The sequence below is a fragment of the uncultured Psychrobacillus sp. genome (assembly GCF_938022135.1).
GTDB lineage: Bacteria > Bacillota > Bacilli > Bacillales_A > Planococcaceae > Psychrobacillus.
The window spans coordinates 1-47,126 of sequence record NZ_CALIED010000006.1 but is presented as its reverse complement, the minus strand read 5'-3'; the positions used below and the strand labels follow the sequence as shown (position 1 = coordinate 47,126).

Sequence of the window (47,126 nt, the reverse complement as noted above, 5' to 3'; positions counted from 1 at the left end):
CCGCGCGCGTTAGCGACGGGTGATGGCTTATCGCTCACCCCACGGAAAGCGTCCGGCTGGGGCGGAAATCAATTCTACTCTCTGATTTAATATTTCTTTGCATCCTAAATCAACCATAACCTTTAACATAGCCTTTTATTATTGTTTTTTACTAAAGCCCCCCTTACTTTAAGTGCATCTTTTTTTATCAATTCTTCTATTCCACTCATTAAACGCCCCATCGAATTCTCACCAGCGAATGATTGAAGGATTTCGAACGCTGCATTTTGCAATCTTTGTGGGATTCCTGCTAAAACAGCACACGTTGCCTCCCAGTGAAAAGCTAGTAGATTCTTTATTTCACATTACTTAAGAGTTTTACTTCCCTGTAACTTTTAGGATGCCCCTTTATTTTGGTGAATTAAAAGATAAAATTATTTATAGAAATAAATTCTGACAGAACCGAGCATTTAAAGACAGGTATTTAAAGTGAAATAAATTTACTATTTAAATAAGGAGGAAATAGCATGTCAACTTGGTTAGAATCGTTACAAAAAGCAATTAACTATATCGAAGAAAACTTATTAGAAGAAATTTCGATAGAGGACATTGCAAAGGAAGCAAGCTCTTCTGCATACAATTTTCAACGAGCATTTGGATTATTAACAGAAACCTCAGTAGGTGAATATATTCGACGGAGAAGATTGACTTTGGCAGCAGATGAGTTAAAAAGAACAGACAGTAAGATTATCGACCTTGCATTTAAGTACGGCTATGATACTCCTGAGGCTTTTTCAAAAGCCTTTAGGCGTCAGCATGAGGTTTCACCAAGTGACGCTAGAAAAAATATTGGCAAGATCAAATCATATAACCGCCTCGTGATAGAGGTGAGGTTGAAAGGGGCAGAACCAATGAAATATCAAATCGTAGAACGTGAAGGCTTTCAAGCAATAGGTATAAAAAAAGAATTTTTACTTGAGAATGAGGGAAATTTAATCGGAATTCCTAAAATGTGGGATGAATTAAATGGGGATGGCACTACTGACAAGCTAGTACAAATTAATAATGGACAAATTAAAGGAATGCTCGGTATTTGTGTAGAAAAACCTCATGAGAAAATTGACTATTGGGTTGCTACAGAATATGCAGGTGACGTTAAAGAAGGATTTGAAGTAATCGAACTTCCAGCTTCTAAATGGGGTGTTTTTGAAGTACATGGTCCAATGCCTGATGCAATGACAAAAGTTTGGAAACAAATTTTCTCTGAATGGTTCCCTGCTAACGGATATCAACATGCAGGAACTCCAGAGTTCGAAAGGTATACAGAGGATGATCCATTCAGTCCAGATTGCTATTCAGAAATTTGGATTCCATTAAAATAATTTGAAATAGAGGTCCCATTCGTCGACGCCAAAACGACTAGTGGGATTTTGAATGGAGGCTAGATATACTTTCTTCTTCGGCCCAACAACTATACAGTTCAAAAAAATCATCTTAATCAATTTAACTGCTCACAATTTTACACAGTTCAATTAGTTTATCTTTTGATTCGTACATGTTTTTTTGTTCATATATTCCGAAATCTCAATTCCCCAGTGGTTTCGGGCATTTCCTGGAGGAGCGGAGCGATCAGTAAAACCTTCGGTTTAGAAGGACAGGTACGAGTAGCGTAATAGGTCTATAAGGGAAGGGAAAAGAACGAGAGATGTGACACCAAATAAAGTACGCAAGTCAAGAAGAATGGGCCAAGAAGGAGCAACGGTGCGAATAAGAGATGTATATGGTCTATCGAGGTTTCTATTATGTATTCTTTTTTACACTGTCTAGTGTTTGTTGTTTCTTTCCATAGAAAAGAGAATATATTTAATCTCTAATATGCATGGCATCAGTCTTAACGATATTAGTCGTTCATTGGGGCATGAGGATCAAAAGACCACCATGATATACTTAGAGAAAATCTTCGAAAAAGAACGTCATGCAATTCATAGATGGAAGCCTGAGATTTTTGGGGAGTTTATATAACATATTAAATTCATCCTGTTTGTTTTATGCGCCAACTGTAAATGTGGTTTTAAAAAATAAAAAAGGTATACTCTTATTGGTTCTGAGTATACCTTTTTTCGAAGTGAAAAGAGAGATTAGTCTTTATACTTCAAAGTAATAAAAATGTGCATCACTAGCTGCTGTTACCATATTAAGACTGGCTTTAAGAGCAGAACCGGTTAAACCAAGTGCCATCAATATTGCTGCAGGCGCAGCACCAGTACCAGCTGTCACAATAGAGAACACTGCTGCCAACACGGTCATAACAGGTATTCCTATAGTAATGGTTGCAAGTAAATGAATTTCAGCTGCGTTTAAATCTTCTACTGCATTTCTAAATGCAATAAGATCAGCTTTATTTGATGACGTTTGTTTAACAGTTTTATACCAATAGTTAACAATATTATCTTTTGGTCTTCTAAGTTCCCAAACGTTAGGGGATTTATTTTGGTCAACTTCATATTCATAGTTAAGTAGAGTATGTTGGTAAGTAGTGGCAGCAGCTATTTGTTGATTGTTGGTTTGGTACTGTTCATTGCCAGATGTAGAAAGGTCTAAAACTAATGGTTCTTTTCCTTCTTCCTCGATTGTCATAACATTGCTTAATTTATCAAAAGTAACCTTGGTATATACATTTCCGTTAATCGATTCAACTACTCGTTCGTTTTTCGAATCGTTTACTTTATAACTCTCACCATTCTCAAGTTGAAGGACAGTATTCTCTGCTGCTAAAGCTGTTGAAATAGGTGATGCGAATATTGAAAAGAATATCATTACTGCTACAACGACTTTTAATGTTCTAATATTTTTCATGAATTTTTCATCCCTTTCATTTTTCCAAATAGTTTATTTTTGTGTTAAGTGGTTTTTACTTTTATTAACCGTTTTTTTTAGCATTTTTTCAATTTGAGATGCTTCATTAGCAGACATAAAGGATTTTCCCAATTTTATCTTTTTCCTATCATTCAAGTAAATGATTATCTGGCGTTCGTTAGTATATACTTCATTAATGTCTAAAGTATTTATCGTTTGCCTAGATAAAATGGGACCGCGATATACAGATATAGAAGAATCATCAATAATTAAATAATTTTTTCTACTTATCCTATAATAAAATCCAGTAAGCATTGCACTAGCAATCATAATTAGAAGTAAGATAGGGCTAATCCATAAACCGAAACCTCTTACTATATCGTTTTGTAGAAAATATATTAAGAGCACAAACATTAAAATACCTACAAGTAACCAACCACTACCTACTGCAATCCATAATCTTAAATTTAAAAATTTTACTTTCAAAGAAAACGCCTCCTTATTAAAATCCTCTAGTATACCATGGAAGGATATATCTATAATTAAATATTCTAAATTTAATTACATTTAATAAAGATACATTTATTAGAGTTACTAAAATTTCTACTTTAGTGTTTTCCATCTAACGGTTCATCTTCTTGAATAGTAATAAAAGATTCCATTGATACTGTTCTATCAGTGTAGCTATTTGAAATACTAAAGAAACCTAGGGCAAGTAACAAAGATATGATTATTCTTGTTTTTTTCATTTTATCCTTCTTTTCCCCTCCTTTTTTATTACTTAATTACTAATATAAGTTATTATAAAATTATAAGATATAGGATGTTATGCAATATTTCGACAAAAAAGGAGGTATATTGATGGAAGAACTAGGGAGAAGATTAGCACATTTTAGAAGAGAAAAAGGCATGTCTATGAAAGAACTAGCAGAAAATGTCTGTGATTATACTACTATTTACAGAGTTGAAAAAGGCAAACAACTACCTAGACTTGAAATTTTAAATGATATCTGTATGAAATTAGAAATTCCTTTTCAATCCTTATTTCCCTTGAATGAAGAAGTGGAGAAAATTAAAAAAACATGCAGAGAGTTGACCTATGCCGAGGATTATTCTTCCCTAGAAACAGCACTGGAAGAGTGTAATGAGTTATTGGGTAGAGTTGATTCTATTTATACTTCTATAGAGTTTAGGAAGTTTATTCTAATGCATAGAGCAATCATTTTACACAAACATGAGAATGATCCTATAAGAGCATTACAAACTTTAGAACCTCTTGTGAAATTAAAAAATGCAGTTTCCGAAATTGACTTTGGGATATTAAATTCTATGGGACTAATATATATATCTTTAAAGGATTATGAAAATGCACATAAGATATACAAAGTTATTTTTAATAAGATTAAAAACAGAAATGCTATAGATGATTCAACATTGTTTCCTAGAGTGGGATATAACTATGCTCTTACAATGTTCAAACTAAAAAAGTTCGAAGTGAGTTTGGAAACAATTCAAGAAGTTCTTTTGTATTCGCAAACTCGCCATCTTATCTATTTGTTAGGCGAAACTCATTATATGCTAGCAATATTGTTCAAAAAAAAGGGGTTGTTAAAGGACTCTGAAAACGAAATCAACAATGCTATTTTAGTATTTTCCTTGACGAAAAATCATGAAAGCTTAGAAAAATCCAAAGACTTTTTATTAAGTCTTTAGAGAATGGTCTACAGATTTGACCTTTTATTTAATTTTAATGTCATAGTATTTCATCTCACCTTTTTAGTTTAAAAAGAGAAAAATTAAGCCATCCATAAAGGATGTATAGTATCTAGCAAACCTGGCTACTACTGATTTAATAACATTACTTTTTTTAATGAAAAAGGGGGAAATCGGTATGGCATATCAAGAATTAGCAAAAATAGTATATGAAAAACATGGAGTAAGTAAAGATTTTGTTGTCTCTTTTAAAAGTTACTCATTTGGAGTGGACGAATATTTAATGGCTGTTGTTGAAAGAGGAGGAGCAGATCAATAATATCTGTAATAAAAACACTCCCCTCTAAACCAGGAGCGATGGAGATGTTTTTAAAAGGTGCCATACACCGAATAATTGGTGAAACGATGATGAAGAATAAGGATTTCTATGGTTATTACAAAGATAAGTTAAAGAAAATCAACTAGATTAAATATCCAGCACACTAGTTCATGTTAAATGTTCTAGTGCGCTGGATTTTTAAAATTTGAGTCAGATATTAATACTATCAAAATAGACGTAAGATAGATCTTCTTTAACTATATGATGTTCATTCAAATACTTATCAATTAAAAGCATAGTTGGAATTGATACATACGTATCACATTCACAAATACTTGCTGGCACACCATGTACGGTTACTTGTTTACCCTCATTTGTTTTATAGTTTTTGCTTATAAATTTTATTTTCCTCTCATTATTACAGTTAGAACATTTCAAGTGAATTGTCCTCCTTAAACGATAATATTTTAGCTCTACAGATTTATAACCTAGAATACCTCTTTTCATATTCTGGTTCAAAAATTACTTGCTAATGATTAAAATTTTCCTCATAGATTCATACTTCTATAAAAAGGAGTATGAATCTATGAAGAAGCAAGAACCTCCTACTATAAAGGATATAGTGGTCAAGAACAGAAAGAAAAGAGAAACCGAGCGCAAGAAATCCAAAGAAAGAACTGCAGCATTTCGTAAAAAGTTAAAAGAGTACTAAATGAAAAAAGGAGCCAGGGGGCTCCTTTTATGCTTTCACTAAACTATTGACTTTCTCTCTATATCTAGCAGTTCTGCTATGCCGAGCTTTTATCTTCTTTTCTCTTTCAAGACGTTTTACTTCAATATAACTCTCCAGAGAATTGTCTTTTGATGTTTTCGCAATATCAACTTGTCTTGGCTTATTCATCTTTAGACACCTCCTTATAAGAGCTAGTTTTAGATCCTTCACTAAGTATCTTGCAATGAGATTCAAGTAATACTAGTAAATTAGCTGTTTTAAGAATACTTCCTTCTTCTACTTTCAGTATACTATCTTGAAGAAGTGCTTGCAATGTAGAATCATCATCGAGCTCCGGATAATATGTAATTATCCAGTAAATCTCTAAATTAGGTAAATAGATTTTATAACTGTAAGACTCATTATCTTCATAGAAGACACTCTCTTGTAAATAACATTTAACAAACGGTTCATTCATAGTGTCTGTATCGTTCACATGAAAAGCCTCTTTAAAATCTCTTCGAGGATACTCTTTTGTAATCAAAGTAAACTGATCATCCTTTACTTGGTAAGCACAAAAATTAGAGTTCATAATGTACAGGTGATGTGGTTTTAAACTACCATCTGCTATGAATTGAATGTTTTCATTCAGTTTTATTAAGATGTCATTTAAGAATATCAAGTTCTCTTCATACTTAAAGATTAATGCATCTTGCTGCTCCAGTTCATCTTCTAATGCAGATACTTCCACTTCACTGAGTTTCATAATTTCTTGTATCGCTCTCTCGTTACTATTTCTTAACATAAAATCTTTAATAGATTCTATTGTAAAGTTCATTCCGAGAAAAGGTTCAACAATCGCGTACTCATTAGGTCTGAACAATCGATAAGCATCAATATGGAATAAATCTTTGTTCTTCCAATTGGGCATCTGCAAAAAAGTATAGATTATAGTTACTAGATACCACAAAGAGAAAACGGCCAAACTTATCTGCCACCAACTAAAACTCTTAAGAATATTGGTCCAGCTATCAATCCAGTCAGTTGCGAACGGTACTACGGTACTGAGAAAAGCTACAGCTCCCGTTATCCCTTGAGTCTTCGATACCTTCATTCCCTTATGTCCAAATGTAATTAAAGAAACGATTTGTTTGAAAGGATAAAACACAAATAAAGGCAGCCACATTTTTTCAAACCCATTTTTGTTTTTTACCTTTTTATAATTAGCATTGGTTTCCTCTAACATTGGATCCAGTCGTTGTTTTAATTTAACTAAATTTTCGTCGATAGCATTATTCACTAGACCCTCTCCTATATGTAATTTAAGGAAAGTATTTCCACCTTCCTGAAATCATATCATAAATTTTTATAGCTACCTACTTAATAATGAACCACTTCGCATTATCAAATTACATAGCTAGATAGGAGTCTCTCAAGTCATAGTCGTCTAATATATAACTATTAAAAGCTATTTCCATTGCATTTTCTTCTGAAAACCCTCTTTTAATCAGATCGTTGACAACTTTTTCAATATACTTGTCCACCATGTACAGGTTCTTCATCTTCTGCAAGGAAAATACCAAATCTGCTTCTTTTACAAAGTAATGTAAGGCATCTCCAAGAACAAACTTTATATTTAGTAGTCCAAAAGACCTCACAAAAATTATAATTGATACAGTTTGTGAGTAGAAAAGAGTATCGTTCTCAAATAGCGATAGATTATGATAGTCCAAAATTAGAGGATGATTTTTATGCAGATACCATTCAATTGTGGTATTACTTTGGTGGTTATTCTGAAGGTTCAGGTACACTATATGATTTAACCAAAAATGACCTAGAAACAGATATTGAGGAAGCCTTAAAAAATGTACTTACATAATTGATTAACAAGTATAACCTTCGAGATGCGAAAAAGTGACGTTCATACTCTGCCAGATTATTAAAGCTTTCTTCCGAGTAATAACCCTTTTCTGATTTTAACAATCCATCATTAAATAACATTTGTGAGAAATTACTCAATTGAAAATTTTAAATTGTCTAATCTTCTATAAATTGGGTATATAAATGGTAAAATTATATTATTTGTAAACAAAAATAAAATAATGGAAAATTTTAGGGGGATTAAAATGAGCTTAACTATACATAACGGCGAGTATGACTCTAAACAAGCCTTTGATCAAATAAAAGATTTTTTTAACGTTTTAAAAGCAAATGTTGTTCGCTCTCGTACGACAATTACTGCTGTTTTTTTATCGGCTTCTTTTAAAAGGTTAGGATTTCAGCAAGAGGATTTAACATCCTATCTTGGAAGCAAAATTAGAAAAACTGATTTTCTTTTTGAGCTTAAGGAGCCTCATAAATGGTGTATCATACTATCCCAAAGTGGCGAGGAGGAAGCGCAAGCCTTTCTTAATAGGTTGTTTGCAGACACTAACATTGTCTCTTCTCTGACTCTATCGGCAACTATTATAGAGATAGGGAACAATCGCGTAGAGTTTGAGGAATTATTAGAGGTTGGAAACAGAGCTTTAGATGAGGTCATTAGTACTGGAAGTCCCTTTGAAGTAACATACATATCACAATTTAAAGAAAAAGACATAGAAAAAATTAAGGTTAGTATTCTAGAGGAAAATGAAATATTTCGGAATGTCCTAAGCTCTTCCATGGAAAATATGAATGTTGATATGTTCGAATTAGAGATAAAAGCTTTCTCTGATGGGTATGATTTTTTAGAATCTAATTGGTATCGTTCTAGCCATACACATATCATCATTATGAACGATATTTTACCTAGAAAAAATGGGCTCGAAGTTTTGCATATGGTTAAACAGCTCCCTAATGAACAACGATTTATAACGTACATGATGACCAAGAAGAAATCGGAGGAGGACATGCTCTATGCCTACGAAATAGGGGTAGATGAGTATTTGATAAAACCATTTAATATTAGACTTTTTGAGGCACAGATAAGAAGGACTTTTGAAAGGTTATGGCTATGATTCAAATTTCCATTAAGTTTGTCCTTCTACTGATCTGTCTCTTAACATTGTTACTCGTTTCTATCGGTCTTTACTTAATTATAAAGAGAGTCAAAGAAGTAAAGATAAAAGCGGAAATAGCATCTTATGTCAGCAAGCATGAAGAGAATTGGCGTCGCTTCTTAATAGAAGGGGTACCCTTTAATCCGGAGGTCATTCCTAAAAGTAGAGAAGAGATAATAGGCATAGAAGTAATATTTTCGACCTACTTAAAGAATCTCTCTAACGAATCCATTCAAGAGAAAATTAGTCAATTTTCTAATGAATACTTAAAGGACTTCTATTTGAAACTTCTGCAAAGTAAAAGCTGGAGTAAACGAATGAATGCTATGTTTCATATAGAAGATTTCAAGATTGATTCTCTTGAAAAAGATTGCGAAAAGCTCGGGAAAAAGAGGATTTCAAGAGAAGAATACTTTCAGCTTTTGAAAATCTATTCGCTATTTAATAAGAATTTATTTTTACAGCATATCCTGATCAGTAATGTTCAACTGTCAGAATATGAGTATAAAAAACTACTTTTAAATCTTCCGGCAGAGCTTTTGGATACATTAACCGATAAAATTACAGATTTACCTAAAACATGCCGCTATGCCTTAATTGATACCTTGGGGCTTAAAAGAGATATAGAGTATTTGCCTCATCTAGAAGTACAACTACAGCAAGAGGATATTGAGATTCGAATAAAATCCCTTAGGGCGATCTATGAGATTGGATTTATTAATAATCCAGAAAATTATTTAGCTTTTGTGAAATCTCCAGTTTGGGAGGAAAGGCTAATGGTAGCTAAATTGTTTCAGCTTTTACCACTTTCTTATACGCTCCCTCATTTAGAAATACTTTTAGAGGATGAATCGTGGTGGGTCCGCTCTCAGGCTGCTAAAACAATGATGAGGGATAAAAGCGGCAGGACTAGCCTAGAAGAGTATATAGAGCATTCAAGTGATCGGTATGCAATTGATATGGCCAATGAGGCACTAGGGAAAGGACTTAAACCATAATGGGCTTAGCCAATATTTTAGATTATATACTTTTGTTTTTTGCCGGAATCATATTGTTTTATATGGTCATCGTTATTTTAACGTATAGTATTATGCTTTTCATGGCTTTCCATCAGCTAAAAAAGCAATCCAAACTCGATAAGGATGAATTAGACGATGATTATATAGATGTGATTTATTCAAAGCCCGTCTCGATTATTGTCCCAGCTTACAACGAAGAAGCAGGTGTGATTGATAGCATCCATTCTCTTTTAAGTCTGCGATATCCACAAACAGAATTAATTGTAGTAAATGATGGGTCTACCGATGCCACTCAGCAGAAGGTAATTGAACAATTTAAAATGAAAAAGATAACAAAAATTATACGAGATCAGCTGTCTACAGAGCCTATAATCGATATTTATCAATCAGTTATACACCCCAACTTACTGTTGGTAAATAAAAAAAATGGAGGAAAGGCTGACGCTTTAAATGCAGGCATTAATGTCTCGAGATACCCTTACTTTTGCTCTATTGATGGAGATTCTATCCTAGAAGAGACTTCTTTGCTTCGGGTGATGAAACCTATTATTTTATCTAACGGTGAAGTTATCGCAACGGGAGGTAATATTCGAATAGCAAATGGATCAGATATTCAATTAGGATCTATATTTAAAACTGGTCTATCGAATAACTTCTTAGTTGTGATGCAGGTTGTAGAATATTTAAGAGCTTTTCTTATGGGAAGAATTGCACTTAGTAAATTTAATTTAATACTGATTATATCTGGAGCCTTTAGCGTTTTCTCCAAGCAATGGGTCATAGAGGCGGGTGGATATTCCAAGCATAATATTGGAGAAGATATGGAGCTGGTCGTTAAAATTCACCGCCTACTTAAAGAAAAAAAATCAAAGAAACGCATTGAATTTGTGCCTGATCCGGTTTGCTGGACGGAGGCTCCTCAAGACCTATCAACGTTAAGGAAGCAAAGAAGAAGATGGCACCAGGGGTTAATAACAAGCTTGTGGAAGCATAGAAAAATGACCTTTAATCCAAAGTACGGAGGAATCGGTATGATTTCTTTTCCTTACTTCTGGATTGTCGAATGCTTGGGACCTGTTATTGAATTGGGAGGATATATTTATATTGTTATTGCCTTCTTTTTAGGAGATATCTATTACGAGATTGCTATACTTCTTGCGCTGTTATTTGTTGTTTATGGAGCCATTTTTTCAGCGTTATCCATATTATTAGAAGCATGGAGTACAAATGCATTCCCGAAAGTTAGAGATGTATTTAGGTTAATCGTTGTATCCCTTTCGGAAATCTTTTGGTACAAGCCGTTAACGTTATTTTGGAGATGTGAAGGGCTGCTCCATTTTATACTAGGTAAAAACGTATGGGGAACTATGCAGCGTAAAGGCTTATCGCAGAAAGGATAGTGGAGATGAAACGATTTTATTTAGTTTGTATTGCTATCCTCTGTATTTTACTTCTACCAATTATGCTGTGGTTTTTAGAACCAAATGAAAAGGTGAGTATCGCCATTATTGATAAGACAGTATCAGATGATTCTTACCGAGAGCATTTAGGACTAACTTGGCTACTCAATCATCTAAAATATTCGAATGGTGATGAAGCATATGATGCATCATCCGATTACTTTGGGTTTACGCCAAATAATAAGGAAAAAATACGGGCATTGCCTGATGACTATTCGAATTATGATGTCATTTACTTGGCTGATACTTACGGTGTTCATGAGGGTAGTAGCGAAGCTTATGGCGGACTGGAGCAAGAAGAGTGGAACAATATTCTAAAGAGATTAAATGATCGAGACAAAAGCTTGTTAATCGCGGAATTTAATACTTTTGCCTATCCTACTGAACCTCCAGTTAGAGAGAGTGTGGAAAATTATTTAGGACTCCAGTGGACTGGCTGGACAGGAAGATATTTTGAAGATTTGGATCCAACTAGCAATGAAGAGATTCCAAATTGGGTGTATGACTCTGTAGAAGATTGGAGCTACACCGGAGAAGGATTTGTGTTAGTAAACGACAAAAATGATGTCATTGTTTTAGAAAGTGATCAGCATTTTGGCGAAAAAGGAATTCAAGTATCCTTTACGAAGGATGGAAAAGCCAAATTTGATCTCGAGAAAAGTGCGGATTACAAATATTGGTTTGACATAGTAGTGCCGCAAGAGGGAACAAAGGTTTTAGCTAATTATCAATGGGATTTAACAGAGGCGGGTAAGAGTTTACTTGAGGAGTATTCAATCCCAACAGAATTTGCTGCAGTTTTGGTAAGAGAACAGTCAAATTCATCTAGTTATTATTTTGCAGGTGACTTCAATGATGTAGCAAAGGTTCCTGCTTTTTATCAGCTAAAGGGGCTAGCAAACATCTATAAATTTGCTGAGAGATTTGCTGATAATGCTTTTTACTGGTCTACGTATGCTCCTATGATGGAGGTAATATTGGAAGATTTCCATACAAGTGAGGGGACCAACATGGAAGATGGCTTGGGCTATAACGCTAGAGTAAAAGGCGAAACATTTGAAGTGTATGAGAATGACCAGTGGAAGCCCTTAACCATTAAAGGGGTAAACATCGGCATGGGAAAACCAGGCTATTTTCCCGGTGAAGCAGCTATTACCGAGGAAGAATATTATCGCTGGTTCAAACAAATAGGGGAGATGCACGCTAACATGGTGCGCGTTTATACATTACATCCTCCCGGCTTTTATAATGCCTTGAAACGCTATAACGAGGAACATGAAAATAAAATTTATGTTCTTCATGGCGTTTGGATCAATGAAGAAAAGCTGGAGGAATCATTAGACGCTTTTGAGGAAGAAAATTTGAAAGAGTTTCAAACGGAAATGAAGACAATTGTCGATGTTATCCATGGAAACAAAATAGTCAAAGAAAGGCCAGGGCATGCTTCGGGTGTTTACAACGCTGATGTGTCTGAGTATATCGCAGGATGGGTTTTAGGCATCGAATGGTATCCTTACATGGTACTAAATACAAATGAAAAGCACAGCTCCATAGGAGAGTATGACGGTACATATTTTGAGACGAAGGGAGCAAGGCCCTTTGAATATTGGTTGGCAGAGCAAATGGATACTATCGTTAAGTATGAAAAAGGGAGCTATAACTGGGTAAGACCAATGAGCTTTACCAACTGGGTGACAACGGATATTTTAGAGCATCCCGCAGAGCCAGCTGAACAGGAGGATCTGGTAGGTGTAGATCCTAACGTCATCTACACAAAAAATGAAATGAAGCTAACTGAGCAATTCGCTTCCTACCATGTCTACCCCTATTATCCTGACTTCTTTAATTATGAGGAGTCCTATCAAAAATTTGTAGATCACCGTGGTGAATTTAATAGCTATGCTGCTTACTTAAAAGAGCTACACGAGGTGCATCGTATGCCAATACTAATTGCGGAATTTGGAGTGCCAGGCTCTAGGGGGCTAACGCATAAAAATCCATTTGGTTGGAATCAAGGTTTTCATTCCGAAGAGGAGCAGGGTAAAATAATTAGCCGTCTATTTGAAGATATTATGGCAGAAAAGCTCTTAGGAGGCTTAGTTTTCACCTGGCAAGATGAATGGTTTAAGCGTACGTGGAATACCGTGGACTATGATAATCCAGATAGACGCCCTTACTGGTCCAATGCGCAAACTAATGAGCAACAGTTTGGTCTATTGAGCTTTGATCGCCATAAGATTAGAGTCGATGGAAAAACAGAGGAATGGAAGGGGAAGCCAATCTATGAAAAGAAAGACGGAAGTATACGATCTTTATATGTAGACCATGATGAAAGATATTTATATATAAGATTAGATTATGATACGTCATTTACTGGGTATCCTTTGATTCTTCTAGATGTCGTTCCGGATCAAGGAAATACTAAGTTTGAAGGCTTGCCTAATATATCTTTTACGAACGGGATAGACTTTATAGTAAATTTAAAGGAAAGTGAATCTCGTTTACTAGTCGATCAATATTACGACTTTTTCTCCTATCAATATGGTCATGTATTAAACTTACTAAAGCCAAAGCCAGCAACTCCTTCATTGGATAGCGGGAAATTTGTAAAAGAGCAATATGCCTTAAATAAGGAACTATACTTGCCGCAACAAAAAACAACGCTTCCCTTTGAATCCTATGAAGCAGGAAAGCTAAAACGGGGAAATGGAAATCCAGAAGCTAGTGATTATAATTCACTAGCGGATTATTACATAGCCGATGGTAAAATCGAGCTTAGAATTCCTTGGCTATTACTACGTGCCAAAGACCCTAGTCAAAAAGAGTTCATGGGGGATTTATACAAGGACGGAATAGAGGCAAGCAAGTTTGTAGATGAAATATTTGTAGGTGCCTTGTTACTGAATGAGCAAGACATTCTTCAGGATACGTTTCCCTCCATGGAAACAAGTGTTTTACCAAAGCTAAGAAGCTATACTTGGGATAAGTGGGATTTACCTGAATACGAAGAGCGCTTAAAAGAGTCTTATACCATCGTACAAGATCTATTTGGTCGATATAAATAAATTAAGTAAAGACGTGAAATCAAGTTGCTGATTTCATGTCTTTTAATTTATGGATTAGTGATCCCATGTTTTTCTTTATCTGAAACTAATTTATTCAAAATCGAGCTTGTAATCCTGGGCTTTAATCATTTTAAGTTTACGTGAGAATAAGTATATCAATCCTACATTTAATGCAATCGGAAGAATAAGAAAGGTACTAAGCATAATAGTTATATTCTTTAGGTTCCAACCGCCTTCAGCTAGATTAATATAATTTAGTGGGCCTACGAGACCAGATAGGCCAAAGCCTGCACTCATGGGAGTACCCTGTATATTTAAGACCCCTGCTAATCCTCCCAATATGGCGGCACTAATAACCATCGGAAAAACAATTTTTGGCTTCATAAAAAAGTTACGCATTTGGATTTTAGGGGAACCGAGTACATGTGCTAATGCAGTCCCTAAATTATTTGCTTTGTAGCTTGCAATTGCCAATCCGACCCCGGTTGCCACTATCCCTAAGTTGGCTGCACCTGAACCGACTCCAGAGAGCATAATAACAGTTGCAACACCTACCGTCGAAATAGGCGATAAAATAATTAGACAGAATGCAACAGCAATTACTGCGCCCATCACTACCGGCTGTAAGGTAGTCAGATAAGCAATTCCTTCTCCTAATAAACCAGTAGACTTTTTCATGAATGGCAATATAAGATAACCGACCATTCCTGGAATCATAATAGTAAGTGTTGGTATGAGAAGAATTGCATAGGCTTTTAGTTTATCTCCAATCATTGTCACAAATAATACTGCTAAAGCTGCCGTAATTCCTGTATTAAGAACAACCCCGATCCCATTCAATGCAAAAAGACCGTCAGCAGTTTTCATGACTGCCCCACTACCGACCATTGCTGCTAACCCAACGCTAGCTGTCTGAATAGGGGTTAGTTTAAAAGTAATACCTACCATAATCCCGATTAAAATAGAAAGCATACTCATTAAGTAAACGGTTATATCAAATAATGGCTGTAAAAACGGAAAATGTGGTATTAATAGTTTTAATATCTCTCCAAGTAAAGCATTTGGTATGAGAGCTACAACAATTCCAATGCTCATCCCAGTAAGTAATTTACTCATAAATTCTTTCATTTCTCTTTCCTCCATCCTTACAGATTGGTGTTAATTATAAAAACTATTCAGAATAGGGTCAATACACTTTATTACTTTAAAGTGATATATAACAAAAGTTAATCATTTTATTATCATTTTTTAATAATAAAATGATATATATAAAAATCCCCTAAACAGTAGTTCAGGAGATTAAGGTCTTTCTGTATAGTTAATATTTATTGATTCACATAAAACAACTTAAATAGAATTTCTCTTTGAGGAACCTCTAATTCCTCAAATTTTTTCAGAAAGGCTTTTTTATCATATTTTACATGACGGATTAATATAGATGGTTCTTTAGAGGAAGCATCTATAATTGCAAAAGGAGCTGTAGTATCTTTTGACACCCCCAAAGCACCAGGGTTTAAGTAGATTTGTTTTTCATTTGAAAAAAGATGCTGTGGATGATGGTGACCAAAGCAGATAATATCTGCGGGATAGGTAGAATACATTTTCTCCATATTTTCTAAAGTGCCTTCTAAGATACTATGAAAAGGTTCGTCCTTAATATGAGCACATCTTTTTTCTTCTTCAATATGATAATGGATGCCGAGTATACGAATACCATTTAAATTTTTTTCCAGTACACGTGGGAGGCTTGTAAGTCTTTCAACATTTTTCTGACTTAACTGATTAGCAATCCATGAATGATGTTCGAACGTATGGCTATAGCTTTCCGGATGACCCTCCCTTTTTTTGAGCGAAAGTATGGCTTCATCATGGTTGCCTGTAATCATTTGGATATCTGGTCGAGAAAATAATAAATCTAATACTTCGTTCGTATCAGGACCCATGGCAATCATATCACCAAGGCACCAAATCTCATCGATATTCTGTTGTCTATCAATTTCCTCTAAAACTGCCTTTAAGGCAAGTTCATTTCCATGGATATCTGTAATTATGGCAAGTTTCATAGCTATAATCTCCTATATTCGATTGGATTTTTCCTTCTTTTTTATTATAGCAAATGGTTGGAAAAGGAAAATCTACACTTATAAAAAATAAAATAAATTGAATCTAAATAGTTAACAAAAACATGTTAAAATAAGTATATTCCAAAAATTTACTGAATATTTAAGTAATGTAATTGTGAAGGAGGTAGGGCTCATTGAAATCTAATTTAATCATATTAGGGGTAAATCATGCTTATCAGCTCGTTTCTAGAGATTGTCAACCTGCCGTTTATCGCGCATTTTTTGATAGAGTAAATCCTGATTTAATAGGAATTCAAAGGACCCCTGAAAAATATGCACGTATGGATTTACAGGAATATGCTTACGAGCAAAAAGAAATAATATTACCTTATGCACTTGAAAAAAGCGTACCTATTTTTCCGTTTGATTGGAATGCATCTTCGAATGATCAACTATTAGCATACGGTATAAATGATAGTGATCAGCCAGCCTTTTTTAGAGGAGAAAACTCCCTCAAGAAATTCACTTTTTTCTCTAATTTACAGGAAGATTTCTTTTACTCAGAACGCAAAGAAGTTATAAAACAAAATAATGAATGGATACAAACGAAATCATCAGGGGAAAAGGATTTTGCGAGACGATTATTTCAGTATAGAACCTATATGCAGGCGATGAGTATTAAGTCAATTGTGGATAGTCATCCAGGAAAAACTATATTAATCATAGTTGAGCATAAGCACAAGGTAGATATTGAAAGTATATTATCCAATAACGCTTCCATGGAAATTATACAGCCATCTAAATTTGGTTATCCAACTAATGAGGAAATTAGTCAGCACAAAGAAGTTAATGACGCTTACGCCGTATGTTCCTTTAATATACTAGGTTTGCAAGCTAATCATGAAATAGATATGAAATGGGTAGAAGAAAATCTAGATACGTTAAGAGAACATGATTATACAAGTGAAGTAAAGCTGTTAGAAGTTAAGCTAGAGCTTTTAAAGGGAACAATCACGGATACCGAAGCTATTAAAAGATATATTGAGCTAGAGAAGGGGTTAAATTACTACCAACGATTTACCTATACAGGTGTAAAAGATAAATCTAGGATTGACTCTTATTTCGATCCTTTTGGCAATTTATCGGTCAAAAACAGATTACGAGTTGAACTTGGTAAGAGCTTTTATAATATAAAGCAGCAAGACAAGGTTCAGGTCTTAAAAGAAGAGATACTTAGTATGAGTAGCTTAACCATCTTCCAGGAAAAACAGCTTGAAGCCTATTGGAATATGTATATTTCCACGGTTTAAAGGTTATAAAGTGGAGGACAATCTAATGTTCATGTTCAACTCAACTCAGCAAAAAGAGGAATTCAAAGGAAGTTTGCAACAAATTAATATTGTGCTTTCGAAAGATTGAAGAATATGTAAGTATAGATAACTTATCTTTTGAACAATTAAGCAAATTCCAGAAGGAACCTCTCTTATTAACTGCTGAAGAAGGATCCTGGAAAAGAAGCTGGGGCGTGATAGCCCATGATACATTGTGTGGTGACCCTATCTCACGGGAGAGCCATTTTTGTCTCGGCTTTGTAATAAAGCAGTTTCTATTGCAGCACAAGGAAAATAAATAAGAGGATGGTCTCAGGAAATAGGAGGGACCATCCTCAAGTGATGCATATATATTGGTGGCTAAGTTATTTTACATTTTCAGAATCCGAAACAGGCTTACGTTTATGTTTGATGAGTTTTATAACGTAATAAAGAGCAATAGTCACAAAAATAATGCTTAGAATCAAATATTCATCTAAATCAGAGGATAAAATGCCAGCAGGGATTAATGCAAGGATAAAGAAGTATATGAAGTTGCCAAAAGTAGTAGCAATTGTAAAAGGCAAAATTCGGATCGTACTAAGTCCAGCTAAAATATTTACGAGGCTAGTTGGGACAAAAGGAAAGAGTCTTGCTTGGAATACGTAAGCAAAGCCATTTGCATCTACTTTTTCGATTATTTTCGCATCAAACTTATAAATAATCATGCTTTGGAATATGTAGCGAACCCCATAAAAAACGATAATAGAAGCGAGAACACTAGTAAACCAACTCCATAAAAAGCCATTTACAAAACCAAACAATGCAATATTTATAGTAATTACTAATATTAGCGGAAAAACAGTAAAAGAGTTTTGTATCACCATGACCAATGCCATAAAAAACAATGCATAAGCAATATTTTTATCTAGAAATGTTTTGGCTTTATCTACATCTCCATCTAAAAGGATACTAATTAGGTCTTGGTTTATTGAGAAAAAGAATATAAGGAACAGAAATCCACCGATTAAGATCCATTGTTTTTTGGAGAGAGTAGTTTTCTTTTTTTTCATAACTCACCTGTTCTTTCTAACTCGAAGTGCTGATATTTTATTCTTTTATGGTATCATTCTTTGCCTATTCTCAACACTTTGATGCATCGCTATATTACTATAACTAAATGGAGGTTATTTAATGTCACATAAAGGATTTAACGCCTACAACCAAGAACAATTTTTCACGAATTACTTTAAGAGGAGAGAACGTTCGGACAGCCCGAATAATGCGATTGAAGGACCGATGATTTTTGAAATGCTAGGAGATATTACTGGTAATTCCATACTAGATTTAGGTTGTGGTGATGGCTCATTTGGTAAGGATTTGATACAGAATGGAGCTACTGAATATATGGGTGTAGAAGGCTCCGAAAAAATGGTGGAAGCAGCCAAAGCGAATTTAAAGACGTTAAATGGCAAGGTGATTAAGGATACAATGGAGTCATATCCTTACCCAGATAAAGCGTACGACATAGTGACTTCTAGGTTTGCTATACATTATGTGTCAGATATAAATCAGCTATTCGACTCTATACATAAAAGTTTAAAGGATAATGGTAAATTCATATTTAGTGTCCAGCATCCTCTCACGACTTCTTCCTTTTTAAGCAAGCAATCTGGAGAGAAACGTGAGAATTGGATAGTGGACAATTATTTTCTAGATGGAGAAAGAGAAGAACCTTGGATCGATCACATAGTTGTAAAATTTCACCGTACAATTGAGCAATACTTTACAGCATTACGAGATAATGGCTTTACTATTTTAGAATTGCGAGAAGGTAATCCTAAACGACAACACTTTTCTAGTGAAGAAGAATTTAAACGAAGACAAAGAATTCCTGTTGTATTAGCCTTTGCGTGTGAAAAAAGTAAATAGTCAAAGGGCTTCAAAACCTCTTGTTTTAGATATTCTCCATGTAATAAGGATTAAATAACATGAACCAAGTAGCATGAGAATGGAGCCGCCTATGACCACTACTTTGACGGATACCCAGCTAGCAACTAGTCCGAATAGAAGGACTGCTACTATTTGAACAAAACTAGAAATCATCTCATATAAACTAGTGATGCGTCCCATCATATTAGAATGAATTCGTGATTGGATATATGTCATAAAACCAGTATTGGCGATGGAAAGACTGAATGATAATGCGAAAAACCCAATACTTGCTGCAAAATAGGAAGTTGAGAGACTATAAATAAAATATCCACTTGCTACAAAAAATGTCCCTACACCCATCATTGCTTTAGCTGATAGAAACCTTACCAACAAATTTGTACATATTGCGCCTAATAAAAATCCCAGTCCAGCTATACTAACAAGGGATCCATAGGCAGCATCCGTCAATAAGAGCACCTCCTTTGCAAAAGCAACTTCTGTGGAATCTAATGCTGCAGTTACTAGCATCGTCCCTTGGAAGGTCATATAAATGAAGAAAAAGGATAAGTATTTTTTACTGAAGTTCCAAACAGCATACCAATCTTCTCGCACCTCCTTTACGTGGAGGTGTTTTTTCACCTCAGGGATCGTATTAAGTATATTAGGCAGGAATATAGTCCATATACCGCAGCAAATAAAGATTAATACATTTATTACTAATGAAAATTCAAGTGGTGCAAGCATAAATAATATACCTGCCAGAAAAGGTCCTGTCACAAAGGCTCCCGAATGAACAAAGGTTAACACAGCATTAAACTTGTTTCGATCCTCTTCTGGTAACAATAAAGTCATATAAGTAAATGAGCTTGTTTCAAATATGGCACCTGCCATTTGTATAAATAACACCAGCAAATAGATAACCCATAAGGAATCTACAAAAAGCAGAGAGGCTACGAGAATAGCCCGGATAAAATCTAAAAATATCATCAAATGCTTAGTAGAAACACGGTCAATCATACTTCCAGCCCAAGGTCCAATTAACATACTAGCGAAGGGTTTAATTATATATAATCCAGTTACAGCTAATACAGACCCTGTTTTGTCCAAAATAATTAGATTAAGGGCAAGTAAATAAATCCACCCTCCAATGTTAGCTAGTCCGACTACACCTAAATAAAGAGCTCTAACTTTCCGCTTATTCATTTATATTCCTCCCGACATGTTTATTACTACAAATAAAAAAATCCCACCCCCAAGACGATTGTCTTGGGGACGAGATTAACATGTCGTGGTGCCACCCCAGTTTGCCCCATTGTCACCAAAGGAGCCTTTTCAAGTACGGCATAGAAAATGCTTATACTTTAGCTCTATAACAGGAGCACCCGTCACATCATACCCCGTTTTATACGAGTCCTATGTGAAGCTCAGAGGCTTGTTTCAGTAATTCCTTCTTCATCCCTTTTCAGCTACCAGGACTCTCTTTTGGAAGACTTTAAATTACTTACTCTTCTCTTCATCGCATTTAATTTACAATATCATACCATATATTTGGTTAATTTCTAGCTCGGCATATAAAATAGAATAAAAATAATTTAGATTACTCAAACTTTATATGAGAGGAGTGCAATTATTGAAGAAATTAAAGGAGTCTATTCAGCAATTTGCGTTGCCGATGTCCACGGATGAAGATTTAAATCCTTTATTAGAAGCAATTGGGGGAGCTAACATTGTTTTACTTGGCGAGGCGAGTCATGGTACCTCGGAGTTTTATAAGGTAAGAGCTGAAATTTCGAAAAGATTAATAAAGGAAAAGGGTTTTACTTTAATAGCGGTTGAGGGAGATTGGCCATCCACACAGCACATTAATCGATTCATAAAGGGTTATAGTAAGTACTCGGATGCTAAAGAAATGCTTAAGGCTGCATTTGAGCGTTGGCCAACCTGGATGTGGGCCAACGAAGAAATTGCTGAATTTTCTACATGGTTAAAGGACTATAATGGCCATAAGGAAGATAAAATTGGCTTTTATGGAATCGATGTATATAGCCTATGGGAATCTTTGGATGAGGTCATTCGATATTTAAAGGAAACCGATCCAAACGGAACGGAATTACAATTTGCACAAAGAGCTATTTCTTGCTTTGAACCATTTAATCGACATCCGGAAACATACGCACTTTCCACGTTAGACATTTCAGAGGCTTGTATAGAAGAGGTATCAAAGCTTATCAAGTCCATCAGAGAACACGAGGATAACTTTAAAGACGAAGGAGAAAATGACTTAAATTTGAAGATAAACGCTTTAGTGGCCCAAAATGCAGAGGAATATTACCGAGCAATGGTTCGAAGTGATGATTTGTCATGGAATGTCCGAGATGAGCATATGGTAGAGGCCATTAATGAAATAATGGATTACCATGGAAAAGATGCAAAAATCATTATTTGGGAGCATAATACGCATATTGGTGATGCGTCAGCTACAGATATGAAGGATGCAGGTATGTTGAATGTTGGACAAATCCTTCGTCTTCAAAATAGAAGAGACAATGTATTTGCGTTAGGCTTTGGTACTCATTCAGGAACAGTAATAGCTGCAGATGAATGGGACACCCCCTACAAAAAAGAAAAAGTTCCTCCAGCGAGGAAGGATTCCTGGGAGGATGTGCTCCACGATGCTGGAGGTGGAGACAAGCTATTACTCTTTAATAAAGATAATCGTGCTCTGTTCAATGAGTGGATAGGTCATCGAGCCATAGGAGTCGTTTATAATCCCTCTTTTGAGGCCTATGGTAATTATGTTCCTTCTAAAATAAGTGAAAGATATGATGCGTTTATTTACTTAGAGCAAACCAATGCTTTGAAACCTTTAAAGTAGAAAGTTAGAAGAGGTGATAAGGTCAGTGACTTTACACCTCGTTTTATTTTGTAGTAGGAAAAAAGACAGGTTTTTAGAAAGATATACATTTTGAACTTATTATTTTACTATTTCATGTTAAACTAACAAAAAAATAGATAATTTGGAGGTAGAGAATTGAAGGCTTGCAGAAAAGTACTTATTACATTAGTAGCTATCATCTTAACAGGAAGCGCTATATTTGTACCTAATCCGTCCATTTCATCGGTTGAGGCTGCTTCAACCTATACTAGTTTAACGAATAAATTAAATACAATAATGGCAGACAATCGAATGAAAAATGCAACTTCCAGTATTACAGTTCGCAAGGCTTCTACAGGAGAAATCATCTATGAACGCAATGGAAATAAAGGAATTACTCCTGCATCGTCCTTAAAGCTATTGACCGGAGCTACAGCGTTAGAAACTTTGGGAGAGGATTTCCGGTTTTCTACTGCTGTATTAACGAATGGAAAGGTAAGTAAGGGTACCTTGAATGGTAATCTCTATCTTAAAGGGCAAGGGGATCCGACTTTATTAAAAAGCCATTTTGACAATTTTGCCACAGGACTATCCAAACAAGGTATTAAGCATATATCAGGTAACCTAATTGGAGATGATACATGGTATGACAGCGTTGGGTTGTCCTCGGGGATTATGGCGGAGGACGTTCCTTATTATTATGCAGCCCCTATTTCGGCATTGACCTTATCTCCAAATGGAGATTTTGATGCAGGGTCTGTCATTGTGGAAGCTAAACCGACAAGCAATGGAAAAGCAGCCAGAGTAACGCTATCTCCGAATACAAATGTACTAAAGGTAGTCAATAAATCTAAGACAGTCCCTAAAGGAAGTAAAAACACGTTGAAAATCACTCGTGAGGTTGGAACAAACAAAGTGATTATTACTGGTAACTCTCCTATAGGAACTTCTGGATCCAAGGAATGGATTGCCGTCACAGATCCAACGATGTATGCACTGGACATTTTCAAAAGATCCTTAGCAGAGAAGGGGATTACCCTTGGGAAATCTAGTAAATTAGTGAAAGGGAAAACACCAGCTACCGCTAAGACCCTCCTTACAAGAAAGTCACAACCTTTAAAGGATTTAATCATTCCATTCATGAAGCTGAGCAACAATGTACACGCTGAGATTTTAGCGAAGGAAATGGGAAAAAAGGTTTATGGTGAAGGAAGCTGGGATGCAGGACTTCAAGTCATGCGAGATTATGCTTTCTCTGTTGGCATAGACACGTCCCAATGGAAGTTCGAGGATGCTTCTGGGCTATCCTACTCCAACAAAATTACATCAAGAGAGCTTTCACAATTATTGTATGTAATCAGAAAAGAGCCTTGGTACAACACCTATTATAAGAGTCTGCCTATCGCTGGATCTAAAGATCGCTACGTTGGTGGTACACTGCGCCACAGACTAGGAACAGCACCAGCTGCTGGAAATGTAATGGCGAAAACCGGGAGTCTTAAAAACATTAAAGCACTTGCAGGCTATGCGAAAACAAAGGACGGAGAGCTACTCATATTCACGGTCCTTACAGAAGACAATAAAGCGAGCACCGTACCTTCTATTGACCAAATAGCAACTGCCATAACAAACCATAAATAAAACAATGACAGCAATGTTACAGGTGCCTGGCACCCGTAACATTGCTGTTATTTTGTGTAGGTTGGTTTTTGTAATATAATGAGTGGGATAGTGAGGTGTTGGATATGGCTCGTGAAAGAAAATTTACTGATGAGCATTTGTTTAAGGAAACAAAGGAATTAATTATTCATGATGGCTATGAGGCTTTTACGTTTAGTAAGCTGGCTTCACGTCTGGGTGTTTCAAGAGGAAGTCTCTATAAATATTATGATAATAAAGATGAGTTAATTTCTGAGTTTCTGATGTATGAGATGGCTAGGTTTTTATCGGATTTTGATAAGTTGAATAAAAGTGCTGATTTCCAAACTCAGTTTAATGAGCTGATTGATTTTATTTTTGCGCATAATAATATTTACGAGGTATTGGATATCATAGGTCAAATTCCTGCACCGACGACAAAACGGGCATTGAATAATAAATCTAGAATAAGCGAATACTATATTAGTATGTACCAGCAATTTGAAGGGTTTATTGAGCTAGGAAGAAGAGAAGGTCTTATTAAGGAGCATTTGCCTACAGCAGTTTTACTTGGGATGATCTTTCAAATTATCGCGATTCCTAACCATTTTAATATTCCTGAAGGCGAGTGGGTGGCTTCTATTAAGGAAATCTTGAGCAGTGGAATGTTCAAGGTCGATTCATTGACAGGAAAATGATAGAAAAGGATAATGAAAAAGTAAAATGTTTTTTTATCAAAAGTGACACTAGTGTCACTTAATAAACCGAGTAGGGAGTGGAATTGTTGAAAAAGTTATTAGGAAGTGTCACTGATTTTGTAGCCACTAAAAAGGGTATGTGGATTACAATCGGAGCATGGATAGCGATTACGGTCTTACTAACAATATTTGCACCTGGGGCGGGAGACCATAAAGTATCAAGCGTCACGTCTCTTCCTGAGGATGTTCAATCCGTAGTGGCTCAAAAGCATATTGACGAGCACTTTAAGGATGCAGAAAGTCTTCCAGCTATTTTAGTACTACAATCCAAGGATTCAGAAATTGATGTAACTGCCCTTGGAGAAGCATTAGATAAAGTAAGTGCAGCAAATATTAAAGGTGTAAAGGAAGTTGTTCCTTTTAGCAGCCTGCCACCTCAGGCTCTAGCTGGTTTCTTCTCAGAGGACCAAAAGACAGCCGTTGTTCCGTTAAATTTTATAACCTCTTTAGAAACTGCTGAATTAGAAAAATCACTAGAAGAAATAAGAGATATAGTTTTGGAAGATGCGGGAGCAGATGTTTATATTACTGGCCCAGCTGGTATTGCGGTAGACACGACTAATTTGTTTGAAAGAGCAGATTTAGTATTGATTTTAGCTACTGTTGGTATCATTTTAATTCTATTAATCGTCATTTATCGATCTCCTTTATTAGCAATTATTCCATTATTGGCTGCAGGGATTGTATATCAGGTAGTTAATCAATTGTTAGGTATTCTCGGAGCAGGAGGTCTAGATTTAGCAGCTCAGTCATTATCTATTATGTCTATTCTATTGTTTGCAGCTACCATTGATTATTCTTTATTTGTTTTCTCTCGTTATCGTGAGGAACTGAAGAATTATGAGAGTAAGTTCGATTCGATGAAGTGGGCAATGAGAGAAACAGGAATACCTGTATTCTTTGCAGGTGGTACTGTTCTTGCAGCAATGCTAGTATTGTTCTTTGCGAGCTTCGGAGATTATAGAAACTTCGCTCCGATCTTTGGTACTACGATGTTTGTTATTATGTTTGCTTCTGTAACATTAATACCTGCATTGTTCACGTTATTTGGTCGCAAGTCGTTCTGGCCACGCATTCCTAAGTACGGTGAAGGGGAAGAGAAGGTCAGTAAACTATGGAGCAAAATTGGTTCATTCGTTGTAGGGAAACCAATTGTAGCGGCTCTAATCATACTTGTTATTTTAGTGGGATCTGCTTTGAATATGTTTAACCTTAAGTATGAGTTCGATACGATGAAATCCTTCCCAGAGGATATGCCATCACGTATGGGCTATGAGATTATAGAGGAAGAGTTTGCGAAAGGTGATTTAGCCCCAACAACTGTTCTTTTTGAATCAGAGGAAGAAGTAACGGAGGAAGTTCAAGCAAGTATTTTGGAGCAGCTTCAAAATCAAGAACTTGTAAACTCAGTACGTCCTACTGGTGTATCAGAGGATGGGTTAGCAGTGCAATACCAATTAACCTTTAAGGACAGTCCATATTCTACTGAATCAATGGATGCTCTCGAGAAAATGATAGAAGAGAAAGAGGATATCATTTCTGCATCGGATGCTAGTGGCGATCTTTATTTTGCAGGTGAGACAGCTGCTCAAGTGGATGATCGAGCTGTTAATGATCGTGATTTAATCATTATCGTTGTATTAGAAACGATCTTGATCTTCATTCTATTAATCGTGTTGACAAAGTCTATTAAAATGCCTATTTACATGATGGGAACCATTCTTTTATCATTCTTAGCTGCATTAGGCTTAGGAATGTTCTTATCTAATTTATTCTTTGATATTGATACCATTAGTAATCGAGTTCCATTGTATTCCTTTGTGTTCCTCGTTGCGCTTGGTATAGATTATAATATCATTTTAATATCTCGTTTTATGGAGGAACGTCAAAAGCATTCAGTGAAGGATGCTGTTCAAATTGCAGTTTCTCATACAGGAGGAGTAATTTCCTCTGCCGGAATTCTATTGGCAGCTACATTTGCTGTCTTAATGACTCAGCCAATTCAATTATTGTTCGTATTCGGCTTCATTGTTGCGGTAGGTATTATTCTCGATACCTTCTTAATTCGAGGTATTTTATTACCGGCTTTAATTGTCTTGTTTGAAAAGGATAAAAAGAATAAGTAGAAATAATGAAAGCTTGAACCGTTAGGGATTCTAATGGTTCAAGCTTTTTACATGGATGAAGGAGTAAAAAAATTATCCTTATCCATACTATAGACACTTATGGATGCAAAGACATTGAATGTATTTCAATAAGCTCTGAGACAGTTACAAACCGATATCCCTGCCGCTGAAGCTCAGGAAGTATTTCTTCCAGTGCTTTAATAGTTTGAGAACGGTCCCCTCCAGAATCGTGGAATAAAACAATGTTGCCTGGCTTCACACCTGATAATACTTTTTTAACAATTTTCTTTGTACCTGGTCTTTTCCAATCCTCTGTATCCTGATGCCAAGACCACATAATTACTTTATAACCTTCATCAATCGCAGTGTTAATAATTTTGTCATTATACTGGCCACCTACTGGCCGATAAAAAATGGGGTAGGTTCCTGTTATTTTATGAACTATATCATTTGTCTTTTCTAATTCTTCCTTTAGCTTAGCTGGGGAAATGGTTAGTGGATGTGTATACGTATGGTTGGCGATCTCATGTTCATCTGTCCCCATTCTAGAAACAACCTCTGGATACTTCTCAACTCTTTCGCCAATAACAAAAAAAGTTGCTTTTGCATCATAGTTTTTTAATAAATCTAAAACCTGCGGTGTATATGTAGGATGAGGACCATCATCAAAGGTAAGGGCGATCACCTTCTCATCTGTTTTTATCTCCCACATAACATAGCCCTTCTCTTCGTAATAAGGTCGCCCCTTATCCATGGCGGAGGTAGTATAACCAATGCCAAAAAGCACAAGGAATACTACTCCAATTTTAATGACAAGTGACTTCATTTATATTCCTCCTTGTAGCATATTTGGCGGAAGTATTATTTAAGTTATTGTTGCCCTAGCAAATAAGAATATACCAGACCAAACACTCCCATTAAATGCAAGATGACTACTGGCGCGATGATTACAGAATGATTACAGGTGCCTGGCTCCTGTAATCATTCCGCAATCTAAAAAAATGCTTGGGAACTAGATTTGACTAGTCACCAAGCATTTCTATTTAGAATATTTTTTTCTGATCTCTATCTTCTATAAGTAATTCCACCGATTCTCTAAATCTTAAGGAGTGAATATTTTCCCTTTCTCTAAGGAAACGAAGTGCATCACTTACACCTGGATCATCACAAATGTCGATTAACCATTGGTATGTCGCGCGTGCTTTTTCTTCTGCGGCAATATCCTCATATAAGTCTGCAATTGGATCACCTTTTGATTGAATGTAAGTAGCGGTAAAAGGAACACCACCAGCATTTTCATAGAATAAAGAGTGCCCATGATTAACAAAATGAGGTCCAAGGCCAGCTTTTTCTAATTGCTCAGGAGTTGCATCCTTTGTTAATTTATAAATCATAGTAGCAAGCATTTCTAGGTGAGAAAACTCTTCTGTTGAAATGTCGGTAAGAATTCCAATTACTTTATCAGGAACCGTGTATCGCTGGTTCATATAGCGCAAAGCAGCTGCGAGCTCTCCATCGGCTCCACCGTACTGTTCCATAAGATATCTAGCAAGCATTGGGTTGCATGTCGTAACTTCTACAGGATAAAGCAGCTTTTTCTCATAAACCCACATTAGTTTTCTCCTTTCAAATTTGCCATGGCCATGGAGTAGAGTTCCAGCGCCAGCCAACATCTAATGCTTGCTTGGAGGGAGTAGTCATTAATGAAAGCGGACCATACTGAGCTTCATATTTCTTCCTTACTGCAGCTGCATTTTTTATAGCCATACGCCATTGCTCCAAAGCATCTAAATCATCTGGATGTGTATCGGTGTAGAGAGTCAGCTCTACGACAACAAAATCCATTTGCTGGACTTGTTTTAATAGATTCCATTGGTGATCGCTTGATGTCATGATATTCCCTCCTCCCTATAAAATCCATCGACAAACTGTGGCCATAAAGAGCCTTGCATTAATGCATCTGCTGGTGTATTTTGCGGTAATCCAGGTTGTTGAAAATTAGTAAATAGCTGTGGAGGAAGCACAAACTTTCTAACTAAAATAGGGGGGCAAGGATCCCGTGGAGAAACGTATGGCTTATAACTACCCCGAAACTGCCAATTTTCCATCTTTAATCACTCCTTCAAACCAACCTATGTAAAAAAAAATATAATAAGACTAGAAGGACAACCCAAAAAACAATTTTTAATAACCACTGCAGCGTCTCGGCAAGGCAAGGGATATAAAAAATGTTACAGGTGCCTGGCACCTGTAACATTCTCGATTCTTTAAATACTTTTACAAAAAAAGACCACCTAAGAAAGGATGTCGGTAAACGGGCTTTAGAAAAGCTTTAGAATTTAAATTCCTAGAAAAAACAAAACGAATGGAATAGTAAGGATACTGAGAATAGTAGTTATAAAGGTTGTAAAGGATACTAAATCTGGTTCAGTTCCAAATTGTAAAGAAAGCATCGTGGTGTTTGCAGCTGTTGGCATGGCAGCTTGAATGATAAAGACTGTTTTAAGTAAGTCATTTACCGGTAGAAAAAACATAATGGCTGCTGCTAGTAAAGGTGAAACAAACATTCGAACAACCGTTGCTGTCGTAACAAATCGATATGCAACTTTTTTCCTTGAAATCACTGCCAATTGCATACCGAGCACAAGCATGACGGTCGGAATAGAAGCATCTGCAGCTAGTCCCACACCTTCCATTACTGACTGAGGAACAGTCACATTTAGCACTTGAAGGAGAACTCCCAGTAAGGATGCATAAACTAATGGCATTCTTAAAACCTTATGTACAGCTTGCTGCCAGGTAGCTTTCTCCTCTCCACCTAAAGAGGCAAAAAAGATTCCAATGGTGTTCATGATCAAACCGTGGAAAACCATTATCACAACAGCATAATCAAATCCAACAGCCCCTAAAGCAAAGAGAACAACTGGTGCCCCGTAGTTCCCGCTATTAGGAAAAACACTCCCTAAAATTAATGCTGCTAACTGAGGACGAGTAGTCTGCATAAAAAGCGAAGAAAGCCACACGACTCCCAATAAGCAAAAGGTTAAAAAGAGACATGCTCCTAGAATATATACATAATCAATCGACAACTCATGCGTATAAAACGTACGAAAAGCTAAGAAAGGAGACATAAGATAAAGCGCAGCTGAAGAAATAGATTTAATATCAAACCCTATCAACCTCTGTCCTATAAAACCAATAAAAAAGATAATAAAAACCGGCAAAATAATCAGCAATAAATCCATCCAAACCCACCCCTTAACCATTTCTCAAATATTACAGGTGCCAGGCACTTGTAACATAAACAAAACAGAAACAAAACAAAAACAAAGACAAAAAAACAAAAAACTAGTCCGGTATCCGTAATATATATAACTATATCATTTGTGGAATCTTTTTTCTGAAATAGTTTTATGGTTATGTTAAAATTATATCGTATTATACGATATAAAAACGGGGGATAAAAAATGAGTATACAATCAAATCAACTAAATGAATATTGGACTGACATTTATTTTTATTTACATTATCCACATGTGGATAAAATAACTCATCAAGCAGTACGAATACTTCAACTTCTGGATAAACATTCGGACGCTGGAATTAATGAGGTAGCAAAGGTTTTAAAGATTTCACATAACACGGCCTCCGAGCATGTCAAAAGGCTAATTGAGAAAAATTACATAGTTAAAGAGAGAAGTGGAGAGGACCAGAGAAGAGTTATTCTTCGATTGACCGGATTAGGATCCGATGTTTTATATCGAAACACAAGTCTGGATGATCAAAAATTATCGAAAGTCTTAGATCAACTATCGCAGGAAGAAAAAATAATAATTGAAAAAGCATTTCAAACCTTAAGTGAGGTAGCAAAAAAATGTACATTTTAATGAAGGTTATTATATCCGCTATTATCATAGCTATGGTAACGGAGATTTCGAGGAGATTCCCCACCTATGGAGGTATTATTGCAGCATTGCCTTTAGTGAGCTTACTTAGTATTGTTTGGTTGTATGTTCAAGGAGAGCAATCCTCTACGCTGAGCAAGTTCGCTTTAGGAGTGCTTTGGGGATTCCCAGCCACCGCTGTAATGCTACTGATTGTATATCTGGCATTACAAAATTCGTTGCATCTTTTTGTTTCCATTTTGCTAGGGATTGCTGGGTGGCTGTTCTTCTTATACATACAAGAAACCGTGGTTACTTACATTAAGCACATCGTCTAATGAGAGGCTGGTGTTAAACCAGCCCCTCATTCATATCGAACACCATTAGAAAGAACTGCTAATATACCCCAATCTAATACTATAAAAGTTTTGTTTTCTTTTACAATTATTTTTTTCTTTATGAATGAATGGATTATACGATTTAAATGCCGTTGAGTTGTTCCAATAAGGGAGGCAATTTCCTCTGTTTGGTTGGTCGTTATCTCTCTACCAAAATGATTATGGTTATCTCTAGTAGTTAATAAGTAGCTTGCAAACCGAGCTTCTACTGTAGCTAACAAGTTTACTCTAGAAGCTGTTGTACACGTTTGTAGTTTATAGGCTAAATGCTTCGATAATTCCCTTAAAAATAAAGGATCCTCCATTAAATATAATTCTATCGTTTGCTTGTCTAAAAATAATAAAGAGGTTTCTTCTACTGCTTCCACCTGTGATTGTATTTCTACCTTTTGAAAGAGTTCTATATCTCCAAAAATTGCTTGAGGATGACAAAAGCGTAATAATAATGATTTTCCATTTTCTAAGCTAGTGGTGACCTTTGTCTTACCACTTACTTGAAAATAAATTCCATCCAATTCATCTTCTTCTTTAAGAATAACTTCACTGGGACTATAGGAACGAAGGTGAAAGGACAGATTTTGGAGAGACGTAACTTTCTCCTGCATATTAAATTGGGATAAATACTGATCAATGATTTCTAAGGTCTTGATAATTTTCATCTTTTCCTCCTTTTTGGACATATGTCCTTTTTTAATTATATAGCAAAGCGATATGATTATTTTATAGAGGGGGTTAATGAAATGAAGTTTATTTTTGATTTAGATGGAACGATATGCTTTCAAGGGAAGCCTTTATCTAATGCGATGGTACAGGCATTGGAAGAATTATTGGAAAAGGGGCATGAGGTAATTCTAGCCTCAGCAAGACCGATCCGAGATTTACTGCCGATACTTCCTAGGCATTTCTATCAGTTGCCTATGGTAGGAGGAAATGGAGCTTTTGTAGCCAAGGAGGGACAAATCATTTCAAGTACTCATTTTGATAAGCAAACATCGGAAAAAATTATTCAGCTCATAGAAAAATATAAAGCTCAGTACCTAGTGGACAGCGAGTGGGACTACGCCTATACAGGAGACGAAAACCATCCAATTAGGATGAATTTAGATACATTACAACAAGCTGAAAAAGTGGAATTACATAAGTTGAATAAAGTAGTAAAAGTAGTCATTTTACATAGCAACAATCAAGAAAACCTATTACATGAACTTAAACAGCTCCCAGTAGAAATTTGTAACCATGGCCGGGAAGGAATTTTAGATATAAGTCCATTGGGTGTTGATAAATGGAATGGACTCCAAAAGCTTGGAGTCCTAAGTAAGCAATTTATAGCATTCGGAAATGATGCAAATGATATTCCTATGTTTCTCCAGGCACAAAGCTCTGTTTGCATTGGAAATTATGAAGAGCTAATTAAGATTGCCACAGCACAGGTGGCAAATGAGGAAGCGCTTGTTTTGAATAAACTAAAAGAAATTGCAAAAGAATTGTAGACAAAAACCCATTTGAATCAATTGACATTTTTTATAGTCATTTTGACAATTATAGTTGTCAAAATGACTATAATTGTATATATTGGAAAAGAGGAGGCGGGGAATGGTGAAAAGCCGTTTAAAGGAGTTAAGAGCAAGAGATGGACTCAATCAGACTGAACTAGCTAAGTTAGCTAAAATTTCTAGGCAAACTATTAGCTTAATAGAGCGAGAAGAATATATGCCTTCTATATTAATAGCTGTACGTATAGCTAGAATTTTTAATGAGCCTGTAGAAAATGTCTTTTTAATAGGGGAGGAAGAATAATGAAAAAGATGTTCACAACAATTGTTAGTTTACTGCTCGGAGGGGTAGCTGGTTTTACGATCACCTATGCTATCATGATGGGCAAAGATCAGGGTCGCGAGGCATGGGACCATCCTGTAAATCTGATTTTATATATTGTTTTGGCTATGATTCTAACTCTTTTAGTAATCGGTCTTGTGTTTATAAGGAAGATAAAAATAGTTAATTCCCAAACATTTGATGGGGAACAAGAGGATTTAATGGAAGAGTACAAATACAAAAAGGTCGCTGATTTGGGTATAGCTGCTAATATTTCACAGGTCTTATCTATATTAGCGGTTGCAGTTTCTATTCTAATGACAAACAATACAATTTTACAAATTGGTTTTATACTTTTGTTCATAGCTAGCTGGACCATTCCGATGTTTAGTGCAAATTTTATAAAGACAAGTTATCCAGAAAGAAACCTTCCGAGCATCCAATCAAAGGACTATGAGCAACGGCTTATGGACTCTATGGATGATGGGGAGAAGTACGTGACCTTACAAGGACTTTATAAATCGCATCGATTATTCAACCTGTTTATGCTCACTGGTATTAGTTTAGCTGTTGCATTTTCTTACTTTAGCGAGCAATCGCAAATTTTTTCTATAGCAGTAATGTGCTTAGTCTTGCTGGTAGTGAACACAAGCTATTTAGTAGTTGTACGCAATAAATAAGGGGGATTTTAAAAATGACAACGGGACAATTGCTTTTATGGATAATAGGTTTATCTATACTTTTATATTTTATTATCAAGTGGGGAGTAAAAAATGGGATTAATGAGTCTATGTTAGTCTCAGAGGAAGCTAGAAGGAAATATCGACAAGAACAAGAAGACAAGGTGCAAAGGTCCATAGACGATTTAAAGAACTAAGATTTCTTATTTCGGTATGCCACCACCACAGAAATCCAAGCAGCCATGATGGCTTATCTTTTATACTTGCTCGCTGTTTGTTTATTAAAATAAAAACTGATACCTGTCTCTAAAATAAGACAAGTATCAGCAACTTAGTTATCCTGCATGGGACCATGTAGTAGGGGTTCCTGCTTTTGGGCAGTTTGGAAAAGTAGAGCCAGCCTCTAGAAAAGCTTCATCTCCATCTTCATCCACATAGCGACCGGATGTTAATACTTCCTGCCCTGAGCTGTGGGTATGACTTTCAGAGCGTTTCCAATACGTAACTACTTCCGTGTCGGGACAGGAAGGGAACTTCGAACCTTTTTCTAAAGTTCTAGTACTACCAGACTCACACGTATAATTACCGGTTTCTTCTACGACATCATCTGTTGTATATTCATAAACTTTACTCATCATACATTCCTCCCATATAGAACTGATATCTTATTTAAATAGATACCCTAACAGGCAAATGTAAAAACATTTCTACTAACGTTATTCACATGTGGGTAAGTCAGTTCCAGACATCCTTTGCTATTTGGACTACATGGCGAATTTTTGCCCATTGTTCCTCTTCAGTTAATATGTTTCCTTCCTCAGTAGAAGAAAATCCACATTGAGGACTCAAGCAAAGCTGTTCTTTTGGTACATATTTAGTAGCATCTTCGATGCGAGCTTTAACTAATTCTTCTTCCTCTAGGTCTCCATGCTTAGACGTAATCAGCCCTAGGACAATATTTAAATCCTTTCGATTAACATGTCGTAAAGGCTCGAAACCACCAGAGCGCTCATCGTCAAATTCTAAAAATAAACCATCCACATGTAATCCACCGAATATAGTTTCTGATACTAACTCATAGCTTCCGCTTGTAATATAAGTGGATCGGAAATTTCCCCGACAAATATGCATGGTCACTAGCATATCGGCTGGTCTTTTAGAAATAGACTCATTAATAGCCCTTGCAGAAAGGGATAAGGCTTGCTCTAGCGATAACCCCCTGTCCTTTAAGGAAGCGAGGCCTTCCTCGGAAAAGGAGGTAGCCCATGAAGTATCATCAATCTGAAGATAAAGACAGCCCTCATCGTAAATTGCCTGGATAAACCCTTGATAAGCTGTGATTAAGTCAGAAAATAATTCCTCATCATTGTTATACACACCTTCCTCAATTGCAGCTCGGTAATAAAGCATGTTCGGACTAGGAATAGTAAATTTTACAACAGCATCCCCAGCTGCTTCTTTTAAAAACTTGAAATGCTCAATCATGTAATGGGTACTAAAGCCAATCTTTCCTGTCACCTTAATACCATGAGCTTTTGTTTGCACCCCTTTAAAGGAGAGTCCCTGATCGGTTTCATAAAATTCCACGCCATCTAGTCCGCTTAAAAAATCGAAATGCCACCATTTTCGACGAAATTCTCCATCTGTGATAGAAAGTAATCCAGCTTCCTTCTGTTTTTCTATGAGTTTAATAATCTCTTCATTTTCCACTTGAGTTAGCTGCTCTTGGGAAATATCTTTTTGTTCAAATTGAGCCCTTGCTTGCTTTAAACGTTCCGGTCTCAGGAAGCTTCCAACGTGATCTGCTTTGAAAGGTGCTTTTACAAGTAATTGATTTGTCATATTAAATTCCTACCTTCTATTTATATTATGTTGCGATTACTACTGTCTATAAAATCAAATAAAAAGAGGGCTCGCTTCATAAGAAGAGAACCCTCAATATATATTGAAGTCATTCTTCTTATCTTCAAGACTTAATGTCTATTGGATTTAGCACCACACCTAAAAGGCTGGTTGCTGAGACATCATAGGGCCAATCCCTCCGTCTCTCTTGATAAGAAATAAAATATTAAATTATCTAAATATAATAAAAATAAGTTTAACATGGGCTTTAAACAATTTCAAGGGCTACCTTACTTAGGGATAGCTACCCAGTGACCGTCGGATACCTCAACCAGCTCAGAATTCTTTAATTGATACTTGTCAGTAACATTAGACTCTTCCATGAGCACACGCTTTTTCTTGGCCTCTACTTTTGGGTCAGGGATTGGAATGGCTGCTAAGAGAGACTTAGTGTACGGATGCTGTGGATTAGTATAAAGCTCCTCACTTTCTGCTAGCTCTACAATTTTTCCAGAATACATGACAGCAACGCGATCACTTATATGTTTTACCATGGACAGGTCATGTGCGATAAATAAGTATGTCAGGCCTAGTCTGTGCTGTAAATCCTCCAAAAGCTCTACAATCTGTGCTTGTATAGAAACATCTAAAGCCGATAGAGGTTCGTCACAGACGATAAAATCAGGCTCAACCGCAAGTGCTCGAGCGATACCTATACGTTGTCGCTGTCCACCAGAGAACTCATGTGGATAACGTAATGCATGCGAGGGCTCTAAGCCTACCAATTCTAGTAATTCCTCTACCCGCTTCTTTCTCTCCTCTGCATTTTTGCTCAGACGATGAATATCTAATGCCTGCCCAATAATGTCTAGCACCTTTAAACGAGGATTTAAGGAAGAGTAGGGGTCCTGGAAGATGATTTGCATATGCCGACGCATCGTTTTAAGCTCATTTTTACTTAAACGATTAATGGCCATTCCTTGATATAGCACATCTCCATCTGTAGGCTCATGCAATCGAAGAATCGCCCGACCGGTAGTAGATTTACCTGAGCCTGATTCTCCTACAAGACCAAGAGTTTCCCCGGGCTTTATAAAGAAGCTAATATCGTCAACCGCTTTTAAGACATTCCCGCGACTTACTTGAAAATGCTGTTTTAAAGATTTAACTTCCAGCAGTGGCTTTCCATTTTCTAATCCAATAGAACGAAGAGGAGGTTTCTTCGGCTTTTTCTTCTCGTCTAAACGAGGTAAGGCATTTAATAGTTTTTTCGTATAGTCATGCTTTGGGTTAGCAAAAATTTCTTCGGTAGTTCCTGTTTCAACGATTTCTCCATTTTTCATCACAGCTACACGGTCACACATTCCAGCGACAACTCCAAGGTCATGAGTAATTAAAATAATAGAGGTCCCAAAGCGCTTCTGCATATCCTTCATTAAATTTAGTATTTGAGCTTGAATGGTCACGTCTAACGCAGTAGTTGGCTCATCTGCAATAAGTAGAGTAGGCTTACATGCTAAAGCAATGGCAATCATAACTCTTTGACGCATACCACCAGAAAACTCATGCGGATATTGGTTATAACGTTCTTCACTATTTTTAATTCCTACAAGCTTGAGTATCTCAATAGCTTGTGCCTTTCCCTCTTTTTTCGAGAGCTTTTGGTGCTTAATAAGGCTTTCTGCTATTTGAACGCCGATACGAATGGTTGGATTTAAAGAGGTCATTGGATCCTGAAAAATCATACTGATATCTCTTCCTCTAATAGCTTCCATTTCCTTCTCTGTTTTTGTGTGGAGTTGTTCCCCTAAAAACTCAATGGAACCATTTTTCATGAAGGAAGGAGGAGAAGGTAAAAGGCGCATAATGGAACGGGCCGTGACGCTTTTTCCACTTCCAGATTCTCCGACTATGCCCAATGTTTCTCCTTTTTTAACCTCAAAGCTAACACCTCGAACAGCCTCAAATTCATTGTCATTTGTTAAAAAGGAAATCTGTAAATCCTCTACTTTTAAAATAGTTTCCATGAAAACCACCTATCTGAATGAAATCTTCGTATTGTTTATGATTCATGCTCTGTTGTTAGAGAGCGTATATTTAAAGTAATATGAGCGGTTTCTACAAAAAAGAAGACTAAACACGCACATTAGTGGCGCATTTAACCCTACTCTAAATAGACTAAATAATTTGCGTTGACTTAATGGTAGTTCGAATCTATACTATACTATACCACTCGGATTTATACAATATGGAGAGGGGGGATTTAGTATGGGAAGAAAACTTTCTTCCAACGCATTTAGTTTTACCTACGGAAGACTACAACATCATTCCTTCTATAGTATTTTGTTATTTTTACTTGGTTTGCCGGTTCATATAATTACTTTTATACTCTTTTACTTAAAAAAACAGAAGGATCCTCATTCTTCCTTAAAAAGTGATTTAAAGTCTGCACTTGAGACAAGGGGAGTGCGAGAGGAACTGTACGAAGAGTATAAGGAACAATATGAACGAAAGCATGCCTTTTTTAATGAAAAAATTAATAAAGAAAAAATGACGGCGGAAGTAAATAAACTAGTAGAAGATCGAATAGAAAAGCTTGTATCTACTGAAATGGAAGAAATACATCAGTTAAAAGGCACGAAGCCTCTTACTTATACATCCTATTTTCAAAGTCTGTTAGAAAATACAACATTTCTCATTATTTCATTTATACCAGGCTTACTGATGTACCTTTTGTTAGGTATATATAGTAATGCGTTCAGTAAATTTATTTTTGAGAGACTTATTATGAGTGTCTTTGTGATAACGGGTGTTTCCATTCTAGTATTTACTATTTTATACTTGTCACCATTTGATCCAGCTGCCAATCTTTTAGGGGAAAGTGCAACGAAGGATCAGATTGCTGCATTCAACCAAATGCACGGGTTAGACTTACCTTATTTACATCAGTTATGGAACTCGGTAAAAGGCATCGTAACATTTGATTTAGGAGCATCCTTTACGGGAAATGAAGATGTCGCAACAAGTATTGCAAACAAGTTTCCAGTTACGCTAATGATTGCTATCTTTTCTTTAGTGATGGCTGTAGTGATCGCGATCCCAGTAGGAATCATATCTGCAACAAGACAAAACTCGTTCTTAGATTATTCCTTTATGTTCATTGCTTTGATCGGCTTGTCCATCCCTAACTTTTGGCAGGGGCTTATCTTCATCTTGAACTTTTCTATTAAGCTACAATGGCTTCCAGCAACCTATAGTCCTCAAAACTATTTGTCGATTATTATGCCTGTAGTTGTGCTCGGAACAGGTCTTACTGCTTCGGTAGCGAGAATGACACGTTCATCCGTTTTAGAAATTATAAATGAGGATTATATAATTACGGCAAAAGCAAAAGGCTTAAACCAACGCCAAGTGCTTTGGAAGCATGCAATAGGAAATGCAATGATTCCAATCATTACGGTTATCGGACTACTGTTTGGTGGAATGCTAGGTGGAGCAGCTGTTACAGAGAAAGTATTCAATATTAGTGGTATTGGGAGTTATATTGTCGACAAACAGTTTATACCCGATATCCCAGCCATTATGGGTGGAGTTATTTATATTGCAATAACCATTTCCTTAGTGAACGTGCTCATCGACATTTTATATGCATTTTTTGATCCGCGTATAAAATCTAAGATGAAGCAACTGTAAGAAGTAGGTGTAAAAGTGGTATCTAAAAAACAACATGCACTAAAGCTGTCACGAGAATATACTCAGGCAAACTTTGCTGGAGTATTATCTCTTCTACTGACAATAGTTTTATTGTTTAATAGCTTTAATTTTGATATGGGTACGTTAAAGCCAATTGCTAGTAGTGTTTCAGCTATATATGCATTTTTTACAGCGATTCAGTATTTTATAATCTGGAGAATGAAGCGAGAGCTTTTGAGTTTAGGGCATTTAAAAAATGCTACTAGAAGGCTTGGCTATGTCCAAGTAACCGCTCTATTAACTGGTAATATCTTCATAGCATCATTCGGTTTTAATTTGATCAAGGAGAAGAAAACACCAGAATACACATTCAGCATTTGGATGATTTTCAACCAGCTGTTTATTCTAGTTATTTCTGCATTAAATCTCTTTAAACCATATGTGTCGGACACTTTTTTACCTGCAATGGGTGCTTTACTCGTCATTTTAATTATCCAAGTGTTTACTTTGGTGGCTGTAGCTAGGTATGTCAGTGATGAAGGCGCGCCTGGGTGGATGCAAGGCTTAGCGATTGTATTAATTATCACTTCGTTGACAGGTAATATTTTCAACTTACTGCTTGGCGTTAGCTTAATCATTAAAACGCGTAGTAACAGTCTGTCACGAATAGTGAAGTGGAACACAATGTGGGATAAAATCACTCGTAATTCTACAGCTATACTAGGAATGTTCTTTATCGTTCTTATGTTCGCGTTATCAGTGTCTAGCCGTTTTACTTTTGACTATGATATGGCAGTAGAGAATAACTATGAGGCACTGCTTCAGTCGCCAAGCTTGGAATATCCGTTCGGTACAGATAATTATGGCAGAGATGTATTTTCTCGAATTATCTTCGGGGCGAGAATTTCTCTAATTGTAGGCTTTGCTTCTACGTTAATACCATTCATAGTGGGAGGGGCATTAGGAGCATTGGCTGGATATTACAGCAAACGTACAGATAACATCATTATGCGTTTGCTTGATATTTTGTACGCAATTCCAGGGATATTACTTGCCATTGCAATTATTGCAGCATTCGGAGCAAATACTACGAATCTTATACTAGCTTTGAGTGTTGGTTCTATTCCGACATATGCTCGAACAATGCGAGCGAATGTGATGATGGTCTCGAATTACGAATATGTAGATTCTGCCCGAGCTTTAGGGGCTTCCAATCTATCGATCATCTTTAAGCAAATTGTTCCAAATTCCCTTGCACCTATGATTGTCAAAGCTACACTTACAATAGGTACAGCAGTAATTGCAACGAGTAGCTTGAGCTTCTTAGGTCTTGGAGTAGAGCCACATATACCTGAATGGGGCAATATTTTAAAAATAGGTAGTACTTATTTAGAGTCTAATTCCTATTTGGCGATTATACCTGGCCTTGCAATTATAGGTCTCGTATTATCTTTTAACTTTTTAGGCGATGGACTTAGAGATGCATTTGATCCGAGAATGGATTAAAGCAAGCTCAACAAGGAGGAAAAAGTAATGAAGAATACAAAAGCATTATTGGCTTTATTGTTAACGCTAGTTTTAATATTGGCAGGTTGTGTAAACACAAAATCAGACGTAGATAAAGCAACAGACAAATCTGATTCTAAAACAGAGCAGGGTAAGGTAGTAATTGAGCTGTTAGGGATGAGCACTGGAGAAGCGGACATGAATATTGTACGTGACCAGTTAATCAAAAATGGCTTCGATGTGAAATTAAATATTCAACCAGACTACGGTAGCTTCACTGCGCAAAAAGATGCAGGAAACTATGATTTAGCTTTATCTAGCTGGACGACTGTAACGGGTAACCCCGACTATGCAGTACGTGCGCTTTTTAAAACAGACGGTGATAACAGCATTATGTCTGACAAAAAAATCGATGAGCTGATTGAAGAGGCTAGCACAGAAACACCGGAAGAGTACACAAAAACATATAAAGAGTTCGAGGATCTTTTAGTCCTAGAAAAAGCATATATTGCACCGTTATATAATTCTTTTAAAGCGCAAGGAGTAAATAAAGAAGTATTGAATGCGGATACTGTGAGATTGGCTAAATCTCGTGCAATCGCTTGGGAAACAATTGACTTTGTAGATGCTTCTAAAAGAGATTCTGCACCACTGATCATGCAACAGGGAATGGCATCCTTAACTTCATTAGATCCTATTAAAGGAAATGATGGTTCTATTAATACACTAAATACAAATATGTACGTTCGTTTAGTTAACTTAACAGACGATGATAAAGTAGTTTCCGACGGTTCTCTTTCATTGAACCATGCAATCGCAGATGGCAATAAAGATTATTACTTCTTACTAAGAGATGATATTAACTTTGCAGCAGTAACAGATAAAAAAGCAGTTGATACGGGAGAACGCGTAGGGGCAGAGGATGTCGTATTCTCGATGAACCGTGCAAAAGACAGCAAATCAGTTCCAGACCATCGCACATATAGCTTACACGAAAGCATGGAAAAGATTGAAATCGTATCAGATCTTTCAGAGCTTGATGTGAAGCAATCTGGCAGTGATATTACAGTGAAGGAAGCTTTAGAAAATAATGTGGATACAGCAATTTCAGAGCTAGTGACAGATAAAACACAAGCAGATGCAGCTAAAGGGAAATACCAAGTAGTTAAAATTACAACGACTAATCCATTCCCACAAGTTTTAAATTATTTGGCTCATCAATCTGCAGGGATTGTGTCTAAAAAACAAGTAGAGAGCATCAACACTTACGATGTTGCTACCTTCGATGTAAACAAAGATATTCCTTACGGGGATCAAAATACAGTAACGGAAGGTGCTTCTTACAATAATACGTTATATGCTAGTGGGCCTTACATCTTATCCCACAAAAATGATTATGAGGCAGTATTCGTAAAAAACCCAGCTTATATGCAAGGAACTGAAAACGAGCCGAAGATTGCAAACGTAACCGTTCGTTTCATTGCAGATGCAGATAGCGCGCTATCGGCTCTTCGCAACGGAGAGATTCATATATTTAATGGAGTTCCTGAAACAAAATACAAATTAGTAGAAGATGATAGCAAGCTAACTCTTCAGAAAAACGATAGCAATGCTGTAAGTTATCTGCTATTTAATACAAAAGGTCGTGATGTATCAGAAAGCGAATCTTTACGTAAAGCGATTCTGTACTCGATCAACCAGGATGAAATCATTAACTATTACCAAGGAAACAAGAAAAAAGCAGTATCAACTGTAAGTCCTCTTGTAGAAACGGGTAACGAGCTTAAGGCAGATGCTGCTAAGGTAAATGAGTACTTAGAGGCTTTTAAAGCAGGTAAATAAATAATATTAAAAGGCATACTCGTGTAAGCGGGTATGCCTTTTTTGTTAACTTTATTTTTAAAATTGAGCTAGAATATTTTTTCCTAGCTCATGTTCCTTTAATATTGTCTTTGACTAACGCAACAGTTAGTTTAGGCGTAACATTTCAAAAAAAACTAAGCTCATGAAAAATCAACTCTAGCTTTTAACAGAGCCTTTTAAATTTACGCGTGTAAAAGAACTCAAGACTCTTTTCAAAAAAGGTTTTCGGACTTTCTTTTTTCTAGATAGGTAGTTATGTCCTAATTTAGATTGTCTTACTTCCTTTTCCAAGTCAGCCATTCGTTGCTTTGCATATTCTATATCATTAATCGAAATCATTATTTTTCTCCTTAAGGAGAAGTCCAATTATATTGTTAAGGTGTGGCTAGCACCATTCCTGTTAGCCACTTTTCACTTAAATAGTGTGTTGGCAACTCCAATTTATTTTTATCTACAAATTTATTAATCTGCTTATCACTCTTTTTTGATATCATCATTTCTTTTCCTCCTTTATTTATTGTTTACCGATTAAACTATTAGCATCATTTTTGTCGACTGGGGTTTTTCTTTCCCCAACCATTGCTATCCACTTTCGAGAGATTCCTTTTTTAATAACTTTCTTCGCTGTTCCATGATCATCATCACCAGCACTCCTTTTCTTATTATTTTGTTTATATATGCAACACGCAATGCGTGAAAACACCAAAGTAATTAAAAATGCACAAAAAAGAGCCCACGCTTCTTTACATAAGCGTGGGCTCATAGAAAAAAACGGCATAACATGCCGTCAGTATTAATTATTTACAAAAATAATAATTAGCTGTTGGGCACGAAATCAATATACGATTATTTTTTGAAGTTTTAAATGTAGTCATTTTCCGTACCTCCATTTCTAATTTAAATATCTAACTACTTGAGGATATCATTGTTTATTTCTGAATGTCAACATATTTCTGAATATTATGTACAAGATTGTATCTCAGTAGCTTCACATCCCAATTTGTTGCTGATTATTTTTCTACTAATATCCACCGATTAAATCCTATTTTTTTTCACATAGGATAAGCTATATTTTGTCCTAAAAGATACAACTGTATTACGGAGACTAAAAATTTACAAATCTTTTTCGATCAAGCTATTATCCTCCTTAAAATATATAAGCATACAAAGACCCACGTGTCCTCTTCGGCTATTTGAAATATTTTTAGAAAAATTCAAACTTTGGGTGTTTGGGAATCGTTTACTATATAGAGAGAGGAGCTTGCGATTTTGTTGACTGTTTATGAACTAAGAGAATTAATGTTTCAAAATACAGAGTCTTTAATACGTTTAGCTTATGGTTATGTAAAGGATCTTCAAGCGGCAGAAGATATTGTACAAGAAGTTTTCATCAAATTTTATCATCAGAATTATTATGAAGAACGTGGGGAGCTAAAAGCTTATTTAATGAAGATGACTGTTAATAAAAGCAAAGACTATTTAAAAAGTTGGACCTATCGGAAAGTTCGCATACAGAGCAAAATCTTCTCAACAGCAGGCAAACAATATGTGGACGAATTCGTGAAAAAAGATGAAGAAGCCATTATTGGAGATGCAATTCTTGAACTGCCCTTCAAACATAGGGAAGTTCTCATACACTTTTATTTTAATGAAATGACAATTTCGGAAGTAGCACATTTATTATCCATTCCTGAAAGTACAGTAAAAACTCGGTTAAGTCGTGGAAGAGACCTATTAAGAAATCGACTGAAAGGAATAGAATGGGAGGCGCTATTAAATGAATAAATTTATCCCAACTAAAATGCGAGATTTAACCGAAAGTAAACAACGGGTGATGCAAAATGTAGTAAGTGAGATTGAAAACAACTCGAAACGACCAAAACATCAATGGCGATTTGTTGCGGTTTCTTTTGTTTTACTAATGTGTACAATCCTTTTTATCTTAAATATTAAAAATGAACTGCCCTCAAACAAGCTACAGGCTACATCAGAGCAACGTTTTGATTTAACAAAGCCTTCATTCATAGAGGAACGAGGAATCCTTTATCTGCAGGGTATAACGTTAGGTGACTCTCATAAAAAGGTTATAGGGGTCTTAGGCGAAAATTATTCAATTATACAAGAGGAAGATAGCAAAGCAGACCTCATCATGGACTACGACGGTCAGGCCAAATTCTACTTCGATGATGATAAATTGAATTCAGCAGTTTTCATGAATGTAGATAAAAACTATTTCAACCAAGTATTTAAAGATTACGATGGATTTAAATTTTTCACATTTATTTATACAGACTATGATGGTCATTATTTCTACTCGAATGAGACAAAACAAATAATAAAAGCCATAACGGGGACTTCTGAAGGGAAATTTCAATTATCCTTGTCCTATAACGATCAGAATTACCTAAATGCTGAATATCTATATAAAATAGAACAGAAACTTAATAATCAACAGCATTCTCCATCAGACATTAAAATTGATTTAGTTAATCCAACAGTCTTTGAGGAGCAAGGGCATCTTCACCTTAATGGAGTAACATTGGGTGACTCATCATCAAAAGTACTTGAACGCTTTGGTAATGATTATCTAATTGGTCAAGTGGATGGAGATAGCTCCGACTTCGTTTTAAATTATGATAAGCAAGCGAGCTTTTCTTTTTACGAAGATAAACTACTATCAGTAGTACTCACAAAAGTTGATAAAGACTACTTTGATCAATTATTTAATGACTATGAAGGATTTAAATTTGTTTCTGCTTCTAGTGAAGACGATAAGATTCGTTTTATCTACTCGAAAAAGACGAATAACATAATAAAAGCAACAACACAAACCCCTAACCAGGAGCTACATCTCTATCTATCCAATGCTGATCCTAACCTCTTTGAAAACCCAAATTTTCTTGAAGCGATGGAACAATATCCAGATTAATTTTTACACTATCTCTTTTACTGGTAACGTATGTAAGTATCCAATTATTTCTGCATATAAAAAAGGCACCTGGTTTCTACGATCCAGTTGCCTTTTTCTATAATTATCGACAATAGCTTAGAAGAAAAAATAAAGTATGAGCACAATTACACCTAAAATAATGGAAAGCCATCCTACAATAAGCTGCTTGTAGTGATACAATGCTACGAATCCTAAAACAATTGCAGCTAAGCCTAGCCAAATTGGGTAGAAGAAAAAGCCTACGATTGCTAGCACGATACCAAGAAGCCCTATCCATAATCCTGCGTTATTAACCATTTTATACCCTCCTTATCATGTCGTGTTATGAGAACGAACTACACAGCTGTTCTTATAAACTAGTATATGAAGGGGGATACTAAGACTGTTGAGCAATATGCTAGGGGTCTTTCTAGTAAGACCATTAAATAGGTATAGCGATGGAGCCGTGCCCGTAAAAGGTATAGCACGTGTAATATTATATCGCCGAGTTTTCTAGTTTTTTGGATATAAAAAAGAACTGAAGACAAATTTCTTTTAGTTTGTCTTCAGTCCATAAGAGATAGACTTATATTATTTCCCGCCTAAAAGATCAAAAAGCCCACCAGTTATGCTTCCTTCACCTTTAGATCCTCCACCTGGAGTTTGGGGAGCAGCAGCAAACACTCGACTCGCTAAACGGCTAAATGGAAGGGATTGAATCCACACTGTTCCAGGGCCACGAAGAGTAGCGAAGAATAATCCTTCACCCCCAAATAGAGCTGTTTTAACTCCCTTAACCATCTCAATGTTATAGTCAACATCTGAAGTCATAGCTACTAGGCAACCCGTGTCCACTCGTAATACTTCCCCAGGTCGTAAAACCTTTTGGTGAATAGTTCCTCCGGCATGGACAAATGCAAGACCATCTCCTTCAAGCTTTTGCATGATGAAACCTTCACCACCAAAGAATCCTGTACCTAACTTACGTTGGAATTCAACTCCCACGGAAACTCCTTTAGCTGCGGCCAAAAATGCATCCTTTTGGCAAATTATTTTTCCTCTATACTCGCTTAAATCCATTGGGATTATTTTTCCTGGATAAGGGGAAGCGAAGGAAACGTGTTTTTTACCACTACCTACGTTAGTAAAAGTAGTCATAAACAGACTCTCACCTGTGATTAACCGTTTTCCTGCGCCCATTAATTTACCCATAATCCCACCGCCACTACCCCCGGAGCCATCTCCAAAGATGGTTTCCATAGAAATGCCATCCTCCATCATCATTAAGCTGCCAGCCTCAGCTACAACCGTTTCCTGTGGATCCAGTTCAATTTCAACAAACTGCATATCGTCCCCATACAACTTGTAATCTATTTCATGATTATTCATTCTTTTTTCCTCCTCGGTGTAATTAAATAACTATACGAATGATAAAATAAAAGGTTCCTGTTTTTTTATAGAGCAACACCTTCATTACTACGACGTGTCGAAGCCACTTATTAGGCTTTTGTATTCGTAGTTTCATGATTTCCTACATCGTGGTTCTAGTTTTATAAAGCTTTGTTAAGGTTATTGGTTGATTTTGACTAACCATTCTTTTTTATAGTGACTGTAAACATAAACAAAGGAACTTTCAAATGGCTATTA

48 protein-coding genes, 1 riboswitch and 1 other annotated feature are annotated in these 47,126 nt (G+C 36.1%); of the genes, 26 read left to right on the top strand and 22 right to left on the bottom strand.

Annotated elements, in window-relative coordinates; translation table 11 throughout:
* Window positions 1-506: 506 nt before the first annotated feature.
* Entirely contained in the window at window positions 507-1,361 is an 855-nt protein-coding gene (locus tag Q0371_RS00595; RefSeq protein ID WP_251553550.1) for a GyrI-like domain-containing protein, read from the top strand.
* Window positions 1,362-2,124: 763 nt separating this feature from the next.
* Here the strand turns inward: Q0371_RS00595 and Q0371_RS00590 are convergent.
* The gene (locus Q0371_RS00590; RefSeq protein WP_298466927.1) at window positions 2,125-2,835 is read right to left on the bottom strand and encodes a geobacillin-26 family protein; all 711 of its coding nucleotides are present in this window, start codon (window positions 2,833-2,835) and stop codon (window positions 2,125-2,127) included.
* A gap of 33 nt (window positions 2,836-2,868) precedes the next feature.
* Window positions 2,869-3,321: a hypothetical protein gene (locus tag Q0371_RS00585; protein WP_298466924.1), complete on the bottom strand. Its 453-nt coding sequence runs from the start codon at window positions 3,319-3,321 to the stop codon at window positions 2,869-2,871.
* A 375-nt stretch (window positions 3,322-3,696) separates the two neighbouring features.
* Between Q0371_RS00585 and Q0371_RS00580 the strand changes: the two genes are divergently transcribed.
* The 3 genes from Q0371_RS00580 to Q0371_RS00570 all read left to right on the top strand — a co-directional run bounded on the left by Q0371_RS00580 (window position 3,697) and on the right by Q0371_RS00570 (window position 5,579).
* Window positions 3,697-4,548, top strand: coding sequence for a helix-turn-helix transcriptional regulator (locus Q0371_RS00580; RefSeq protein ID WP_298466920.1), 852 nt, complete (start codon window positions 3,697-3,699; stop codon window positions 4,546-4,548).
* Between the two features lie 178 nt (window positions 4,549-4,726).
* Window positions 4,727-4,867: a hypothetical protein gene (locus Q0371_RS00575; RefSeq protein WP_298466917.1), complete on the top strand. Its 141-nt coding sequence runs from the start codon at window positions 4,727-4,729 to the stop codon at window positions 4,865-4,867.
* A 586-nt stretch (window positions 4,868-5,453) separates the two neighbouring features.
* On the top strand, window positions 5,454-5,579 hold the full coding sequence (locus Q0371_RS00570) for a hypothetical protein (protein ID WP_298466915.1): 126 nt from the start codon (window positions 5,454-5,456) through the stop codon (window positions 5,577-5,579).
* 27 nt (window positions 5,580-5,606) lie between these two features.
* On the opposite strand, the gene Q0371_RS00565 is transcribed toward Q0371_RS00570, so the two are convergent.
* Window positions 5,607-5,768, bottom strand: a complete 162-nt coding sequence (locus Q0371_RS00565) for a hypothetical protein (RefSeq protein WP_298466913.1) — start codon at window positions 5,766-5,768, stop codon at window positions 5,607-5,609.
* The gene (locus tag Q0371_RS00560; RefSeq protein ID WP_298466910.1) at window positions 5,761-6,879 is read right to left on the bottom strand and encodes a hypothetical protein; all 1,119 of its coding nucleotides are present in this window, start codon (window positions 6,877-6,879) and stop codon (window positions 5,761-5,763) included. The genes Q0371_RS00565 and Q0371_RS00560 overlap by 8 nt, the downstream gene beginning before the upstream one ends.
* 381 nt (window positions 6,880-7,260) lie before the next feature.
* On the opposite strand from Q0371_RS00560, the gene Q0371_RS00555 reads away from it, so the two are divergent.
* The 5 genes from Q0371_RS00555 to Q0371_RS00535 all read left to right on the top strand — a co-directional run bounded on the left by Q0371_RS00555 (window position 7,261) and on the right by Q0371_RS00535 (window position 14,164).
* The gene (locus Q0371_RS00555) at window positions 7,261-7,458 is read left to right on the top strand and encodes a hypothetical protein (protein WP_298466907.1); all 198 of its coding nucleotides are present in this window, start codon (window positions 7,261-7,263) and stop codon (window positions 7,456-7,458) included.
* A 247-nt stretch (window positions 7,459-7,705) separates the two neighbouring features.
* Window positions 7,706-8,578, top strand: coding sequence for a response regulator (locus Q0371_RS00550; protein ID WP_251553549.1), 873 nt, complete (start codon window positions 7,706-7,708; stop codon window positions 8,576-8,578).
* On the top strand, window positions 8,569-9,618 hold the full coding sequence (locus Q0371_RS00545) for a HEAT repeat domain-containing protein (protein ID WP_298466901.1): 1,050 nt from the start codon (window positions 8,569-8,571) through the stop codon (window positions 9,616-9,618). Before Q0371_RS00550 ends, Q0371_RS00545 begins: the two co-directional genes overlap by 10 nt.
* Window positions 9,618-11,039: a glycosyltransferase gene (locus Q0371_RS00540; protein ID WP_298466898.1), complete on the top strand. Its 1,422-nt coding sequence runs from the start codon at window positions 9,618-9,620 to the stop codon at window positions 11,037-11,039. Before Q0371_RS00545 ends, Q0371_RS00540 begins: the two co-directional genes overlap by 1 nt.
* A gap of 5 nt (window positions 11,040-11,044) precedes the next feature.
* Entirely contained in the window at window positions 11,045-14,164 is a 3,120-nt protein-coding gene (locus tag Q0371_RS00535; protein ID WP_298466895.1) for a hypothetical protein, read from the top strand.
* A 90-nt stretch (window positions 14,165-14,254) separates the two neighbouring features.
* Here the strand turns inward: Q0371_RS00535 and Q0371_RS00530 are convergent, their stop codons facing one another.
* Complete coding sequence (locus Q0371_RS00530; protein WP_169359051.1) at window positions 14,255-15,292, bottom strand: PTS sugar transporter subunit IIC; 1,038 nt, start codon at window positions 15,290-15,292, stop codon at window positions 14,255-14,257.
* Window positions 15,293-15,489: 197 nt separating this feature from the next.
* On the bottom strand, window positions 15,490-16,227 hold the full coding sequence (locus tag Q0371_RS00525) for a metallophosphoesterase family protein (protein ID WP_298466891.1): 738 nt from the start codon (window positions 16,225-16,227) through the stop codon (window positions 15,490-15,492).
* Between the two features lie 194 nt (window positions 16,228-16,421).
* Between Q0371_RS00525 and Q0371_RS00520 the strand changes: the two genes are divergently transcribed.
* Window positions 16,422-17,537, top strand: coding sequence for a hypothetical protein (locus Q0371_RS00520; RefSeq protein WP_298466888.1), 1,116 nt, complete (start codon window positions 16,422-16,424; stop codon window positions 17,535-17,537).
* A gap of 386 nt (window positions 17,538-17,923) precedes the next feature.
* Here Q0371_RS00520 and Q0371_RS00515 read toward each other — a convergent pair whose 3' ends face one another.
* Window positions 17,924-18,610, bottom strand: a complete 687-nt coding sequence (locus Q0371_RS00515; RefSeq protein ID WP_298466885.1) for a VTT domain-containing protein — start codon at window positions 18,608-18,610, stop codon at window positions 17,924-17,926.
* 121 nt (window positions 18,611-18,731) lie between these two features.
* Between Q0371_RS00515 and Q0371_RS00510 the strand changes: the two genes are divergently transcribed.
* Complete coding sequence (locus tag Q0371_RS00510) at window positions 18,732-19,469, top strand: methyltransferase domain-containing protein (RefSeq protein WP_298466882.1); 738 nt, start codon at window positions 18,732-18,734, stop codon at window positions 19,467-19,469.
* Here Q0371_RS00510 and Q0371_RS00505 read toward each other — a convergent pair whose 3' ends face one another.
* Entirely contained in the window at window positions 19,470-20,675 is a 1,206-nt protein-coding gene (locus Q0371_RS00505; protein ID WP_298466879.1) for an MFS transporter, read from the bottom strand.
* 62 nt (window positions 20,676-20,737) lie between these two features.
* Window positions 20,738-20,998 (bottom strand) — a binding site (T-box leader).
* Window positions 20,999-21,102: 104 nt separating this feature from the next.
* Here Q0371_RS00505 and Q0371_RS00500 point away from each other — a divergent pair.
* The 4 genes from Q0371_RS00500 (at window position 21,103) to Q0371_RS00485 (ending at window position 26,869) form a co-directional block, all read left to right on the top strand.
* Window positions 21,103-22,347 carry an erythromycin esterase family protein gene (locus Q0371_RS00500; RefSeq protein WP_240949650.1) on the top strand — a complete coding sequence of 415 codons (1,245 nt, stop codon included), beginning with the start codon at window positions 21,103-21,105 and terminating at the stop codon, window positions 22,345-22,347.
* Between the two features lie 156 nt (window positions 22,348-22,503).
* Window positions 22,504-23,988: a D-alanyl-D-alanine carboxypeptidase/D-alanyl-D-alanine-endopeptidase gene (gene dacB, locus Q0371_RS00495; protein ID WP_298466875.1), complete on the top strand. Its 1,485-nt coding sequence runs from the start codon at window positions 22,504-22,506 to the stop codon at window positions 23,986-23,988.
* A 104-nt stretch (window positions 23,989-24,092) separates the two neighbouring features.
* Window positions 24,093-24,683: a TetR/AcrR family transcriptional regulator gene (locus tag Q0371_RS00490; protein ID WP_298466872.1), complete on the top strand. Its 591-nt coding sequence runs from the start codon at window positions 24,093-24,095 to the stop codon at window positions 24,681-24,683.
* A gap of 86 nt (window positions 24,684-24,769) precedes the next feature.
* Window positions 24,770-26,869, top strand: coding sequence for an MMPL family transporter (locus tag Q0371_RS00485; protein ID WP_298466869.1), 2,100 nt, complete (start codon window positions 24,770-24,772; stop codon window positions 26,867-26,869).
* 97 nt (window positions 26,870-26,966) lie between these two features.
* On the opposite strand, the gene Q0371_RS00480 is transcribed toward Q0371_RS00485, so the two are convergent.
* The 5 genes from Q0371_RS00480 to Q0371_RS00460 form a co-directional block, all read right to left on the bottom strand.
* Window positions 26,967-27,695 (bottom strand): polysaccharide deacetylase family protein, encoded by a 729-nt coding sequence (locus Q0371_RS00480; protein WP_298466864.1) that lies wholly within the window; start codon window positions 27,693-27,695, stop codon window positions 26,967-26,969.
* 217 nt (window positions 27,696-27,912) lie between these two features.
* Complete coding sequence (locus tag Q0371_RS00475; protein ID WP_298466861.1) at window positions 27,913-28,482, bottom strand: manganese catalase family protein; 570 nt, start codon at window positions 28,480-28,482, stop codon at window positions 27,913-27,915.
* A 13-nt stretch (window positions 28,483-28,495) separates the two neighbouring features.
* Complete coding sequence (locus Q0371_RS00470; RefSeq protein WP_169359039.1) at window positions 28,496-28,762, bottom strand: spore coat protein CotJB; 267 nt, start codon at window positions 28,760-28,762, stop codon at window positions 28,496-28,498.
* Window positions 28,759-28,977, bottom strand: a complete 219-nt coding sequence (locus tag Q0371_RS00465; protein ID WP_169359038.1) for a hypothetical protein — start codon at window positions 28,975-28,977, stop codon at window positions 28,759-28,761. The genes Q0371_RS00470 and Q0371_RS00465 overlap by 4 nt, the downstream gene beginning before the upstream one ends.
* A 231-nt stretch (window positions 28,978-29,208) precedes the next feature.
* The gene (locus Q0371_RS00460; RefSeq protein WP_298466858.1) at window positions 29,209-30,114 is read right to left on the bottom strand and encodes an AEC family transporter; all 906 of its coding nucleotides are present in this window, start codon (window positions 30,112-30,114) and stop codon (window positions 29,209-29,211) included.
* Window positions 30,115-30,336: 222 nt separating this feature from the next.
* On the opposite strand from Q0371_RS00460, the gene Q0371_RS00455 reads away from it, so the two are divergent.
* The gene (locus Q0371_RS00455) at window positions 30,337-30,756 is read left to right on the top strand and encodes a MarR family winged helix-turn-helix transcriptional regulator (RefSeq protein WP_298466855.1); all 420 of its coding nucleotides are present in this window, start codon (window positions 30,337-30,339) and stop codon (window positions 30,754-30,756) included.
* Entirely contained in the window at window positions 30,744-31,091 is a 348-nt protein-coding gene (locus Q0371_RS00450) for a DUF3147 family protein (protein WP_169359036.1), read from the top strand. Before Q0371_RS00455 ends, Q0371_RS00450 begins: the two co-directional genes overlap by 13 nt.
* 26 nt (window positions 31,092-31,117) lie before the next feature.
* On the opposite strand, the gene Q0371_RS00445 is transcribed toward Q0371_RS00450, so the two are convergent.
* Window positions 31,118-31,810, bottom strand: coding sequence for a Crp/Fnr family transcriptional regulator (locus tag Q0371_RS00445; RefSeq protein WP_169359035.1), 693 nt, complete (start codon window positions 31,808-31,810; stop codon window positions 31,118-31,120).
* An 81-nt stretch (window positions 31,811-31,891) separates the two neighbouring features.
* Here Q0371_RS00445 and Q0371_RS00440 point away from each other — a divergent pair, with 81 nt between their 5' ends.
* The 4 genes from Q0371_RS00440 (at window position 31,892) to Q0371_RS00425 (ending at window position 33,843) form a co-directional block, all read left to right on the top strand.
* Complete coding sequence (locus Q0371_RS00440) at window positions 31,892-32,641, top strand: HAD family hydrolase (RefSeq protein WP_169359034.1); 750 nt, start codon at window positions 31,892-31,894, stop codon at window positions 32,639-32,641.
* Window positions 32,642-32,747: 106 nt separating this feature from the next.
* Window positions 32,748-32,948: a helix-turn-helix transcriptional regulator gene (locus Q0371_RS00435; RefSeq protein WP_298466930.1), complete on the top strand. Its 201-nt coding sequence runs from the start codon at window positions 32,748-32,750 to the stop codon at window positions 32,946-32,948.
* Window positions 32,948-33,646, top strand: coding sequence for a DUF3169 family protein (locus tag Q0371_RS00430; protein ID WP_251553535.1), 699 nt, complete (start codon window positions 32,948-32,950; stop codon window positions 33,644-33,646). Before Q0371_RS00435 ends, Q0371_RS00430 begins: the two co-directional genes overlap by 1 nt.
* Before the next feature lie 14 nt (window positions 33,647-33,660).
* Window positions 33,661-33,843: a DUF6019 family protein gene (locus tag Q0371_RS00425; protein WP_251553534.1), complete on the top strand. Its 183-nt coding sequence runs from the start codon at window positions 33,661-33,663 to the stop codon at window positions 33,841-33,843.
* A gap of 138 nt (window positions 33,844-33,981) precedes the next feature.
* On the opposite strand, the gene Q0371_RS00420 is transcribed toward Q0371_RS00425, so the two are convergent.
* The 3 genes from Q0371_RS00420 to Q0371_RS00410 form a co-directional block, all read right to left on the bottom strand.
* On the bottom strand, window positions 33,982-34,281 hold the full coding sequence (locus Q0371_RS00420; RefSeq protein ID WP_298466843.1) for a hypothetical protein: 300 nt from the start codon (window positions 34,279-34,281) through the stop codon (window positions 33,982-33,984).
* Between the two features lie 100 nt (window positions 34,282-34,381).
* Entirely contained in the window at window positions 34,382-35,488 is a 1,107-nt protein-coding gene (locus Q0371_RS00415) for a 5-methyltetrahydropteroyltriglutamate--homocysteine S-methyltransferase (protein ID WP_298466840.1), read from the bottom strand.
* A gap of 115 nt (window positions 35,489-35,603) precedes the next feature.
* Window positions 35,604-35,706: riboswitch (SAM riboswitch) on the bottom strand.
* 72 nt (window positions 35,707-35,778) lie between these two features.
* Window positions 35,779-37,515 carry an ABC transporter ATP-binding protein gene (locus Q0371_RS00410; RefSeq protein ID WP_285841666.1) on the bottom strand — a complete coding sequence of 579 codons (1,737 nt, stop codon included), beginning with the start codon at window positions 37,513-37,515 and terminating at the stop codon, window positions 35,779-35,781.
* A 241-nt stretch (window positions 37,516-37,756) separates the two neighbouring features.
* Between Q0371_RS00410 and Q0371_RS00405 the strand changes: the two genes are divergently transcribed.
* Genes Q0371_RS00405 through Q0371_RS00395 form a run of 3 tightly spaced genes read left to right on the top strand, consistent with a single transcriptional unit; the run spans window position 37,757 to window position 42,529 of the window.
* A complete protein-coding gene (locus Q0371_RS00405) occupies window positions 37,757-39,181 on the top strand; it encodes an ABC transporter permease subunit (RefSeq protein ID WP_298466837.1) in 1,425 nt (474 codons plus the stop codon).
* A 15-nt stretch (window positions 39,182-39,196) separates the two neighbouring features.
* Window positions 39,197-40,687: an ABC transporter permease gene (locus tag Q0371_RS00400; protein ID WP_298466834.1), complete on the top strand. Its 1,491-nt coding sequence runs from the start codon at window positions 39,197-39,199 to the stop codon at window positions 40,685-40,687.
* A gap of 27 nt (window positions 40,688-40,714) precedes the next feature.
* Complete coding sequence (locus Q0371_RS00395; RefSeq protein WP_251553529.1) at window positions 40,715-42,529, top strand: ABC transporter substrate-binding protein; 1,815 nt, start codon at window positions 40,715-40,717, stop codon at window positions 42,527-42,529.
* A gap of 177 nt (window positions 42,530-42,706) precedes the next feature.
* On the opposite strand, the gene Q0371_RS00390 is transcribed toward Q0371_RS00395, so the two are convergent.
* The 3 genes from Q0371_RS00390 to Q0371_RS00380 are packed head-to-tail and all read right to left on the bottom strand — an operon-like array spanning window position 42,707 to window position 43,328.
* Entirely contained in the window at window positions 42,707-42,889 is a 183-nt protein-coding gene (locus tag Q0371_RS00390; RefSeq protein WP_251553528.1) for a hypothetical protein, read from the bottom strand.
* Between the two features lie 35 nt (window positions 42,890-42,924).
* Window positions 42,925-43,047 (bottom strand): hypothetical protein, encoded by a 123-nt coding sequence (locus tag Q0371_RS00385; protein WP_285841665.1) that lies wholly within the window; start codon window positions 43,045-43,047, stop codon window positions 42,925-42,927.
* A gap of 17 nt (window positions 43,048-43,064) precedes the next feature.
* On the bottom strand, window positions 43,065-43,328 hold the full coding sequence (locus tag Q0371_RS00380) for a hypothetical protein (RefSeq protein ID WP_298466826.1): 264 nt from the start codon (window positions 43,326-43,328) through the stop codon (window positions 43,065-43,067).
* Between the two features lie 491 nt (window positions 43,329-43,819).
* On the opposite strand from Q0371_RS00380, the gene Q0371_RS00375 reads away from it, so the two are divergent.
* Both Q0371_RS00375 and Q0371_RS00370 read left to right on the top strand, forming a co-directional pair.
* Window positions 43,820-44,335 (top strand): sigma-70 family RNA polymerase sigma factor, encoded by a 516-nt coding sequence (locus Q0371_RS00375; RefSeq protein ID WP_298466824.1) that lies wholly within the window; start codon window positions 43,820-43,822, stop codon window positions 44,333-44,335.
* Entirely contained in the window at window positions 44,328-45,479 is a 1,152-nt protein-coding gene (locus Q0371_RS00370) for a hypothetical protein (RefSeq protein ID WP_298466822.1), read from the top strand. Before Q0371_RS00375 ends, Q0371_RS00370 begins: the two co-directional genes overlap by 8 nt.
* A gap of 117 nt (window positions 45,480-45,596) precedes the next feature.
* Here the strand turns inward: Q0371_RS00370 and Q0371_RS00365 are convergent, their stop codons facing one another.
* Complete coding sequence (locus tag Q0371_RS00365; RefSeq protein ID WP_169359023.1) at window positions 45,597-45,797, bottom strand: C4-dicarboxylate ABC transporter; 201 nt, start codon at window positions 45,795-45,797, stop codon at window positions 45,597-45,599.
* Window positions 45,798-46,070: 273 nt separating this feature from the next.
* The gene (locus Q0371_RS00360; protein WP_169359022.1) at window positions 46,071-46,868 is read right to left on the bottom strand and encodes a TIGR00266 family protein; all 798 of its coding nucleotides are present in this window, start codon (window positions 46,866-46,868) and stop codon (window positions 46,071-46,073) included.
* Between the last annotated feature and the right edge of the window lie 258 nt (window positions 46,869-47,126).

Bases quoted from the DNA above. Each gene is read 5' to 3' on its own strand.
- Q0371_RS00595 (WP_251553550.1), top strand. From the start codon at position 507: ATGTCAACTTGGTTAGAATCGTTACAAAAAGCAATTAACTATATCGAA.
- Q0371_RS00590 (WP_298466927.1), bottom strand. From the start codon at position 2,835: ATGAAAAATATTAGAACATTAAAAGTCGTTGTAGCAGTAATGATATTC.
- Q0371_RS00580 (WP_298466920.1), top strand. From the start codon at position 3,697: ATGGAAGAACTAGGGAGAAGATTAGCACATTTTAGAAGAGAAAAAGGC.
- Q0371_RS00575 (WP_298466917.1), top strand. From the start codon at position 4,727: ATGGCATATCAAGAATTAGCAAAAATAGTATATGAAAAACATGGAGTA.
- Q0371_RS00570 (WP_298466915.1), top strand. From the start codon at position 5,454: ATGAAGAAGCAAGAACCTCCTACTATAAAGGATATAGTGGTCAAGAAC.
- Q0371_RS00565 (WP_298466913.1), bottom strand. From the start codon at position 5,768: ATGAATAAGCCAAGACAAGTTGATATTGCGAAAACATCAAAAGACAAT.
- Q0371_RS00550 (WP_251553549.1), top strand. From the start codon at position 7,706: ATGAGCTTAACTATACATAACGGCGAGTATGACTCTAAACAAGCCTTT.
- Q0371_RS00545 (WP_298466901.1), top strand. From the start codon at position 8,569: ATGGCTATGATTCAAATTTCCATTAAGTTTGTCCTTCTACTGATCTGT.
- Q0371_RS00540 (WP_298466898.1), top strand. From the start codon at position 9,618: ATGGGCTTAGCCAATATTTTAGATTATATACTTTTGTTTTTTGCCGGA.
- Q0371_RS00535 (WP_298466895.1), top strand. From the start codon at position 11,045: ATGAAACGATTTTATTTAGTTTGTATTGCTATCCTCTGTATTTTACTT.
- Q0371_RS00530 (WP_169359051.1), bottom strand. From the start codon at position 15,292: ATGAAAGAATTTATGAGTAAATTACTTACTGGGATGAGCATTGGAATT.
- Q0371_RS00525 (WP_298466891.1), bottom strand. From the start codon at position 16,227: ATGAAACTTGCCATAATTACAGATATCCATGGAAATGAACTTGCCTTA.
- Q0371_RS00515 (WP_298466885.1), bottom strand. From the start codon at position 18,610: ATGAAAAAAAAGAAAACTACTCTCTCCAAAAAACAATGGATCTTAATC.
- Q0371_RS00510 (WP_298466882.1), top strand. From the start codon at position 18,732: ATGTCACATAAAGGATTTAACGCCTACAACCAAGAACAATTTTTCACG.
- Q0371_RS00505 (WP_298466879.1), bottom strand. From the start codon at position 20,675: ATGAATAAGCGGAAAGTTAGAGCTCTTTATTTAGGTGTAGTCGGACTA.
- Q0371_RS00490 (WP_298466872.1), top strand. From the start codon at position 24,093: ATGGCTCGTGAAAGAAAATTTACTGATGAGCATTTGTTTAAGGAAACA.
- Q0371_RS00480 (WP_298466864.1), bottom strand. From the start codon at position 27,695: ATGAAGTCACTTGTCATTAAAATTGGAGTAGTATTCCTTGTGCTTTTT.
- Q0371_RS00475 (WP_298466861.1), bottom strand. From the start codon at position 28,482: ATGTGGGTTTATGAGAAAAAGCTGCTTTATCCTGTAGAAGTTACGACA.
- Q0371_RS00470 (WP_169359039.1), bottom strand. From the start codon at position 28,762: ATGACATCAAGCGATCACCAATGGAATCTATTAAAACAAGTCCAGCAA.
- Q0371_RS00465 (WP_169359038.1), bottom strand. From the start codon at position 28,977: ATGGAAAATTGGCAGTTTCGGGGTAGTTATAAGCCATACGTTTCTCCA.
- Q0371_RS00460 (WP_298466858.1), bottom strand. From the start codon at position 30,114: ATGGATTTATTGCTGATTATTTTGCCGGTTTTTATTATCTTTTTTATT.
- Q0371_RS00455 (WP_298466855.1), top strand. From the start codon at position 30,337: ATGAGTATACAATCAAATCAACTAAATGAATATTGGACTGACATTTAT.
- Q0371_RS00450 (WP_169359036.1), top strand. From the start codon at position 30,744: ATGTACATTTTAATGAAGGTTATTATATCCGCTATTATCATAGCTATG.
- Q0371_RS00445 (WP_169359035.1), bottom strand. From the start codon at position 31,810: ATGAAAATTATCAAGACCTTAGAAATCATTGATCAGTATTTATCCCAA.
- Q0371_RS00440 (WP_169359034.1), top strand. From the start codon at position 31,892: ATGAAGTTTATTTTTGATTTAGATGGAACGATATGCTTTCAAGGGAAG.
- Q0371_RS00430 (WP_251553535.1), top strand. From the start codon at position 32,948: ATGAAAAAGATGTTCACAACAATTGTTAGTTTACTGCTCGGAGGGGTA.
- Q0371_RS00425 (WP_251553534.1), top strand. From the start codon at position 33,661: ATGACAACGGGACAATTGCTTTTATGGATAATAGGTTTATCTATACTT.
- Q0371_RS00420 (WP_298466843.1), bottom strand. From the start codon at position 34,281: ATGAGTAAAGTTTATGAATATACAACAGATGATGTCGTAGAAGAAACC.
- Q0371_RS00415 (WP_298466840.1), bottom strand. From the start codon at position 35,488: ATGACAAATCAATTACTTGTAAAAGCACCTTTCAAAGCAGATCACGTT.
- Q0371_RS00410 (WP_285841666.1), bottom strand. From the start codon at position 37,515: ATGGAAACTATTTTAAAAGTAGAGGATTTACAGATTTCCTTTTTAACA.
- Q0371_RS00405 (WP_298466837.1), top strand. From the start codon at position 37,757: ATGGGAAGAAAACTTTCTTCCAACGCATTTAGTTTTACCTACGGAAGA.
- Q0371_RS00395 (WP_251553529.1), top strand. From the start codon at position 40,715: ATGAAGAATACAAAAGCATTATTGGCTTTATTGTTAACGCTAGTTTTA.
- Q0371_RS00390 (WP_251553528.1), bottom strand. From the start codon at position 42,889: ATGATTTCGATTAATGATATAGAATATGCAAAGCAACGAATGGCTGAC.
- Q0371_RS00385 (WP_285841665.1), bottom strand. From the start codon at position 43,047: ATGATGATATCAAAAAAGAGTGATAAGCAGATTAATAAATTTGTAGAT.
- Q0371_RS00380 (WP_298466826.1), bottom strand. From the start codon at position 43,328: ATGCCGTTTTTTTCTATGAGCCCACGCTTATGTAAAGAAGCGTGGGCT.
- Q0371_RS00370 (WP_298466822.1), top strand. From the start codon at position 44,328: ATGAATAAATTTATCCCAACTAAAATGCGAGATTTAACCGAAAGTAAA.
- Q0371_RS00365 (WP_169359023.1), bottom strand. From the start codon at position 45,797: ATGGTTAATAACGCAGGATTATGGATAGGGCTTCTTGGTATCGTGCTA.
- Q0371_RS00360 (WP_169359022.1), bottom strand. From the start codon at position 46,868: ATGAATAATCATGAAATAGATTACAAGTTGTATGGGGACGATATGCAG.